This window comes from Nocardiopsis alba DSM 43377 (genome assembly GCF_000341225.1).
GTDB classification, from domain to species: domain Bacteria; phylum Actinomycetota; class Actinomycetes; order Streptosporangiales; family Streptosporangiaceae; genus Nocardiopsis; species Nocardiopsis alba.
The window spans coordinates 1-57,671 of the sequence record NZ_ANAC01000017.1 but is presented as its reverse complement, the minus strand read 5'-3'; the positions used below and the strand labels follow the sequence as shown (position 1 = coordinate 57,671).

47 protein-coding genes and 3 tRNA genes (1 of these 50 running past the window's edge) are annotated in these 57,671 nt (G+C 69.7%); 19 read left to right on the top strand and 31 right to left on the bottom strand.

Features of this window, described 5'->3' with window-relative positions; genetic code table 11:
* Positions 1 to 16: the beginning of a thiamine-phosphate kinase gene (locus D451_RS0118180; protein WP_085994778.1), read on the bottom strand. Its footprint begins 977 nt before the window's first position; only the first 16 of its 993 coding nucleotides appear in the window; its start codon is at positions 14 to 16; its stop codon lies beyond the left edge, outside the window.
* Positions 17 to 175: 159 nt separating this feature from the next.
* Between D451_RS0118180 and D451_RS0118175 the strand changes: the two genes are divergently transcribed.
* Complete coding sequence (locus tag D451_RS0118175) at positions 176 to 409, top strand: Lrp/AsnC family transcriptional regulator (RefSeq protein ID WP_014911356.1); 234 nt, start codon at positions 176 to 178, stop codon at positions 407 to 409.
* 32 nt (positions 410 to 441) lie between these two features.
* Positions 442 to 900, top strand: a complete 459-nt coding sequence (locus D451_RS0118170) for a DUF3515 domain-containing protein (RefSeq protein WP_014909726.1) — start codon at positions 442 to 444, stop codon at positions 898 to 900.
* An 81-nt stretch (positions 901 to 981) separates the two neighbouring features.
* Here the strand turns inward: D451_RS0118170 and D451_RS0118165 are convergent, their stop codons facing one another.
* A complete protein-coding gene (locus tag D451_RS0118165) occupies positions 982 to 1,764 on the bottom strand; it encodes a DUF3105 domain-containing protein (protein ID WP_017535489.1) in 783 nt (260 codons plus the stop codon).
* A 90-nt stretch (positions 1,765 to 1,854) separates the two neighbouring features.
* Here D451_RS0118165 and D451_RS0118160 point away from each other — a divergent pair, with 90 nt between their 5' ends.
* From D451_RS0118160 to D451_RS0118135, 6 genes are all read left to right on the top strand, one after another.
* A complete protein-coding gene (locus D451_RS0118160) occupies positions 1,855 to 2,565 on the top strand; it encodes a DUF305 domain-containing protein (RefSeq protein ID WP_017535488.1) in 711 nt (236 codons plus the stop codon).
* Positions 2,566 to 2,831: 266 nt separating this feature from the next.
* Positions 2,832 to 4,277, top strand: a complete 1,446-nt coding sequence (locus tag D451_RS0118155; RefSeq protein ID WP_017535487.1) for a cytochrome ubiquinol oxidase subunit I — start codon at positions 2,832 to 2,834, stop codon at positions 4,275 to 4,277.
* 9 nt (positions 4,278 to 4,286) lie between these two features.
* Complete coding sequence (gene cydB, locus D451_RS0118150; protein WP_017535486.1) at positions 4,287 to 5,330, top strand: cytochrome d ubiquinol oxidase subunit II; 1,044 nt, start codon at positions 4,287 to 4,289, stop codon at positions 5,328 to 5,330.
* A gap of 170 nt (positions 5,331 to 5,500) precedes the next feature.
* Positions 5,501 to 7,228 (top strand): thiol reductant ABC exporter subunit CydD, encoded by a 1,728-nt coding sequence (gene cydD, locus D451_RS0118145; RefSeq protein ID WP_017535485.1) that lies wholly within the window; start codon positions 5,501 to 5,503, stop codon positions 7,226 to 7,228.
* Positions 7,225 to 9,012 carry a thiol reductant ABC exporter subunit CydC gene (gene cydC, locus D451_RS0118140; RefSeq protein ID WP_017535484.1) on the top strand — a complete coding sequence of 596 codons (1,788 nt, stop codon included), beginning with the start codon at positions 7,225 to 7,227 and terminating at the stop codon, positions 9,010 to 9,012. Before cydD ends, cydC begins: the two co-directional genes overlap by 4 nt.
* A gap of 204 nt (positions 9,013 to 9,216) precedes the next feature.
* Positions 9,217 to 10,017, top strand: a complete 801-nt coding sequence (locus D451_RS0118135) for an EI24 domain-containing protein (RefSeq protein ID WP_017535483.1) — start codon at positions 9,217 to 9,219, stop codon at positions 10,015 to 10,017.
* A 61-nt stretch (positions 10,018 to 10,078) separates the two neighbouring features.
* Here D451_RS0118135 and D451_RS0118130 read toward each other — a convergent pair whose 3' ends face one another.
* From D451_RS0118130 to D451_RS0118115, 4 genes are read right to left on the bottom strand one after another with little or no spacing between them, the layout of a single operon-like run.
* On the bottom strand, positions 10,079 to 11,203 hold the full coding sequence (locus tag D451_RS0118130) for a D-alanine--D-alanine ligase family protein (RefSeq protein WP_017535482.1): 1,125 nt from the start codon (positions 11,201 to 11,203) through the stop codon (positions 10,079 to 10,081).
* A gap of 58 nt (positions 11,204 to 11,261) precedes the next feature.
* Positions 11,262 to 12,482 carry a trans-sulfuration enzyme family protein gene (locus D451_RS0118125; protein ID WP_017535481.1) on the bottom strand — a complete coding sequence of 407 codons (1,221 nt, stop codon included), beginning with the start codon at positions 12,480 to 12,482 and terminating at the stop codon, positions 11,262 to 11,264.
* A gap of 11 nt (positions 12,483 to 12,493) precedes the next feature.
* A complete protein-coding gene (locus D451_RS0118120) occupies positions 12,494 to 13,576 on the bottom strand; it encodes an NAD(P)H-dependent glycerol-3-phosphate dehydrogenase (protein WP_017535480.1) in 1,083 nt (360 codons plus the stop codon).
* A complete protein-coding gene (locus D451_RS0118115; protein ID WP_017535479.1) occupies positions 13,573 to 14,403 on the bottom strand; it encodes a lysophospholipid acyltransferase family protein in 831 nt (276 codons plus the stop codon). The genes D451_RS0118120 and D451_RS0118115 overlap by 4 nt, the downstream gene beginning before the upstream one ends.
* Positions 14,404 to 14,639: 236 nt before the next feature.
* Here D451_RS0118115 and cofC point away from each other — a divergent pair, with 236 nt between their 5' ends.
* Complete coding sequence (cofC, locus tag D451_RS0118110) at positions 14,640 to 15,287, top strand: 2-phospho-L-lactate guanylyltransferase (protein ID WP_017535478.1); 648 nt, start codon at positions 14,640 to 14,642, stop codon at positions 15,285 to 15,287.
* Positions 15,288 to 15,425: 138 nt separating this feature from the next.
* Here the strand turns inward: cofC and D451_RS0118105 are convergent, their stop codons facing one another.
* The 3 genes from D451_RS0118105 to leuC all read right to left on the bottom strand — a co-directional run bounded on the left by D451_RS0118105 (position 15,426) and on the right by leuC (position 18,100).
* Positions 15,426 to 15,707 carry an HU family DNA-binding protein gene (locus D451_RS0118105; RefSeq protein ID WP_014910144.1) on the bottom strand — a complete coding sequence of 94 codons (282 nt, stop codon included), beginning with the start codon at positions 15,705 to 15,707 and terminating at the stop codon, positions 15,426 to 15,428.
* Between the two features lie 353 nt (positions 15,708 to 16,060).
* Positions 16,061 to 16,663, bottom strand: coding sequence for a 3-isopropylmalate dehydratase small subunit (gene leuD, locus D451_RS0118100; protein ID WP_017535477.1), 603 nt, complete (start codon positions 16,661 to 16,663; stop codon positions 16,061 to 16,063).
* 30 nt (positions 16,664 to 16,693) lie between these two features.
* Positions 16,694 to 18,100, bottom strand: coding sequence for a 3-isopropylmalate dehydratase large subunit (gene leuC, locus D451_RS0118095; protein WP_014909429.1), 1,407 nt, complete (start codon positions 18,098 to 18,100; stop codon positions 16,694 to 16,696).
* Positions 18,101 to 18,278: 178 nt separating this feature from the next.
* Between leuC and D451_RS0118090 the strand changes: the two genes are divergently transcribed.
* From D451_RS0118090 to D451_RS0118060, 7 genes are all read left to right on the top strand, one after another.
* The gene (locus D451_RS0118090; protein WP_014909127.1) at positions 18,279 to 18,965 is read left to right on the top strand and encodes an IclR family transcriptional regulator; all 687 of its coding nucleotides are present in this window, start codon (positions 18,279 to 18,281) and stop codon (positions 18,963 to 18,965) included.
* 129 nt (positions 18,966 to 19,094) lie between these two features.
* A complete protein-coding gene (locus tag D451_RS0118085) occupies positions 19,095 to 19,865 on the top strand; it encodes a M24 family metallopeptidase (protein WP_017535476.1) in 771 nt (256 codons plus the stop codon).
* Between the two features lie 68 nt (positions 19,866 to 19,933).
* Positions 19,934 to 21,667: an SDR family oxidoreductase gene (locus D451_RS0118080; RefSeq protein ID WP_017535475.1), complete on the top strand. Its 1,734-nt coding sequence runs from the start codon at positions 19,934 to 19,936 to the stop codon at positions 21,665 to 21,667.
* Between the two features lie 38 nt (positions 21,668 to 21,705).
* Positions 21,706 to 22,629, top strand: coding sequence for a metal-dependent hydrolase (locus tag D451_RS0118075; protein ID WP_017535474.1), 924 nt, complete (start codon positions 21,706 to 21,708; stop codon positions 22,627 to 22,629).
* Positions 22,626 to 23,714 carry a PDR/VanB family oxidoreductase gene (locus D451_RS0118070; RefSeq protein WP_017535473.1) on the top strand — a complete coding sequence of 363 codons (1,089 nt, stop codon included), beginning with the start codon at positions 22,626 to 22,628 and terminating at the stop codon, positions 23,712 to 23,714. The genes D451_RS0118075 and D451_RS0118070 overlap by 4 nt, the downstream gene beginning before the upstream one ends.
* 154 nt (positions 23,715 to 23,868) lie before the next feature.
* On the top strand, positions 23,869 to 24,483 hold the full coding sequence (locus D451_RS0118065; protein ID WP_017535472.1) for a TetR/AcrR family transcriptional regulator: 615 nt from the start codon (positions 23,869 to 23,871) through the stop codon (positions 24,481 to 24,483).
* Positions 24,484 to 24,553: 70 nt separating this feature from the next.
* Positions 24,554 to 25,531, top strand: coding sequence for a DUF4073 domain-containing protein (locus D451_RS0118060; protein ID WP_017535471.1), 978 nt, complete (start codon positions 24,554 to 24,556; stop codon positions 25,529 to 25,531).
* A 106-nt stretch (positions 25,532 to 25,637) separates the two neighbouring features.
* Here D451_RS0118060 and D451_RS0118055 read toward each other — a convergent pair.
* The 6 genes from D451_RS0118055 to D451_RS0118030 form a co-directional block, all read right to left on the bottom strand.
* A tRNA-Glu gene (locus tag D451_RS0118055) sits at positions 25,638 to 25,713 on the bottom strand.
* Positions 25,714 to 25,816: 103 nt separating this feature from the next.
* Positions 25,817 to 25,889, bottom strand: a tRNA-Glu gene (locus D451_RS0118050).
* 51 nt (positions 25,890 to 25,940) lie between these two features.
* Positions 25,941 to 26,012 (bottom strand) — tRNA-Gln (locus tag D451_RS0118045).
* Between the two features lie 133 nt (positions 26,013 to 26,145).
* Positions 26,146 to 27,594: a glutamate--tRNA ligase gene (gene gltX / locus D451_RS0118040; protein WP_081536516.1), complete on the bottom strand. Its 1,449-nt coding sequence runs from the start codon at positions 27,592 to 27,594 to the stop codon at positions 26,146 to 26,148.
* A 52-nt stretch (positions 27,595 to 27,646) separates the two neighbouring features.
* Entirely contained in the window at positions 27,647 to 28,579 is a 933-nt protein-coding gene (locus D451_RS0118035) for a GDSL-type esterase/lipase family protein (protein ID WP_014910205.1), read from the bottom strand.
* A 90-nt stretch (positions 28,580 to 28,669) separates the two neighbouring features.
* Positions 28,670 to 29,470: a fumarylacetoacetate hydrolase family protein gene (locus D451_RS0118030; protein ID WP_014908431.1), complete on the bottom strand. Its 801-nt coding sequence runs from the start codon at positions 29,468 to 29,470 to the stop codon at positions 28,670 to 28,672.
* 242 nt (positions 29,471 to 29,712) lie between these two features.
* Between D451_RS0118030 and D451_RS0118025 the strand changes: the two genes are divergently transcribed.
* Entirely contained in the window at positions 29,713 to 30,483 is a 771-nt protein-coding gene (locus D451_RS0118025; protein ID WP_017535470.1) for a DUF3152 domain-containing protein, read from the top strand.
* A gap of 82 nt (positions 30,484 to 30,565) precedes the next feature.
* Here D451_RS0118025 and D451_RS0118020 read toward each other — a convergent pair whose 3' ends face one another.
* The 16 genes from D451_RS0118020 to gatB all read right to left on the bottom strand — a co-directional run bounded on the left by D451_RS0118020 (position 30,566) and on the right by gatB (position 54,683).
* On the bottom strand, positions 30,566 to 31,966 hold the full coding sequence (locus tag D451_RS0118020) for an ABC transporter substrate-binding protein (protein WP_017535469.1): 1,401 nt from the start codon (positions 31,964 to 31,966) through the stop codon (positions 30,566 to 30,568).
* 30 nt (positions 31,967 to 31,996) lie between these two features.
* The gene (locus D451_RS0118015; protein ID WP_014912483.1) at positions 31,997 to 32,875 is read right to left on the bottom strand and encodes a carbohydrate ABC transporter permease; all 879 of its coding nucleotides are present in this window, start codon (positions 32,873 to 32,875) and stop codon (positions 31,997 to 31,999) included.
* On the bottom strand, positions 32,872 to 33,819 hold the full coding sequence (locus tag D451_RS0118010) for a carbohydrate ABC transporter permease (RefSeq protein ID WP_017535468.1): 948 nt from the start codon (positions 33,817 to 33,819) through the stop codon (positions 32,872 to 32,874). The genes D451_RS0118015 and D451_RS0118010 overlap by 4 nt, the downstream gene beginning before the upstream one ends.
* 346 nt (positions 33,820 to 34,165) lie before the next feature.
* Entirely contained in the window at positions 34,166 to 35,776 is a 1,611-nt protein-coding gene (gene cimA, locus D451_RS0118005; protein WP_017535467.1) for a citramalate synthase, read from the bottom strand.
* A 377-nt stretch (positions 35,777 to 36,153) separates the two neighbouring features.
* Positions 36,154 to 37,269: a branched-chain amino acid aminotransferase gene (locus tag D451_RS0118000; RefSeq protein ID WP_017535466.1), complete on the bottom strand. Its 1,116-nt coding sequence runs from the start codon at positions 37,267 to 37,269 to the stop codon at positions 36,154 to 36,156.
* A gap of 215 nt (positions 37,270 to 37,484) precedes the next feature.
* Positions 37,485 to 38,549 carry a 3-isopropylmalate dehydrogenase gene (locus D451_RS0117995; RefSeq protein ID WP_017535465.1) on the bottom strand — a complete coding sequence of 355 codons (1,065 nt, stop codon included), beginning with the start codon at positions 38,547 to 38,549 and terminating at the stop codon, positions 37,485 to 37,487.
* A 564-nt stretch (positions 38,550 to 39,113) separates the two neighbouring features.
* Entirely contained in the window at positions 39,114 to 40,199 is a 1,086-nt protein-coding gene (locus tag D451_RS0117985) for a hypothetical protein (RefSeq protein ID WP_017535463.1), read from the bottom strand.
* A gap of 16 nt (positions 40,200 to 40,215) precedes the next feature.
* Complete coding sequence (locus D451_RS0117980) at positions 40,216 to 41,778, bottom strand: glycosyltransferase family A protein (RefSeq protein WP_017535462.1); 1,563 nt, start codon at positions 41,776 to 41,778, stop codon at positions 40,216 to 40,218.
* The gene (locus D451_RS0117975; protein WP_017535461.1) at positions 41,775 to 43,715 is read right to left on the bottom strand and encodes a glycosyltransferase family 2 protein; all 1,941 of its coding nucleotides are present in this window, start codon (positions 43,713 to 43,715) and stop codon (positions 41,775 to 41,777) included. Before D451_RS0117975 ends, D451_RS0117980 begins: the two co-directional genes overlap by 4 nt.
* On the bottom strand, positions 43,712 to 44,134 hold the full coding sequence (locus tag D451_RS0117970) for a hypothetical protein (RefSeq protein ID WP_026125163.1): 423 nt from the start codon (positions 44,132 to 44,134) through the stop codon (positions 43,712 to 43,714). Before D451_RS0117970 ends, D451_RS0117975 begins: the two co-directional genes overlap by 4 nt.
* A 215-nt stretch (positions 44,135 to 44,349) precedes the next feature.
* Positions 44,350 to 45,939: a phosphoglycerate dehydrogenase gene (gene serA, locus D451_RS0117965; RefSeq protein WP_014910056.1), complete on the bottom strand. Its 1,590-nt coding sequence runs from the start codon at positions 45,937 to 45,939 to the stop codon at positions 44,350 to 44,352.
* 215 nt (positions 45,940 to 46,154) lie between these two features.
* On the bottom strand, positions 46,155 to 47,150 hold the full coding sequence (gene ilvC / locus D451_RS0117960) for a ketol-acid reductoisomerase (RefSeq protein ID WP_014913623.1): 996 nt from the start codon (positions 47,148 to 47,150) through the stop codon (positions 46,155 to 46,157).
* Positions 47,151 to 47,229: 79 nt separating this feature from the next.
* Positions 47,230 to 47,754 (bottom strand): acetolactate synthase small subunit, encoded by a 525-nt coding sequence (gene ilvN / locus D451_RS0117955; RefSeq protein WP_014910534.1) that lies wholly within the window; start codon positions 47,752 to 47,754, stop codon positions 47,230 to 47,232.
* A 17-nt stretch (positions 47,755 to 47,771) separates the two neighbouring features.
* Positions 47,772 to 49,547, bottom strand: a complete 1,776-nt coding sequence (locus D451_RS0117950) for an acetolactate synthase large subunit (RefSeq protein ID WP_267880654.1) — start codon at positions 49,545 to 49,547, stop codon at positions 47,772 to 47,774.
* 472 nt (positions 49,548 to 50,019) lie between these two features.
* Positions 50,020 to 52,725: a GGDEF domain-containing phosphodiesterase gene (locus D451_RS0117945; protein WP_014912931.1), complete on the bottom strand. Its 2,706-nt coding sequence runs from the start codon at positions 52,723 to 52,725 to the stop codon at positions 50,020 to 50,022.
* Between the two features lie 464 nt (positions 52,726 to 53,189).
* On the bottom strand, positions 53,190 to 54,683 hold the full coding sequence (gene gatB / locus D451_RS0117940; protein ID WP_017535459.1) for an Asp-tRNA(Asn)/Glu-tRNA(Gln) amidotransferase subunit GatB: 1,494 nt from the start codon (positions 54,681 to 54,683) through the stop codon (positions 53,190 to 53,192).
* Between the two features lie 301 nt (positions 54,684 to 54,984).
* Between gatB and D451_RS0117935 the strand changes: the two genes are divergently transcribed.
* Positions 54,985 to 56,169, top strand: coding sequence for a thioester domain-containing protein (locus D451_RS0117935; protein ID WP_026125161.1), 1,185 nt, complete (start codon positions 54,985 to 54,987; stop codon positions 56,167 to 56,169).
* Between the two features lie 409 nt (positions 56,170 to 56,578).
* The coding region (locus D451_RS0117930; protein ID WP_017535457.1) for a thioester domain-containing protein at positions 56,579 to 57,671 on the top strand (1,093 nt) is incomplete at its 3' end.

Sequence of the window (57,671 nt, the reverse complement as noted above, 5' to 3'; positions counted from 1 at the left end):
CAATGGTGGTCATCACGCAGATCAGGGTACGGTGACGCTCCGGCACGGTGGTCCGGACCCCGCGATCGGGTACCGAGTCCGGACCCCGCGTTCGTCCTCCGTCGTCCTCTGCTGTGCCCGACCCGGACGGCGTCCGCTCTCGGCTCACACACGGCACAGCGCGAAGGAGTAGAACATGGTGCAGGCGTACATTCTGGTCCAGACCGAGGTCGAGCGGTCCGGAGAGGTCACCGAGCGTATCCGCGGGATCGAAGGGGTCGAGAAGGCGAGTGACGTCACGGGTCCCTACGATGTGATCGTTCAGGCCGAGGCCGAGGACATCGACGCCCTGGGCGCTCTCGTGGTGGCCCGAATCCAGCGGCTCGACGGTATCGCGCGTACTCTGACCTGTCCCATCATCAACATCTGAGTGTCGATCGCGTCGACGGAGCGAGGTTGCTTGTGCTGAAACGGTACTTCGGGGTGGCATGTGTCGTCGCCCTGCTGACGGCGGGCTGTGGCCAGACCGTGCAGATGCAGCCCTTCGAAGCCGAACCGAACACGGCCGAGCCCTGCGCCGCCCTGGTCGCCGACCTTCCCGACACCCTTCTCGGCGCCGACCGCGCCACCCTCCAGCCCGAGTCCGAGGTCATGGCGGCCTGGGGGGACCCGCCCATCGGTCTGCGTTGCGGCGTTCCCCGCCCCTCCGGTCTGGAGATGGACTCGGTCCTCATGGAGGTGGGCGACGTGGCCTGGCTGCCGCAGCCGGAGGACGCCCCCACGGTGTTCACCGCCGTCCAGCGGGAGGCCTACGTGGAGCTGAGCGTCCCGAGCTCCTACGGCGCGCCCGCGGCCGCGCTGTCCGAGGTGAGCGAGCTGATCGCCGAGCATCTGGACGAGCGCGCCGACAGCGGGGTCTGACCCCGGACACGCGCACGGGGGCGGGGAACGACGGATCGTTCCCCGCCCCCGTTCCGTCCGGCGGGTTCGGGGCCGGTATCGCTACTCGTCCTCCGCGGACCCGTCGTCCTCGGTCGCCTCGTCCTCCTTGGCGGCCTCGCCGTCGGTGTCCTCGTTGTCGGGGTCGGAACCCTGGTCGTCGTTCTCCGCGCCTTCGAGGGCCTCGGGGTTCTCGGCCTGTTCGGCGAGCTGGGCCTCGAAGTCGGCCTGGGTCTCCTGGACCGATCCGGAGCAGGCCGCGCCCGGTTCGGGGACGTCGGTACCGCGCTCGTAGAGCTGCACGAAGCGGAGGAGGTTCTCGTCGTCGGGGGCGTCGACGGAGATCTGTCTGCCCCAACTGGAGGCGACGATCGGGGCGTCCATGTCACCCTCGTAGGGGGTCACCAGAAGGTAGTCGCCCGGGTTGTAGAAGCCTTCCAGAGCCGTCACCTTCTCCTCGGGCAGCTCCGGGTCGTAATTGATCCATACGGCGCCGTGTTCCAGGGAGTGGACGCCGAACTCGGGCGTGATCGGGTCGGTGTAGACGCCACAGTTCTGCCAGTAGGGCCAGTGCTGTCCGCCCACCGGAGGGGACTGTTCGTAGTCCACCTTCTCGCCGACGTCCACATGGCTGAAGTCACCGACCTCGTACTCGGCGACGCCTTCGATGTTGCGGCTCTTCAACTCCATGAAGATCGCGGTACCCAGGAGGCCCAGTACAGCGGCCCCCGCTACGCTGGCACCAGCGATCTTGAGGGCTTTGTTACGGCGGTCCTTCTTCCGCTGCGCCTCACGCAGCGCGGCCGCTCGGGCGCGACGCTCCTCCGCCTTCGATTTCTTGGCCACTGAGTCTCCTGGGATACATGTGGTCGAACAGGACTTTACCTATCCTCTACTTTGTCACCAGAGTGGGGCGATTTGACCGGGGTGAATCGAATGGACCGAGTAACCGGATCGGCGTCCGGGGATACCCGCGACGACGACAACGCCGTACACGATGACGAATCGGACCTGCCCGAGGGTTTCTCCCCGAAGCGGGAGTCGCCCGCCGGGCCACGTTCCGTTCCGCTCTGGACGGCCGTGGTCCTCGTGGTTCTGGCGCTGGCCGGCGGTTTTCTGGTGGGACGTCCCTCACACCCGCTGGACACCGGCCCCGACGCCGGCTTCCTGCGGGACATGAGCGCCCACCACGCTCAGGCGGTGGACATGTCGATGATCATCCTCGACAAGACCGACGATCCCGAGCTGCACACCGTGGCGATGGACATGGCCCGGACCCAGCAGGCCCAGATCGGGATGATGCAGGGATGGCTGGCCGCGTGGGGACTCAACTCCCGGGCGTCGGAGCCTCCGATGACCTGGATGGAGGGCCACGACCACGGCGGCGGTGAGGGCGAGGTGCCCGACACCATGCCGGGCCTGGCCACCAGCGAACAACTCGTCGCCCTCCAGGAGTCGGAGGGCGAGGAGGCCGAGGTGATGTTCCTCGACCTGATGATCGCCCACCACCTGGGCGGGATCGAGATGGCCGAGGCCGAGGTGGACCTGGGCAACGAGGATCTGGTCGTGAACCTCGCCCAGGGCATGGTCGACGCCCAGACCTCCGAGATGGAGAACATGGAACGGATGCTGGAGACGCGCGGCTGACGGATGTGGTCGAGACCACCGACGGTCGATCCCGGTCTCGCCGCTTCTCTCCCCGCACCCCTCCTCACCTGCGACGACGCCTCGCCGACGCAGGACGGACACACGGCGGCGCACCCCCGGACCCCGGGGGCGCGCCGCCGTTCTCGTGCCCTCGACACCGACGCGGAGCCGGGTGAGCCCTGTTTCACAGGGGGGTCCCTCGATTACGACAACTCGTAGCACTACAGTTTGTAGTACTACCGGCAGTCGGTACTTGAGAGGCGTACATGGAAGCTCTAGACCTGGCGCGATGGCAGTTCGGGGTCACCACGATCTACCACTTCCTGTTCGTGCCCCTGACCATCGGACTGTCGTTCATCGTGGCCATCCTCCAGACCTTCTGGTACCGCACGGGACGCCACGAGTACCTTCAGGCCACCCAGTTCTTCGGCAAGTTGTTCCTGATCAACTTCGCCATGGGCGTGGTCACCGGCATCGTGCAGGAGTTCCAGTTCGGCATGAACTGGAGCGAGTACTCCCGCTTCGTCGGCGACGTCTTCGGAGCACCCCTGGCCATGGAGGCCCTGCTCGCCTTCTTCCTGGAGTCCACCTTCATCGGCCTGTGGATCTTCGGCTGGCACCGCCTCCCCCGAGGCGTTCACCTGGCCTGCATCTGGCTGGTCGCGATCGGCACCAACCTGTCGGCCTACTTCATCCTGGCCGCCAACGCCTGGATGCGGAACCCGGTCGGCTACGAGATCAACGAGGAGACCGGCCGCGCCGAGCTCAACGACATCTGGGCCGTGCTCACCAACGACCAGGCCTGGTCCACCTACATCCACACCGTCGGCGCCGCCTTCATCACCGCCGGACTCTTCGTCGTCGCGGTCTGCGCCTTCAAGCTCTGGCGCGACATCAAGCACGGTGACACCGGTGAGACCGGGGTGGCCCCCTCCACGAGCGAACGCGCCCTGTTCCGCGGCGCCATGAAGGTCGGCCTCGTCGTCGTCCTCGTCGCCGGCGCGTTCACCGTCCTCTCCGGAGACAACCAGGCCAAGCTCGCCGCCGAGTTCGAACCCATGAAGCTCGCCGCCGCCGAGGCCCTGTGGGACACCGAGGAGGGCGCGCCCTTCTCCACGTTCGCGGTCGGGGACACCGAGGCCCGCCACAACCCCATCGACGTCACGATCCCCAACGTCCTCAGCTTCCTGGCCACCGGGCACTTCGACGGCGAGGTGCACGGCATGAACGACCTCCAGGAGGCCTACGAGGAGTACTACGGCCCCGGGAACTACATCCCGAACGTGTTCGTCGTCTACTGGTCCTTCCGCCTCATGATGGGGCTGGGCATGTTCGGTGTCGCCGTCGCCGCCGTCGGCCTCCTGCTCATGCGCGGCCGCGAGCGGCTGCCCCGTCACCGGTGGTTCTACTACGCGGCGATGGCCGCCCTCCCCGCGGCGCTGCTGGCCAACATCTTCGGCTGGGTCCTCACCGAGATGGGCCGCCAGCCCTGGACCGTGCACGGTGAACTCCTCACCGCGGAGAGCGTCTCCCCCGGCGTCGACCTCGCCACCGTGGCCACGAGCCTGGCCGTCTTCACCGCCGTGTACGGAGTGCTCTTCGTGGTGGAGGTCGGACTGCTCTGGAAGTACGTCAAGAAGGGCCCCACACACCTCGTCCCCGATCTGAAGGACGACAAGGACGAATCCGCCCTCCCCCACTTCAGCTACTAGGAGCATCGGATGGATCTCGCACTGATCTGGTTCGTGGCCATCGCGGTCCTGTGGACCGGCTACTTCTTCCTGGAGGGGTTCGACTTCGGGGTCGGGGTGCTCCTGCCCTTCACCGGCCGGCGGAACTCCATCGAACGCAGGGTCGCCATCAACTCCATCGGTCCCGTCTGGAGCGCGAACGAGGTGTGGCTGCTCACCGCGGTCGGCGCGACCTTCGCGGCGTTCCCGCCCTGGTACGCGTCGATGCTCAGCGGGTTCTACCTCCCGGTCCTGGCGATCCTCATCGCGCTCATCGCCCGCGGCGTGGCCTTCAAGTACCGCAGCAGCCACGACAGCGACCGCTGGCGCGACGTCTGGGACCGGGCGATCTTCCTCGGCAGCGTGGTGCCCTCCTTCCTGTGGGGGGTGCTCTTCGCCAACCTCGTCCAAGGCGTGGCCATGGACGCCGACCACATCGTCACCGCCGGCCCGCTCGACCTGTTCTCGCCCTACGCGCTGTTGGGCGGGCTCACGACCCTGGCCCTGTTCACCCTGCACGGCGCCGTCTTCCTGGCGCTGAAGACCGACGGTCCGGTCCGGGTGCGCTCCCGTAAGGCCGCGCTGGGCAGCGCCGTGGTGGCGCTGCCCGCGAGCGCCGCGTTCCTGGGGTGGACCCAGAGCGCCCACGGCCAGGGCTGGACCGCCGTCACCGCGGTGGCCGCGGTGGCCGCGCTGGTCCTCGGGGTCCTCTTGACCTGGCAGGGACGCGAGGGATGGTCGTTCACGGCCATGGCGGTGGCCGTGCTCACCCTGACCGTGACGGTGTTCGGCGCGCTGTATCCGAACGTGCTGCCGTCGACCACGGACCCGGCGTACTCGCTCACCATCGAGAACGCCGCCTCGGCCGACTACACCCTCACCGTCATGACCTGGCTGACGCTGGTGGCCCTCCCCGTGATCCTGGGCTACCAGGCCTGGAGCTACTGGGTGTTCCGCAAGCGGGTCACCGGCGAGCAGATCACCGGCGCCACCGTGGACGGAGGGGCCGAGCCGGAACCCGAGAAGGTCGCCTGACCACCGCCGTGACCGGACCGCGTGCCCTCCGCTCCCCCGTATCGCCCCGGGGGGCGGAGGGCACGGCGTTCCGCGCCCCGAAGGGGATACTGGGTGCGGCGTACCCCGTGCCCGACCGAGCCGCCTCCCCCGAGAGACCGGCCCCGACGACCATATGAGGTCCTCCGCGCATGAAACCGCTCGATCCGCGTCTGGTCCGCACCGCGAGCGCGGTCCGCTCCCATCTGGCCGTCACCGTCGTCAGCGGTGTACTGATCACCGGGCTGATCCTCGCCCAGGCCTGGCTGCTGTCCCGTGTCATCACCGGGGTCTGGGCCGGGGACGGGATGGACGTCGTCGGCTGGATGATCGCCGCGGTCGCCGGTGTCGCCGTGGCGCGCGCCCTGCTGTCCTATCTCTCCGAGACCTCGGCCCTGCACAGCGCGGCCCGCACCAAGTCGCAGCTGCGCCGCGAGCTCGTCGCCCACGTGACCGGTCCCGGCCGGGTGTGGGCGGCCGAGGACGACGACGGTGATGGCGGCTCTCCCCAGGCCGGGGAGCTCGCCACCCTCGCCACCCGGGGCCTGGACGCCCTCGACGAGTACTTCTCCCGTTACCTGCCCCAGCTGGTCCTGTCCGCGATCGTGCCCGTGGCGGTGCTGGCCGTGGTGTTCTGGGCGGACTGGATCTCCGGGATCGTCATCCTGGTGACCCTGCCGCTCATCCCGATCTTCATGGCCCTGATCGGGATGCACACCCAGCAGCGCACCGAACGTCAGTGGAGGCTGTTGAGCCGGTTGGGCGGGCACTTCCTCGACGTCGTGGAGGGGCTGCCCACCCTGGCCGTGTTCCGGCGGGCCAAGGCGCAGGCCGCCATCATCCGGCAGGTGGGCGAGGACCACCGCAAGGCCACCATGGGAACCCTGCGGATCGCCTTCCTGTCCGCCTTCGCCCTGGAACTGCTCGCCACTCTCGCGGTGGCGCTGGTCGCGGTCGAGGTGGGCCTGCGCCTGTTGGGCGGCCACATGGACTACCAGACCGCCCTGCTCGTGCTGATCCTGGCCCCCGAGGCCTACCTTCCGCTGCGCGAGGTCGGAGCCCGGTTCCACGCGAGCATGGAGGGCGTCGCCGCCGCCGACCAGGTCTTCACCGAATTGGAGCGCCGACGTGACGGCGGCGGTGACCGCCCCCGACCGGCCCCGACCGGACGCCCCTCGCCCGCCGCCTCCGGCGACATCCGCTTCGAGGGGGTGGGGCTGCGCTACCCGGGACGGGACGTGCCCGCCCTGTCCGGTGTGGACCTGACCCTGCGCGCGGGGGAACATCTGTTGCTCACCGGCCCCAGTGGTTCGGGCAAGACCTCCCTGTTGTCCCTGATGCTCCGGCTCGCCGAACCCACGGAGGGACGGATCACCGTCCGCCCTCCGGACGGCGAACCGGTGGCGTTGGACTCCGTGGCCGCCGACGACTGGCGCCTGGGCATCGCCTGGGTGCCCCAGCACCCCTACCTCTTCGACGTGTCGGTGGCCGACAACATCCGTTTGGGCGCTCCCGACGCCGACATGGAACGGGTACGCCGGGCCGCCCGAATGGCCGAGGCCCACGACTTCGTCTCCGCGCTGCCCCAGGGCTACGACACCCTGCTCGGCGAACGCGGTGCGCGTCTGTCCGCCGGACAACGGCAGAGGATCGCTTTGGCCCGCGCCCTGTGCCGCGACGCCCCCTTGGTACTTCTGGACGAACCCACCGCGCATCTGGACCCCGAGAACGCCGCCGCCGTGCGCACGGCCGTGGCCCGCCTGCTGGAGGGGCGCACCGCGGTGATCGTCGCCCACGACACGGGGTGGGCCGAGTCCGTGTCCGGAGCACACCTGCGCACCGCCCATCTGCCGCTGCCGACCGAGGGGATCGTCCGATGACCGGCCCGTCCACCCCCACCGACCCGCTGTTCGTCGACGAACGCGAACGACGCCGGGACCCCCTACGACGGATGATCGCCCTGGCCCGCCCGCGGAGCGCCCGCTTCGCGCTGGGGGTCCTGCTCGGCGCCGCCGCCACCGGCTCCGGGGTGGCCCTGCTGGGAGTGGCCGCGTGGATGTTGGCCACCGCCGCCGACCACCCCTCGATCACCGCTCTGAGCGTGGCCGTCGTCGCCACCCGGGCCCTCGGTGTCTCCAAGGGGGTGAGCCGCTACATGGAGCGGCTGGTCACCCACGACGCCGCCTTCCGCACTCTGGCCGAGGTACGGGTCAGGGTGTACGAGCGCCTGGCCCGCACCGAACCGTTCGGCCGTTTCCGGTCGGGCGACCTGGTCTCCCGCCTGGTCAACGACACCGAGTCCACTCTGGACCTACTGGTGCGCGGGCTCACCCCGCCGCTGGTGTCGGTGGTCACCGGTGGGGCCACCGTGCTCTTCCTGACCGTCGTGTACGTGCCCGGCGGGATGCTGCTGGCCGGGGGCCTGCTGCTCGCCGGGCTCGCGGTCCCGCTGATGGCGGCGGCCCTGAGCCGGGGGCCGGGGCGGCGGGAGGCGCGGGCCCGGGGGACACTGTCCACCACCCTGGTGGACACCCTCCAGGGCGCTCCGGACCTGATCGCCTACGGCGCCATGGACCGCCAGGTCGCCAAGGTCGAGGAGGCCGACGCCGAACTCACCCGGGTGGCCCGGCGCGACGCCGCGACGCTCGGGCTGAGCGCCGGGGCCCATGCCCTGATCACCGGTCTGACAGTGTGGGGCGCCCTGTTCCTGGGGGTGCTCGCGGTCGAGGACGGGAGCATCGACGCCACCGCTCTGGCCGTGCTGGTGCTGACCACGCTCGCCGCCTTCGAGATCGTCGCCCCGCTGCCCGCCGTCGCGGCCAGGCTGGGGGCGATCCGGGAGAGCGGCGCACGGCTCTTCGGTGTCCTGGACACCCCTCCCGCCATCACCGTCGACGAGGAACGCGAACGGGACGGCGGAACGCCGGTCATCGACCCCGACACCGAGGCCTCGGTCCGGGTCGAGGGGCTGCGGGTCCGCTACGGCCCCGACGAGCCCTGGGCCCTGGACGGGATCGATCTGGAGATCCCCGCCGGGGCGACCGTGGCCGTGATCGGACCGAGCGGGGCGGGCAAGAGCACGCTCGCCTCGATCCTGCTGCGTTTCCGGGACCCGGACGGCGGCCGGGTGGAGGTCGGCGGAACCGACATCACCGATCGTCCCGCCGACGAGGTGCGCGGGGTCGTCTCCGGCGTGCCCCAGGATCCGCACGTGTTCGCCTCCACCCTCCGGGAGAACCTGCGTCTGGCCCGTCCGGGGGCCGACGACGAGGAGCTGTGGGAGGCCCTGCGCCGGGCCCGGCTGGCCCACGACGTCGAGGCGATGCCCCGGGGGCTGGACACCCGGGTGGGGTCGCACGGCCTGGGGTTGAGCGGGGGGATGCGTCAGCGTCTGGCCCTGGCCCGTGCCGTCCTGGCGGCGCCCCGGGTACTGGTGTTGGACGAGCCGACCGCGCATCTGGACCCGGACACCCGTGACGCGGTGGTGGAGGATCTGTTGTCGGCCGCCCGGGGCTTCTCGACGCTGCTCATCACCCATGACCTCACCGGCCTGGACCGGGTGGACCGGATCTACGTGATCCGCGATGGACGCGTGGTCCAGTCCGGTACCCACGAAGAGCTCCTCGCCGTAGAAGGGTGGTACCGCGCCGTAGGCGTCCGTTGAGGGTGGTGGCGGGCGACGGGCGGGAACAGATCCGTAGGAGTCCGTTGAGGGCGGTGGCGGGCGACGGGCGGGAGGTACCGCGCCGTAGGCGTCCGTTGAGGGTGGTGGCGGGCGACGGGCGGGAGGTACCGCGCCGTAGGCGCCCGTCGAGGGCACCGGGGCGGAGATCCTCATGACGGGGTTCGTGTGGGTAGGGTTCTTCCGGTGAACTCCGTACACGAGCTCCTCGCCGGTCTCGGCACACTGCTGCGCGGCTTCGGCCTCCTTCTGCGCAGACCACGCCTGTTCCTGCTCGGGGCCCTTCCCGCGCTCATCACCTCACTGCTGTTCCTCGCGGTGCTGATCACACTGATCGCCAACCTGGGCGGCCTGATCACCTGGGCCACCCCGTTCGCCGACGGTTGGGACACCCCCTGGCAGGGGCTGGTACGCGGCGCCCTGTCCCTGGCGCTCCTGGCCGGGGCGGTCCTGATCATGGTGGTGGCCTTCACCACCGTGACCCTGACCCTCGGCGCGCCGATCTACGACAAGATCGCCGAGATGGTGGAGGAGGACCTCGGCGGTGCGCCCGAGGCCCCCGAGGAATCCCTGGCCGCCTCGGTGGCGCGGGCGATCCGCCAGTCGATCGGCATGGTGCTGGTCTCCCTGACGGTGACGGTGTGCGCCTTCCTCATCGGGCTGGTCCCTCTGGTGGGGTGGCTGATCGGCCCGGTCCTGACCGCGGTGATGGGCGGCTGGCTGTTGGGGATCGAGCTCACCGCGAGCGCCTTCGACCGTCGAGGGCTGCTCCTGGTCCGTGACCGTCGCCGTTTCATGGGGCTCCGGCGGATGCGCGTCCTGGGCTTCGCCATCCCCACGTACTTCCTGCTGGCGATCCCGTTCGTGGCCGTGGTGGTCTTCCCAGCGGCGACCGCAGGCGGCACCATCCTCGCCCGCGAGCTCCTGCCCGCCGAACCGCCGAGGAACACCGGGCTCACCTCCGGTCCGCCCCCACCGGCACCCTAGACACACGTGAGGGGCGGGTCCGACATGGTCGGACCCGCCCCTTCGACGTTCACGGTCGCGTTCAGCGCAGCCCGGGAGAGCGACGCAGCGCGGTGGTGATCATCCGCTCGACCAGGGTCGCGTAGTCCACGCCGGTGGCCTCCCACATCTGCGGGAAGGCCGACGACGGCGTGAAGCCGGGCATCGTGTTGAGCTCGTTGACGAGGACCTCGCCGTCCTCGGTGTAGAAGAAGTCGACCCGGGCCAGGCCCTCGCAACCCATCGCCTCGAAGACGTCGGCGGCCATCGCGCGCAGGCGGGCGGTGGCCTCCTCCGGAATCTCGGCGGGGATGGTCAGACCGCTCGTGGACAGGTACTTGGCCTCGAAGTCGTAGAAGTCGAAGCCCTCGGCCACGTGCACCTCGGCCGGGAAGGAGACGTCAGGGGTCCCTCCGTCCTCGGACTCCAGGACTCCGCATTCGATCTCACGGCCGACGACCTGCGCCTCGACCAGGACCTTCGGGTCGTGCTCGCGGGCGGCCTCGACGGCGGCGACGACCGCGTCGGCGTCACCGGAGTCGCGCACCTTGCTGATGCCCACGCTGCTGCCCGCCCGGGCGGGCTTGACGAACACCGTCGTGCCCAGCTCCGCGATGTCGTCCAGCACCTTCTTGCGCTCGGTCTCCCAGGCGCGGGCGGTGATGGCGACGTAGGGGCTGGTGGGGATGCCGTTGCCGACCAGCATGGCCTTCATGAACACCTTGTCCATAGCGGCGGCGCTGGAGAACACCCCGGCGCCCGCGTAGCGCACGCCCATCATCTCGAACAGCCCCTGGATGGTGCCGTCCTCGCCGAAGGGCCCGTGCAGCAGCGGCAGGACCACGTCCACCTCGGCCAGGCGCTCGGTGCCCCGGCTCGGGCTCACGGTCATGAGCTGTCCGGCGGTGTCGAAGGGCAGCGCCAACTCGAGGCCGTCCTCGGAAACGCTCGGCAGCGCCTTGGTGGCCGGGTCGATGCGCAGGCTCTCGGGGTCGCCCGACGCGAGCACCCAGTTGCCGGTACGGGTGATCCCGACCGGGACGACCTCATAGCGGTCGGGGTCGATGACGGACAGGACGCTGCCCGCGGTGACGCAGGAGATCTCGTGTTCGGAACTACGTCCGCCGAAGACGACGGCGATCCGAATCTTGCGCTGCTCGGACGACATGCTGCCTGACCTTATCTCGCCTAATAGTGAACCGGTACGGGATGAGATGTCCCGGATGTCAATGTCCCTCGTCGAGCGCCGCCAAGGCGTCGTCGATGAGGTCTCGTGGGTCCTCCAGACCGATGGAGAACCGGACGGCGCCCGGAGTGATGCCGGCGTCCGCCAACTCGGCGTCGCTCATGTTCCGATGCGAGGTCGAGGCCACATGGCCGACCAGGGTATGGGTGCCTCCCAGGGAGGCCGCGATGGTCGCCACCTTCAACCGGTCGGCGAAGGCCATACCGTCCTCCCAGCGCCCGCCGCGCGGGTGCACGGTGACCACCGCGCCGTGACGTCCGGTGTCGAACAGCGCGTCCGCCAGCCCGTGCTGGGGGTGCGAGGCCAGCGAGGGGTGATCGACCCTCTCCACCGCGGGATGCCCCTCCAGGGCGGAGGCGAAGGCCGCGGCGGTCTCGCACTGTCGCGCGACCCGCAACGGCAGGGTCTCCAGCCCCCGGTGCAGCAGGTAGGCCTCGTCCGGGGCCAGGCAGGGACCCAGGTCGATCCGGGCCGCCCGGATCCGGTCGATCAGGGCGGGTGAGGCCACGGCCACCCCACCGGTGGTGTCGCTGTGGCCGCCCAGGTACTTGGTGGCCGAGTGCACGACCACGTCGGCGCCGTACTCCAACGGACGACAGACCGCCGGAGAGGCGAACGTGGAGTCCACCACCAGGACGGCGCCCGCCTCACGCGAGATCTCCGCCAGACCGGGAAGGTCGGAGACGGTCATCGTCGGGTTGGACAGCGTCTCGGTGAACACCACGCTCGTCTCGGAGGTCACCGCGGCGCACACGGCGTCGAGATCGGTGATGTCCACGAAGTCGGTCCGCACTCCGAATCGGCGCATCAGCCGGTCCAGCAGCGAATGGGTGTTGCCGTAGATGGAGCGGGCGGCCACCACGTGCGAACCGGACTCGGTGAGGGAGAGCAGCACGGTGCTGAGCGCCGCCATGCCCGAGGCGAAGGCCTGGCCACGCACCCGGTCCGGGAGTCCCGCGCCCTCCAGCGCGGCGACCGCGTCCGCGAAGGCGTCCACGGTGGGGCTGTCGATGCGCGCGTAGGAGTAGCCGTTCCGCGACCCCGCCAGCACGTCGGCGAACCCCTGTGAGGTGTCGAACGCGTAGGTGGTCGCCCGGTGGACGGGCATCCGCATCGGACGTTCCCGGGGGACGGGGGGCGTGGGCGGGGAGACCGCCCTGGTGTTCTCGCCCTCGACCCCGGAGCCGGGTGTGTGTGACATCGTGCTCGCTCTCAGACCCCGTAGCGCTCCGGCTTGGTGCTGCGCGACATGAACGCCGCGAGCGCCTCGGCGGGGCTCAGGTCGTGGTGCATCATCTTGACGACGGACTCGGTGATCGGCATGTCGACACCGTGGGTCCAACCGAGTTCGAGGATCGACTCGGAGGACTTGACCCCCTCTGCCGTCTGTCTGGTCTCCGCGACGACCTGTTCGAGGGTCTTACCGGCGCCCAGTTTCTCACCGAAGGTCCGGTTCCGCGACAGCGGAGAGGAGCATGTCGCGACCAGATCACCCATCCCCGCCAGTCCGGACAGGGTGTGCTCGTCGGCTCCCAGGGTCACCGCCAGGCGAGTGGTCTCGGCCAGGCCCCGGGTGATGAGCGAGGCCTTGGTGTTGTCTCCGAAGCCCATGCCCTCGGCCACGCCCACGGCCAGACCGATGACGTTCTTCATCGCGCCGCCGATCTCCACCCCGACCAGGTCGGTGCTGGTGTAGGGGCGGAAGTAGGAGGACTTGAAGAGCGACTGGAGGAGCCGTGCCGTGGGTTCGTGGGGGCAGGCCACCACGGCGGTGGCCGGCTGGCGTTCGGCGATCTCCCGGGCCAGGTTGGGGCCGGAGACCACGGCGATGCGCTCTTCGGGGAAGTCGAGGACCTCGCCGACCACCTGACTCATCCGCATGAGGGTGCCGAGTTCGACGCCCTTCATGAGACTGACGACCACCGCGTCCTCGGGGATGTGCCGCTTCCAGTCGGCGAGGTTGGCCCGCAGTGACTGGGAGGGCACCGCCAGCACCACGACCCGGCTGCCGGCGAGGGCCTCGGCCGCGTCGGTGGTGGCCCGCAGTCGCGGGTTGAGCCCGATCCCCGGAAGGTAGTCCGGGTTCTCCGAGGTCGTGTCGATCGCCTCGACGACCGAGGAGCGGCGCCCCCACAGGACCACCTCGGCCACGGGTCCCTCACCGGACCCCCGGGCCAGGTCCGCCGCGTCCGCGACGATGTTGGCGAAGGTCGTTCCCCAGGAGCCGCTGCCCAGGACCGTGACCCGAAGGTCGGCGCCGTCGTCACCCTTGTGGTCGCTCATCTGTTCGGTCATGCCCCCGCGTTGTTCTTCCCGTTATCGCCCTCGACCGGTTCGGTCGCCCCGACCTCGGGTCGCTCGTCCGTCTCCGTCTCGGCCGAGGCGCGTCGGGCCTCCGCCTCCTTCTGACGGGCCTTCTTGAAGTCGAAGGGTTCGGCGGGCGGCTCCTCGCCGCGGATCTCGGCCTGGAGGGCGGTGATGTCGGCCATGATCGCCCGGGTCGCGTCGTCCAACAGGGTGGCCGTGATGGGCCGGTCCAGGTAGGGCGACAGGTCCACGGGCGGCCCCGCCTTGAACTGCACGCGCTTGCGCGGGAACAGCCGGGGCCTCTTCTCACCGTAGGGGAGGATCTCCTGCTCGCCCCAGTGCGCGACCGGGACGACCGGGACCCCGGTGGTCAGGGCCAGGCGGGCCACACCGTTCTTGGCGGTCATGGGCCACAGGTCGGGGTCGCGGGTGCAGGTGCCCTCGGGGTAGAAGATCACCGACGAGCCGTCCTCGGTGAGCGCCTTCTCGGCCGCTCCCAGCGCCTTGACCGCGTCCGCGCTGCCGCGCTTGATCGGGATCTGGCCGGTGCTCCTGGCCACCGAGCGGACCACGGGGATCTTCATGACCCCGTCCTTCATGGTGAAGGTCGGCCAGCGCCGGGCCCCGATGTAGAGGAAGTGGGCGACCGTCAGGGGGTCGGTCACCGACAGGTGGTTGGCGGCGATGATCACCCCGCCCCGCTCCGGAACGTTCTCCGTGCCCTTCCATTCGGGCTTGGTCACGAACCACAGGACGAATCGCACGATGCGGGACACGACCCACTTGACCCATCGCGATTCTCGTTGCTTGGCCACGGGACTCCTCACTTCTCGCTTCCTGGGGGTTCGCCGCCCCGGAAGCACAACCGATTCAGTCTAGGACGTGTCGCACCATGCCGAGGTGTACCGCTCGGACGCTCGATTCGACACACCCAGGGCGCCCGCGCCGCGCCGGGTCCCGAGCACCTACCCTCATCACTGTCGTCGCCCATCAACGTCCCGGGGGAACCGTGACCGGCTTTGGAGAGCGGAGCGGGGCTTCGTGTCTCGGGGTGCGCTGGTCCCTGATCGTCCCAGTCAAGCACCTCGGCCTGGCCAAGAGCCGGCTGGCCCGGGCGGCGGGGACGATGCGCGAGGGGCTGGCTCTCGCGATCGCCTGTGACACGGTCTCCGCCGCGCTGTCGTGTCCGACCGTGGACACGTTGTTCGTGGTGACCGACGATCCCCTGGCCGACGCGGAGCTGTCGTCGCTGGGGGCCGTGGTGGTGTCCGGAGAGCCCGGTGGCGGCATGAACCCGGCCCTGGAGCACGGGGAGGCCGCGGCGCGCGCACGGGACCCGCGAACGGGGGTGTGCGCGATGTCCGCCGACCTGCCGGCGCTGCGTCCCGACGAGTTGGGGCTGGTCCTGGCGGCCGCCTCCGAGCACGGGCGATCCTTCCTGGCGGACTCCCCCGGTGTGGGGACCACCCTGTTGGCGGCGACCCCCGGTCATCGGCTCGCTCCGTCCTTCGAGGGCGGGTCCCGGAGCCGGCACCGTGAGGGCGGCGCCCGCGAACTGTCACCGGTCGGGGTGGAGTCCGTGCGCCGGGACGTGGACACCCCCGAGGATCTGACCGAAGCCGCCGCGCTCGGCCTGGGGCCCCGTACACGCCCGCTCTGGGCACGCATGGCGCCCCATGAGGCGGAAGAGGCTCATTGAGCCTTCCGAGCCCTCACGTCCCGCTGCGTCGCTCTGAGCGCCTCTTGGACGCCCTCCCCCGATGCCCCCCGGACAGCACTCCGCCCGGACCCCAGAGGGGCCCGGGCGGAGTGCTGTCCGCTCACATGGGTGAGAGGACTACTTCTTGTCGCCGTTGACCAGGGCCTTGAAGTCAGCGCCGGCGCGGAACTTCGGAACGAAGCTCGCGGGGACGTTGATGGTGGCGCCGGTGGCGGGGTTGCGAGCGGTGCGAGCCGCGCGCTCGGACTTCTCGAAAACGCCGAAGCCCGTGATGGCGACCTTGTCGCCCGACGCCACGGTGGCCTGAATGGTCTCAAGCACAGCGTTGACCGCTTCGGTCGCGGTCTTCTTGTCTCCGAGACGGTCGGAGATCGCGTCGATCAGGTCACGCTTGTTCATAAGGTTCCTCCGGTTCCCCCTTGCTCGCACGAAATTAGGGGAAGCAGCGGCCCTTACACAAATACAAACGCCCGTAGGGAAGGCGTGTCGAGTCCCTCCCGACCTGCGATGTCACGCTCCGCAACGGATGGGACAGAGGGGACGAGCCCGCGGGGCGAGTCCTTTTTGCCCCCTTGTGCGAGCCTCAAAAGCCTACGTATAACCGGATTCCGGGCGCCCGAGCTGTCCGCCTTAAGGACACAAAGACGGTAAGCGAATGCTCACGTCAAGTAAAGGTAAAATTATTCGGGACCGGAGGTGTGCTGCGTCACATCCACCCCCGATCCCGTTCCCGAAGGGCCTTACGGCCACCCTCACGAGAGGATCGTGACCGGCTTCCAGCTCTCTCGGGTGGTCTCGAAAGCGGAGATGTCGTCCGTGTGACGGAGCGTCAGCGCGATGTCGTCCAGACCTTCCAGAAGCCGCCATCGGGTGTAGTCGTCCAAATCGAACGACTCCTTCACGTCCGCCGCCGGAACGCGCACCTCGCGCTCCACCAGGTCCACGGTCACCTCGATCGTCGGGTCGGCCTCCACGGCCGCCCAGATCCGGTCGATGACCTCCTGCTCCAACAGGACGGTCAGCAGTCCGCCCTTGAGGGAGTTACCGCGGAAGATGTCGGCGAAGCGGGACGACAGCACGGCCTTGAAACCGTAGTCCTGTAGCGCCCACACGGCGTGCTCGCGCGAGGAACCGGTGCCGAAGTCGGGCCCGGCCACCAGTACGGACGCGCCCTCGTACTCGGGGCGGTTGAGCACGAAGTCCGGGTCGGACTTGCGCCACTCGGCGAACAGGCCGTCCTCGAAGCCGGTGCGGCTCACGCGCTTGAGGTAGACGGCGGGGATGATCTGGTCGGTGTCGACGTTGCTCGCGCGCAGCGGCACGGCCCGACCGGTGTGGACGTCGAACTTCTCCATGAGAGGACTCTCCTGACGAGGTCGGGGACGCTACAGGGCGGCCAGGTCGGACGGGGAGGACAGCGTGCCGCGTACCGCGGTGGCGGCGGCGACCTGCGGCGAGACCAGGTGGGTACGCCCGCCCCGGCCCTGACGGCCCTCGAAGTTGCGGTTGGAGGTGGAGGCGCTGCGCTCGCCCGGCTTGAGCTGGTCGGGGTTCATGCCCAGGCACATGGAGCAGCCCGCCTCGCGCCACTCGGCGCCGGCCTCCTCGAACACCCGGCCCAGTCCCTCCTCGTTGGCCTGTTCCTTGACCCGCATGGAGCCGGGGACCACCAGCATGCGCACACCGTCGGCGACCTTGCGGCCGCGGATGATCTCGGCGGCGGCCCGCAGGTCCTCGATCCGGCCGTTGGTGCAGGAGCCCAGGAAGACCGTGTCCACCTCGACCTCGCGCATCGGCGTTCCGGCCTTCAGGTCCATGTAGGCCAAGGCCTTCTCGGCGGCGGCGCGAGCCGAGGGGTCCTCGTAGGAGGCGGGGTCGGGGACCGAGGCGTCCAGCGGAACACCCTGGCCCGGGTTGGTGCCCCAGGTGACGAACGGGCTGAGCTCGTCGGCGTCCAGCACGACCTCGGCGTCGAACTCGGCGCCCTCGTCGGTCCGCAGGCTCTTCCAGTGCTCCACGGCGGCGTCGAAGTCGGCGCCCTGGGGCGCGTGCGGGCGGCCCTGGACGTAGTCGAAGGTGGTCTGGTCCGGGGCGATCATCCCGGCGCGGGCGCCCGCCTCGATGGACATGTTGCACACCGTCATGCGGGCCTCCATGGACAGGGCCTCGATGGCCTCGCCCCGGTACTCGATGACGTAGCCCTGGCCGCCGCCGGTGCCGATCTTCGCGATCACGGCGAGGATGATGTCCTTGGCGGAGACACCGGGCTTCAGGCGACCGTTGACCGTGACGGCCATGGTCTTGAAGGGCTGCATCGGCAGGGTCTGGGTGGCCAGGACATGCTCGACCTGGCTGGTGCCGATACCGAAGGCCAGCGCGCCGAACGCGCCGTGGGTGCTGGTGTGGCTGTCACCGCAGACGACGGTCATGCCGGGCTGGGTCAGACCCAGCTGGGGGCCGACCACGTGAACGACGCCCTGCTCGATGTCGCCCATGGGGTACAGGTGCACGCCGAAGTCGGAGCAGTTCTTGCGCAGCGTCTCGACCTGCTTGCGGGAGACCGGGTCCGCGATCGGGGCGAGGAGGTCCATCGTGGGGACGTTGTGGTCCTCGGTGGCGATGGTCAGGTCCGGGCGACGCACGGAACGACCGGCCAGTCGCAGCCCCTCGAAGGCCTGGGGGCTGGTCACCTCGTGGACGAGGTGGAGGTCGATGTAGAGCAGGTCCGGCTCGCCTTCGGCACGTCGGACGACGTGCTCCTCCCACACCTTCTCGGCCATCGTGCGTGCCATGGGCGATCGCCTCTCTCGTGTCTGTAGGGTCTCGGGCCCGTCTCGGTTCTGGCCTCGTGCGGGCCCGGGACCATCGCGCGGATGTACGGGCCGACTTGCATTCCATATTTCGAGACGGCAATATCAAGCCATGGACAACTCTAGCTCATCCAGCGGTGTCGGTGTCCTGGACAAGACGATGTCCGTCCTCGACGCCCTGGAGTCGGGACCGGCCTCGCTGGCCCAGTTGGTCCAGATCACCGGTCTGGCCCGCCCCACCGCCCACCGTCTCGCCGTCGCCCTGGAACGCCACCGCATGGTGACCAGGGACAGCCAGGGACGCTTCGTTCTCGGCCCTCGTCTGGGTGAGCTGTCGATCGCCACCGGCGAGGACCGCCTCCTGGCCGTGGCCGCCCCGGTCCTGGTCCAGTTGCGCGACCTGACCGGCGAGAGCGCCCAGCTCTACCGTCGCCAGGGCGACCTGCGCGTGTGCGTGGCCGCCTCCGAACGCAGCAGCGGCCTGCGCGACACGGTGCCCGTCGGCAGCGAACTCCCCATGAACGCGGGCTCGGCGGCCCAGGTCCTCCTCGCCTGGGAGGACTCCGACCGCATCCGCCGTTCGCTGGTGGGCGCCCGCTTCACCGCCGCGGGCCTGGCCCAGGTCCGCCGCCGCCGCTGGGCCCAGAGCGTGGCCGAGCGCGAACAGGGCGTGGCCTCGGTCTCCGCCCCCGTGGCCGGCCCCGGCGGACGGGTGATCGCCGCCGTCTCGGTCTCCGGCCCGATAGAGCGACTGACCCGCTCCCCCGGACGCGTCCACTCCCAGGCGGTGATCTCGGCCGCCGAGAAGATCAGCGAGTCCCTGCACACCTACGAGGGAGGGCACTGACCCCCGCCCCACCCCACCCCTGACGTCGAGGGCGGCACCCGATCGGGTGCCGCCCTCGACGTGTGTCGCGCCCGCGGAAGAGCCTCCCCTCCCATGGACAGTTATTGACAGTCTGTCTAACATGACGGAATGTCTCACAAGAACGTGACCGGAGACACAACGACTCCGGCCGAACTCGACGCCTTCCGTGAGCTTCAACGACTCGCCTACCGCGCGGCCGAAGACGTGGCCGCGAGCCTCGAACCCGGGGTCACCGAGCGGGAGGCCGCCCGACGGATCCGTGAGCACCTGGAGTCCCACGGTGTCCGGGACTGGTTCCACACCCCCTTCGCCTGGTTCGGCGATCGGACCGCCTTCCGGAACCTCCGCGTACCGCTCCAGTTCTTCCCGACCCGGCGGAGGCTGGAGAAGGGCATGCCCTTCATCCTCGACTGCGCCCCCGTCCGGGACGGATACGTCGCCGACATCGGCTACTCCGGCGTACTCGGCCGAAGCCCCCTGCACGACCGCCTCGTGGACGACCTCATCCGCGCGCAGGGCTACGACAACCGGCACCGGGTCTACCCGGGACGGGTCATCGCCCACCAGGTCGGCCGGGTGCGCTCACGCCTGCCCCGGGTGATCGTCGCCGGGTTCGGCGTCCGCTCCCTCCAGACCCTGTTCGGCGACCTGCTCGTCGAACGTCTCCACCACCGCTCACCACTGTGGGCCGACGGCGACATCTCGGCCCACCCGGCCACCCCCGGTCTGTGGGCGGTCGAACCGCACATCGGCTTCCGCGACATGGGCGCCAAGTTCGAGGAGATCCTCGTCGTCACCGAGGACGACGCCTTCTGGCTCGACGACGACCTGCCGCACGTACGTCACCGGACCCCCGCGGCCGTCCCCCTGTCCGCCTGACCCCTCACCGTCCTGCCCGACCACGCGCACCCGACCATCGCGGACGCGAGCGAGGAGAACACGACCGCATGAGCACCCGCCCCCACCGCTACGTCTCCACGAGCGACGGCCAACATCTGGCCGTCCACACCCACGGTTCCCCCGATCGCCCCACTCTGGTGCTGGTCCACGGCTATCCGGACAACTCCACCGTCTGGGACGCGCTGATCGACGCGCTGCTCCCCGACTTCCACGTCGTCGCCTACGACGTCCGCGGCGCGGGCCGTTCCACCGCCCCCGACGACCGGTCCGGCTATCTGGTGGACCGGCTCGCCGACGACCTGCGCGCCGTGGTCGACGCCGTCAGCCCCGACCGCCCCGTCCACCTGGTCGCCCACGACTGGGGCTCCATCCAGACCTGGCACGCCGTCACCGAACCGGAGCACGCCCACCGGTTCGCCTCCTTCACCTCGATCTCGGGGCCCGACCTCGACCACGCCGGGCACTGGCTCCGCAAGGCCCCCGACGGCGTCCGCAACGTCCTGCGCCAGATGGTCCGCTCCGGCTACATCGGTTTCTTCTCCCTCCCGGGGCTGCCCGAGGCCGCCTGGCTCAGCGGGATCGGCGGGCTGGCCCTGGCCGGTCTGGAACGCGTCGGCGGCGGACCTCGCGTGCCCGCCCGACGCTCCACCCGCGACCACCTCAACGGACTGGCCCTGTACCGGGTCAACATGCCACGCCGCTTCGCCCGCCCCATGGAACGCCGCACCACCGTGCCCGTGCAGGCGCTGGCCCCCACCCACGACGCGTTCATGGTCGAGCAGGTGCAGTCCAACGCCGGTCGCTGGGTGGAGGACTTCCGTTTCCACCGTTTCCAGGGCGGACACTGGTCGCTGCGTTCGAACCCCGCGCCCGTGGCCCGAAGAGTGCGCGCCTTCGTGGAGGAGATCGAGTCCGGGACCTCCCGCCCGAAAACCGACCCCGCCCTTCGACGGACCCGACGGCATGGTGGGGCGTTCGCCGGACAGGTGGCCGTGATCACCGGCGCCGGCAGCGGTATCGGCCGCTGCCTCTCCTTCGAACTGGCCGAACGCGGAGCGCGGATCGTGGCGGTCGACATCGACGGCCCCTCGGCCGAACGCACCGCCGAACTGTGCGCGATGATCACACCGGGCGCCGCGGCCCGTCGTGTGGACGTCACCGACGCCGACGCCGTGCGCGGGCTCGCGGCCTGGGTCGACGACGAGTACGGGGCCCCCGACCTGGTGGTCAACAACGCCGGCATCGGTGTGGCCGGGCCGTTCCTGGAGGCCGCCACCGAGGACATCGAACGCGTGGTCGACGTCAACCTGTGGGGCGTGATCAACGGCTGTCGGGCCTTCGCTCCGATGATGATCGAGGCCGGAGGCGGCGGCCGCATCGTCAACACCGCCTCCGCCGCCTCCTACCTGCCCTCGCGCCTGTACGGCGCCTATTCGGCCACCAAGGCGGCCGTCCTGGCGCTCAGCCGTTCCCTGCGCGGAGAGCTGGCGGGTCGCGGGATCACCGTCACCGCGGTCTGCCCCGGTCTGATCGACACCGGGATCATCTCCAACGCGCGTCTCTCCGGCATGGGCGAGATCGGCCGTGCCAAGGAACGGCTCAACCGGCTGTACCGCCTACGCGGTTACACGCCGGAGAAGGCCGCCTCTCGTATCGCCGGAGCCCTCGACTCCGACCCGGAGCTCGTCCCGGTCACCGCCGAGGCCCACGTCGGACTGGCCCTGTCGCGCCTGTCCCCCGCCGCCCTGCGCGCCTACGCCCGCCTGGCTCCCCCGGTCTAGGTCTCCTCCCCCTCTCCGGCACCACTCGAAGGACCTCCATGAACACCGATCCCGCCCCCGTCACGACCGACGAACCCGACCGGCTCGTCCTGCGCGCCCGCGACGTCCACTTCGACTGGAGCGCGCTGGACCTGCACTGGATCCCCGACGAACCCTTCGCCACCCACGTCATCAACGTGCTGCACCTGCTGCTTCCCGAGGGAGAGCGGTGGTTCGTGGAGGTCTTCAAACAGGCGGTCCCCCACATCACCGATCACGAACTGCGCGAACAGGTGCTCGGCTTCATCGGCCAGGAGGCCGTGCACGCCGAGGCCCACGCCGGTGTCCTCGACCACATGGACGCCCACGGTCTGGACCCCCGCCCCTACGTGGAACAGATCGCCTGGCTGTTCCGGGTGGTGCTCGGCGACCGCGACCTGTCCGGAGCACGGGAGTTCGCCTGGCTGCGCACCCGGCTGGCGGTCATCGCGGGGATCGAGCACTACACCGCCGTGCTGGGCCAGTGGGTACTGGACGCGAAGAGACTCGACGAGGTCGGCACCGACCCCACCATGCTGGATCTGCTGCGCTGGCACGGGGCCGAGGAGGTCGAGCACCGCTCGGTCGCCTACGACCTGTACATGCACGTGGACGGCGGATACGCCCGTCGTGCCCTGGCCATGGGGGTGGCCGCCTTCGCCCTGGCCTCCCTGTGGGTGCGCGGTGTGCGCTTCCTCGTCGTCAACGACCCCTATCTCCGGGGGCGGATCGACGGGGTGCGGCCCAAGGCGTCGTGGGCGCTGCGCGACGGCCGCCGGGGCCTCATCCCGCATCTGGGCCGTCTGGCCCGGGCGATACCCGAGTACCTGCGTCGCCGATACCACCCCTCGCACCACGGCTCCACCGCGCAGGCCGTCGCCTACCTGGCGGTCTCTCCGGCCGCCAGGGCCGCCGAGGCCGCGGAACGGGAAGCGGCCCGATGAGCGACGACCGTGAACGACGCGTCGGGCACCACGCGGACCCGCGGCCGCCGACCGACCTGTTCCGGTCCGGGCGCCCCGACCGCTTCATGCTGGGTCTGGCGCGGCTGGCCGCCCGGCTCGAACCCCTCACCGCCCGACTCCGTCCCGGGCATCCTCCGCCGAAGCCGACCGGGGATCTGCCGGTGCGTGTGGTGAGGACGGAACGTCCTTCCCCGGACGTCGCCGTCCTCACCCTGGCCCCCGTCGCCCCCGAGACCACACTGCCCGCCTGGCAGCCCGGACATCACGTGGACGTGGTGCTGGACGGCGGCGTGGTGCGTCAGTACTCGCTCAACGGCGACCCCTCCGACCGGTCCCGTTACCGGATCGCGGTACGTCGTATCGAAGGCGGACTCGGTTCGGGGCTGGCGCACGGGCTGCGCGAGGGAGACGTCCTCGGGCTGCGCGGACCGCGCAACGCCTTCCCCTTCGCCAGGGCCGAGCGGTACCTGTTCGTGGCCGGCGGCATCGGCATCACCCCGATCCTGCCGATGGTCGTGGCGGCCCACGCCGCGGGCCTCCCCTACCGCCTGGTCTACACGGGCCGGTCACGAAGCGGCATGCCCTTCCTGGACGAACTGCCCGAGGGCCCCGACGTGTTCGTGCGCCCCGACGACGAGTACGGGCCTCCGAAGGCCGCCGACCTGACACGAGGACTCGAACCGGGGACCCCGGTGTACGTCTGCGGCCCGGCCCCGCTCATCGCCGCCGTGGGTGCCCTGGTGCCCACGGGGACACCGTTCTACTCCGAGCGTTTCTCGCCGCCCCCGGTCGTGGACGGCCGCCCCTTCGAGATCCGGCTGGGACGCTCCGGCCCGGTGCTGCCGGTCGAGGCGCACGAGACCGCCCTGGACGTGCTGCTCCGGGTCCGCCCGGGCACCCCCTACTCCTGTCGACAGGGGTTCTGCGGCACCTGCCGGGTGGGGCTCGTCGAAGGAGAACCCGAGCACCGGGATCGGCCGACCGGAGGCGCTCCACGGGACGGGGGGTTCACCCCGTGCGTCTCCCGGGCCGGGGAGGGCGAGCGGATCGTCCTGGATCTGTGAGGCCGCGAGGAGGGTAGTTTCGGACCATCGAATCGGCTTTCTCGGGAGGTGGCGACCGACGGTGGTGTCCCCAGGAACCGACCGTCACCAGGCGCGGGTGACGGGTTCGGCGGCCCCGGTCGGCAGACCGGGGCCCGGACGGCGGCCACGCCGCATGGCGCCACATCAACGTCGCGACGATCTGATCCGGACGGCGCTGCTCGTGTTCGCGCGGCGCCCTCCGGCCGAGGTCACCCCGGAGGAGATCGCCGAGGAGGCCGACGTCTCCCGAGCACTGGTCTACCGCTACTTCCCCAACATGGCGGAGCTGCGGCGGGCGGCACTGGAGCGGGCGATGACGGAGCTGCTGGAGGAGTTGCGGCCTCCGGAGGGGGCGCCTCCGCTGGAGCAGGTCCGAACGGCGCTGCATTCCTTCATCGATTTCGCCGCCGCCTACGCCCCCTCCTACACCGCCCTGCTGAACGGCGGCTCCACGGTGGCGACCGAGGAGACGGAGGCCGAGATCGACCGGGTCCGTCGAGGGGTGCGCGAGCTCATCCTGGATCGGGCGGGGATCGACGCGCCCTCACCCCGGCTGCTCCTCGGGCTGCGCTGTTGGGTGTCGATGGTGGAGACCGCCGTCATGCTCTGGCTGCGCACGCACGACATGACACGGGACGAGCTGGCCGACTGGCTACTGGACCAGTTGGTGGCGGTGGTGGCCGCCTCCGGAGGCCCCCGAGAGGAGCTGGACCGGCTCGTCGCCCACGTGAGCCGAGTGGTCACGTGAGGTACACCCCGAGGCCACCGGGCCCTTCTACGGTGGCGGTTCGTCCGCCCCCTCACAGAAGGGCCCGCCCATGTCCGGACCTCCCGCCTCCTTCGACCGACGCGGCTTCCTCACGACCCTCACCGGGAGCGCGGCGGCCGCCGCCGGGCTCGCCTTCCTGCCGGCCGGCACCGCCTCGGCCGGGGAAGGGGTCACCACACTGGACGTGCTCTCCGACGTCCAAGGGGACCTGGCCGACTTCTCCCACGTCCTGAACCATCTGGACTCCCTGGGCACCGCCGACGCCCTGGTGGTCAACGGCGATCTGGTCGCCAACGGCCACGTGTCGGAGTACGAGGCCTACCGGGAGGTGCTCGACTCCCACCCCCACCCCGAGCGGGTGATCAGCACGATCGGCAACCACGAGCAGTACAACGACGCCCCCTTCGACGCTCAGGTCGACCGTTTCCTGGGGTACACGGGCATGGCCGACGTGTACACCGAGACCCTGGTCGGCGACGTCCCCCTGCTCACCATCGGCACCACCGAACCGATCGCCGGAACGAGCGGCCCGTTCGTCACCCTCGGCGCGGAGCAGCTCTCCTGGTTGGACGGCCGCCTGTCCGAGCACGCGCGGAACGGACGACCGGTGTTCGTGTTCGGCCACCACGTGCTCCCGGACAGCGTCTCGGGCACGACCGGGGACGACTCGGCCCGCTTCTACGACCGGGACTTCGTCGACGAGACGGAACTGTTGGAGGTCCTCGGCTCGCGCTCGGGAGTGGTGTTCCTGTCCGGTCACACGCACTGGTCGTTGGAGCGCGACGACTGGGCCACGCGCAAGGTGGTCTCCGGCGGGGATCCGCGCGGTTTCACCGTCGTCAACACGGGCTTCGTCCAGACCCTGTTCGGGCCGGACGGCAGGGGAGGCGAGCGGGCGATCGACGGTTCCGCCGCCCAGGGGCTGCGGATCGAGGTGGCCGCCGACGGAGCGGTGACCGTGCACGCCCGTGATCTGAAGGCGGGGACGGTGATCCGTTCCCTGGAGATCGAGGCTCCGAACGCCTGATCGGCGCTCGGCCGGACGGCCCGGTCGTCCGGCCGGGCCGGGGTCTTCCGGGGTTCCGCGCACCCTTGGAAACACCGAAGGCCCCACCCTGGTGGATGGAGCCTGTTGGTACCCCCGAGCGGATTCGAACCGCCGTTACCGCCTTGAGAGGGCGGCGTCCTAGGCCACTAGACGACGGGGGCCGGACGTGGTTCTCGTGGATGGTCATACCCACTCGAACCGGACACCGATGGCGAGCATCGGCCAGAAAGAAGGCTCTCACCATGTGAGAGCCGCTCTCTCCAGTACCCCCGAGCGGATTCGAACCGCCGTTACCGCCTTGAGAGGGCGGCGTCCTAGGCCACTAGACGACGGGGGCGCACATCGGGTCGCGAGACCCGTGCCGACCACGGAGAACCGTGATCACGCGCTGGCCTACCAGGACTCGAACCTAGACTAACTGAACCAGAATCAGTCGTGCTGCCGATTACACCATAGGCCAGTGTTCTCGAGGGACCCGGTCGCTTTCGCTTCCCTGTCCCCCTCGGCGACGTGTTCAACTCTAGCGGACATTCGGAGTGCTCGCGAACCGGAATCGGGGCGGTCGGACTGTGGGCCCGACCACCCCGCGCCGGTCAACCCTCCTGGGCGTCCTTCTCCTCGGCCCGCAGCCTCTCCAGAGCGGCCTCCAGCCGCGCCTGGACGCGCTCGCGGCCCAGAAGCTCCAGGGATTCGAACAACGGAAGGCCCACGGTCCGCCCGGTCACGGCCACCCGCACCGGAGCCTGGGCCTTGCCCAGCTTCAGGCCGAGGGAGGCGCCGGTCTCCTCGGTGGCGGTCTTGAGGGCCTCGGCGGTCCAGGACAGGTCGGGGTCGGCGAAGCGTGCCAGGGAGGCCTCGACCATCTCCTTGCCCACACCCGGCTTCATCGCCTTCTTCCAGCTCTTCTCGTCCTCGACCGGCTCCGACAGGAACAGGAAGTCCACGTTGGGGACGATCTCGCTGAGAACGGCCACCCGGCTCTGCGCGAGGGGGGCGACGGCGGCGAAGACCTCCGGGTCGTAGTCCTCGGGGGCCCAGGGGGTGTTCTCACCGGTGAGCCACGGGGCGCAGCGCTCGATGAAGTCCTCGACGGAGAGCTCACGGATGTACTCGCCGTTGAAGGAACGGAGCTTCTTCTCGTCGAAGAAGGCGCTGGAGCTGTTGACGTCCTGGATGCGGAACAGCGGCATCATCTCCGACCACGGCATGATCTCGCGGTCGTCCCCGGGGGCCCAGCCCAGCAGCATCAGGTAGTTGACCATCGCCTCGGCCAGGTAGCCCTCCTCCTGGTAGGACTCCAGGGCGACCTTGTCCCGACGCTTGGACAGCTTCTTGCGCTGCTCGTTGACGATGACGGGCAGGTGCGCCCACACCGGCGGGGTCAGGTCCAGCGCCTCCCACAGCAGCTGCTGCTTGGGGGTGTTGGACAGGTGCTCCTCGCCGCGGATGACGTGCGTGATACGCATCTCGACGTCGTCGACCACGTTGGCCAGGACGAAGAGCGGGGAGCCGTCGGCCCGCGCGATCACGAAGTCCTCGATCGCGGAGTGGTCGAACTCCACGCGTCCGCGGATCTGGTCGTCGACCACCGTCGGGCCGCCCTCGGGCACCCGGAAGCGCAGCGCCCGGCCCGGGCCCGGCTCCAGGCCGCGGTCACGGCAGAAACCGTCGTAGCCCAGGTTGGGGTTGTCCCGCCGCTCCTGCACCTGCTCACGGGTGCAGTCGCAGTAGTAGGCGCGACCGGAGCGGTACAACTCCTGCGCGGTCTCACGGTGTTTCTCGGCGTAGGCCGACTGGAAGTAGGGGCCCTCGAAGTGCGGGTCGTTCTCGTCGATGCCGATCCAGGACATCGCGCGGATGATGCCCTCGGTCCACTCAGGGCGGTTGCGTGCGGCGTCGGTGTCCTCGATGCGCAGCACCATGCGGCCGTCGGGCCGCTGCTGGGCCAGAGCCCAGTTGAAGAGCGCGGAGCGGGCGCCACCGACGTGGAACATGCCCGTGGGGGACGGGGCGAAGCGGGTACGAATCGGAGTCTCAGTCACGGTCCCCAGGGTATCGGTGGCCCGAGATGACCTGTGGGAAGTCGTCGCCTCCTCAGGGTGCGGCCGTGCCCTCGCCACCGGCCTCCGCCGGAGCGATCGGCAGGGGGCGCGGGTACCCCGGGCCCAGGCCGAACTCACGGGACAGGGCGTCGGCGAACCCCGCCGCGATCTTGATCTCCCCGGAGTCGTCGGGGTGGGTCCCGTCGTAGGTGTCGGTCTCCACGTCCCACTTCTCGGCGCCGGCCAGGTCGAAGGAGACCACCGGGGACTCGGGGGTGGACAGTTCGGCCGAGAGTTCGCGCACCAGTTCGTTGTAGACGTACAGACGCAGGGCGAACCCCTGGTCCTGGTCGGCGATGACGGTGGGCGGGGCCTCGGCGAAGAGGATCCTGATCTTCGGGGAGGCCGACCGGGCACCGGCCACGTAGGCGCGCAGGCGCCCCTCCATCTCCTCGGCGGTGATGGGGTGCAACAGGTCGTTGATGCCGATCATGACGCACAACACGTCCGGTCGGTACACGGCGACGTCCCGGGTGATCGTGGTGGACGCGTCGGCCAGGGTGCGTCCCCAACGGGCGTTGTGGTCCTGGTCGAAGTCGGGGTCCAGGTACTCCACGCCCTCGGGGTCGCCCTCCGGGGCCCCCGGGGTCGGCTCGTTCCCGAACAGCTCCGGCGGAACGATCTGTTCGGGGGTGGCGGGGGCGCTGAAGGGACCCACGAAGTCCAGCCCCTCCACATGCGGTTCCAGGTGGTTCCACAGGTGGTAGCGCCAGGTCCGGTCGCCGTCGGCCCCGTGGGTCATCGAGTCCCCGGCGAGCATCAACCGCACCTGGCCCCTCCCCTCCCAGGGCGCGGCCTCGGTGTCCTCCTCCGAGAGGGACGAGGGGCGATTGATCAGCCAGAGACCGGCCCCCACCACGGCCAGGACCAGGGTGAGGGCCCCGGTCAGGACCAGGGGGCGGATACGGCGACGTCCGGTGGCCAAGTCTCGACCTTCCGTTCGGTCGGGACCGGAGTGCGGCCCCGAGGGGTGGGCCGTACGCGGGCACGAGGCCCGCGCACGGCGTGTTCGGGGTCAGTCCCGGGCGACCACCCGGTTGCTGATGGTGCCCAGCCCCTGGACGGTGACGGACACCTCCTGGCCGATGGAGACGGGTCCGACCCCGGCGGGGGTGCCGGTCAGGACCACATCACCCGGGAGGAGCGTCATGAACGAGCTGACGTAGGAGATGATGCCCGGAATGTCGTGGATGAACTGTGACGTACGCCCGTTCTGGCGCGTCTCGCCGTCCACCGTGGTGGTGACCTCCAGGTCCTGCGCCTCCTCGATGCTCAACCCCGTGGTGATCCACGGGCCGATCGGGCAGAAGGAGTCGAAGCCCTTGGCCCGGGTCCACTGCTTGTCCTTCTTCTGAAGGTCGCGCGCGGTGACGTCGTTGGCCACCGTGTATCCGAAGATCACGTCCTTGACCCGCTCGCGCGGCACCTCCCGGCAGGGCCGGGAGATGACGATGGCCATCTCGCCCTCGAAGTCGACCCTCTCGGAGACCGACGGGTGAAAGATGGGGTCGTTCGGTCCGGAGACCGCCGTGGAGGGCTTGAGGAAGACCACCGGCTCCTCGGTGCTCTCCCCTGTGATCTCCTTCATCTCCGCGACGTGTTCCGCGTAGTTCTTGCCGATGCACACGACCTTGGTCGGCAGCACCGGCGACAACAGCCGCACGTCGGCGAGCGCGGCACGCTCACCGGTGAGTTTGATGTCCCCGAGGAGAGGGTGACCGCTCAGTCGTGCGATGAAGTCCTCTCCGCTGTCCGTGTCCGTCTCGACCAGACCGAAACCGACCTCGTCGCCGGCCGCGAAACGTGCGATACGCACCTGATTCCTCCCAGCAGCCCTCTGCTCTCACTGTCCGTTCGAAGCGTAACGGGGTCGGGACCACCACCGTGTCCGCAGGTCTGCTCCGCGCGGGCGGGGAACTCTGGCATGCTGGGTTTCGTTGTCCGAAACTCCCGGGAGCAAGCACCCGGAGGCCGCGGTCACGACCATCATCGAGAGGTTCAAGCCCCGTGCCCACTCGCAGTCCCCGCGCCAAGCACCGTAGGCGTCGCAGGTACCCCATGGGTCTGGCTCTCGGCCTGTGCCTGGTCTCGGGGGCCTCCGCCGTGTTGATGGTGAGCGTGCCCCCTCCGGACACCGGCACGGACCACACCGAGGAGACCTCGGCCGAGGGGCCGTTCGGCGACGGGAGCCTGGACGAGAGCGCCCGCCCCGCCCCCTCCACCTCCGCCGAGAACGACCCGAGCGCCTCCCCCTCGGACGAGGACCTTCCGGTGCTGTTGCGCTCCGTCGAGAAGGAGGTCGACAGCGCCGACGGCGAGTTCTCGGTGATGAAGGGCGAGAGCGAGGTCATGGGCGAGGGCCCGCTGACCACCTTCGCCGTGGAGTTCGAGAAGGGGCTGCCCGGTAAGAAGGCCGACTTCTCCGACGCGGTCGAGGAGATCCTGGGGGACCCGCGCAGCTGGGGTGAGAGCGGCGCGCGCTCGTTGCAGCGCGTGGACGGCGACGACGCCGACATCCGCGTCCTGCTGGCCGCCCCGGAGACGGTGGACCGTCTGTGCGCCCCCTTGAACACCAACGGGTTCGTCTCGTGCGCCAACGGCAACCGCGCCATCATCAACCAGAACCGCTGGGTCTCGGGCGTGGAGCACTTCGACGATGACCTGGAGACCTACCGGATCTATCTGATCAACCACGAGGTCGGCCACACCCTGGGCCACGGTCACGTGAACTGTCCCGGCGAGGGTGAGATCGCCCCGGTCATGCAGCAGCAGACCCTGGGGCTCCAGGGTTGCGAGGCGAACGGCTGGGTCGACCCCGACGCCGAGTGATCCCTTCGGAACATCGAGGGCGCACCCCCGGCGGGGGTGCGCCCTCTTCGTTCGGGCGGTGGTCGGACCCGCCCCTCACGTGTTACTCGACCGAGGCGTTGTACTCCTCGATGGTGCGCGCCACGCCGTCGGCGGCGGCGGCCATCGCGTCCTCGGCGGAGGTGTCACTGGTCAGGGCGGTCTCCCAGCCCTCCTCCGCGGCGACCCGGGCCTCGGACATGACGCCCATCATGCAGCCGGCCGTGTTCTCGTTGATCTCGGAGTCGGCGAGCTGGCTCGCGGCCACGGAGAACTGCGGGAACTCCTCGGCGCGCTCCTGCGCCTCGGCGCCCTCGTAGCCCTCGGTGTTGACCGCGAGGTAGCCGGTGCCCGCGTGCCAGGTGGACTGGGCCTCGGAGGTGAGCAGGTACTGCACGAACTCCCAGGAGCCGCGGATCTCCTCGGGGCTGTGGCCCACGCCGTTGATCCACAGGGAGGCGCCGCCGATGATGGAGCCGCCCGGGTCACCGGACTCGATCAGCGGGAAGTAGCCGGCGCCGACCTCGAAGTCGGACTGCTCGATGAAGCCGCCCAGGGAGCCGGTGGACTCCAGGGTCATGGCGGCGCGACCGGAGGTGAAGGCGGCCTGGCCGTCGTCGGTGTTACGGCCGATCTGGACGGCGAGGTCGTCCTCGATCATCTGGTCCCACCACTCGACGAGCTCGACGATCTTGGGATCGTCGAAGAGCACCTCGGTGGCGCGGCCGTCACGGCCGTTGGAGTTGTCGCAGTAGGGGGCGGCGGCGCGGGCCATGAACTGCTCGACGAACCAGCCGTACACGGCGGCGCCGAAGCCGTACTGCACGACCGTGCCGTCGTCGTCGGTGACGGTCAGCTTCTCCGCGGCCTCGCGGATCTCGGCGAGGTCCGTGGGCGGGGAGTCCGGGTCGAGGCCGGCCTCCTCGAAGGCGTCCCGGTTGATGTACATCAACGGGGTGGAGTTGTTGAAGGGGAAGGAACGCAGCTCACCGCCGACGGTGAAGTAGTTGAGCAGCGCCTCCTCGATGGGGGCGGTGTCGTAGTCGTCGGCGTCGATGAAGGACTGGGCGGGGACCGTCTGGCCCGAGTCGATCATGAACTGGGTGCCCAGGTCGTAGATCATGATGAGCTCGGCGGTGTCGCCCTGCTGGATGGCGGCGCGGTGTCCGGCCAGGGCCTCGTCGTAGTCCCCCTGGAAGGAACCGGTGACGTGCACGCGGCCCTCGTTCTGGGAGTTGAAGTCCTCGATCAGGCCGTCCAGCACCTGGCCGTTGGTGGCGTCCATGCTGTGCCAGAACTCGATCTCCACCGCTTCGTCGAGGTCGTCCAGGACCTCGGGACCGGGCGCGCTGAGATCGGCGTCGCCGGCCCCGCCGTCCTCACTCGAACAGGCGCTGAGGAACAGGCCCAGGCTCGCGATCAGGGCCGCGGCCTTGATGCCTCTACGGCGGAAGGTGGTTGTCATCTCTTTCGTCTCCACTAAGTACTCCAAGACCTACTTGACCGCGCCCGCGGTGAGTCCTCGGACGATGAAGCGCTGCCCGAAGATCACGAGGACGAGTGTGGGGATGACCGACAGCGCGGCCCCTGCCAGAAGGAGTCCGGGGTTGGCGGCCTCGCCCGTCTTGAGGCTGTTGAGGCCGATCTGGAGGGTCTGCATCTCGGTGCTGCGGGTGATGATCAGCGGCCAGAAGTACATGTTCCAGCTGGTGATGAACACGTACATGCCGACCGCGGTCAGAGCGGGTCTGCTCAGAGGGAGCAGGATGGTCCAGAGGAACCGGAGATGGCCCATGCCGTCCATCCGGGCGGCGTCGTACAGCTCGCGGGGGAACTGCTTGAAGCTCTGCCGCAGGAGGAAGGTGCCGAAGGCGTAGGCCAGGAACGGCATGACCAGTCCGGCGTAGCTGTTGCCCAGGCCCCATCCGGTGATGGTGAGGTAGTTGGGGATGAAGGTCGCCTCGGCCGGGACCATGAGGGTGGACAGGAAGAGCGCGAAGATCACCGCGCTGCCTCGGAAGCGCAGGAACACGAACGCGTACGCGGCCAGGGCCGAGGTGCACAGCTGGCTGACGGTGATGATGCCCGCCATGACCAGCGAGTTCCAGTACATGCGCGCCAGGGGGACCGCCTTGAGCGCGCCCTCGATGTTGCCGGTGTCGAAGCCGGTGGGCAACAGTCTGGACGGGAAGGTCGCCAGTTCCCGGGGCTCCATGAACGTTCCCACGAACACGTAGTAGACGGGGAACAGTACGGGGACCAGGAGCAGGGCCAGCATCAGGTACAGCAGGACGCGACCGGCGACGTGCCCGAGGGTGGGTCGGGGCCGCGACACCTTCTCGACGGTGCCCTTGCCCTCTGCGGTGAGCGTCATGAGTAGTGCACCTTCCGTTCGATGACACCGAACTGGACCATGGTGCACACCAGGACCACCAGCAGCAGGACGAGCGCCTGGGCGCTGGCCCGACCGAAGTCGCTGGTTCCGTACGCGAAGGCGTCCTGGAAGATCGAGTAGACGAGGGTGGTCGTGGATCCGACCGGTCCCCCCGCGGTGAGGATGTGGATCTGGCCGAAGCTCTGTAGGGCGTTGATCGTGGAGATGACGATCAGGAAGAAGAGCTGGGGGCCGAGCATCGGGATGGTGACGTCCCAGGCCAGGCGCGGCCCGGTGGCTCCGTCGATGCGGGCCGCCTCGTTGACCTCCTTGGGGATGGAGCCGATGCCGGCGGCGAGCACCAGCACCCCGTAGCCGAGGTTCATCCACACCGTGGTGATGCAGACGGACCACAGGGCCATCTCCTGGGAGGTCAGCCAGGGGACCTGGTCCATTCCCAGCCGGTACAGGATGCCGTTGAGCACGCTGTTGCCGGGGCTGTAGAACACGGAGAAGATCACCGAGGCGCTGGCCACGGAGAAGGCGAACGGCAGCGCGAAGGCGCCGCGCAGGAACCGTTGCCCCTTGATGACGCCCTCCAGGAGGAGAACGATCACGAGAGCTCCGGCGACCCCGGGAACGACCACACCGACGGTGAAGAGCACCGTGGTCATCAGGGTCTGGCCGAACTGGGGCGTGGCCATCTCGGCGAAGTGGCTCAGGCCGACGAAGCGGCTGGGCCGACCGATGATGTCGTTGCCGTGCATCGACAGGTAGACGGTGCGCCCCAACGGATAGACCAGGAAGAGCGCGAAGACCACCGCGGAGGGAAGCAGGAAGCCCCAGGCGAGCAGGGCGTCCTTCCCTCGGCGGGCTCGTTTGTGCCGGGTACTGGAGGAGTGCGGTGACGCGACGCGACGCTCGATCACCGGACCGGTGGTCACGCCTTTACCTCCACCCCGGGTTCGGATCTCGGGTGAGGACACGACCCGCAGTCTTCAGGGGAAGGGTGACCTGCGGATCGCGGGAGGGCGAACAGCGCGCCAACTGCGAGGCGCGCGACGGTTATATCCGGCATCTATCACCATTCGTACATATGGAACTTCCTCAAAGTTCGCAGTATCGAGTGGCTCAAGACACACTGGCTATGACCTGCCGGACAGGTCTTTCTTACCCGTAAGTAAGTTTCAAAGCTCTGACCTGCACGGGAAACAGGAGATGTACGGACGGGTGACAGAGAACGTGACACTCCTGTCACCCGCCCGATGCACTTTCCGAACCCCCTCGGACTCAGTCGCGCGGGTAGCCCTGTCGCAACAGTCCGTAGGTGATGGCCTGCTCCAACGCCACCCAGGAGGCGTCCACGACGTTGGGCCCCACGCCCACCGTCGTCCACTCCTCGCCCCCGTCGCTGAACGTGACGAGGATGCGGGTGACCGCGTCGGTGCCCGAGGCGCCCTCCAGGATGCGGACCTTGTAGTCGGTCAGTTCCAGGCCGCCCAGAGCGGTGAAGGCGTGCTCCAGCGAGCTGCGCAGGGCCCGGTCCAACGCGTTGACCGGACCATTGCCCTCGGCCGTGGCGATGACCCGCTCGCCCTTGACCCGGAGCTTGACGGTCGCCTCGGACAGGCTCTCGTCCTCACCGGCCAACGGGCTGGAACCGGCGGTCGGACGGCGCTCGGTCAGCACCCGCCACGACTCGGTCTCGAAATAGCGGACCGACTCCCCGAGCTCCTCCCTCAGCAGCAGCTCCAACGAGGCATCGGCCGCCTCGAAACTGTACCCGGACAGCTCCAACCCCTTGATCCGCTCCACCACGCGTCCGGACAGCGCCCGGTCGTCGCCCAGGTCCAGACCCAGCTCGCGGGCCTTGAGCTCCACCGACGCGCGCCCGGCCATGTCGGAGACGAGCATGCGCATACGGTTGCCGACCAGCTCGGGGTCGGTGTGCTGGTACAGGTCCGGGTCGACCTTGATGGCGGAGGCGTGCAGCCCGGCCTTGTGGGCGAAGGCGGAGACCCCCACGTAGGGCCGGTGGGTGTCGGGGGCCAGGTTGACGATCTCCGCGATCGCGGTCGACACCCGGGTCATCTCCCCCAGGCAGCCCTCGGGAAGGATCTCCCGGCCGCGTTTGAGGGCGAGGGCGCCCACCACCGAGAACAGGTCGGCGTTGCCGACCCGCTCGCCGTAGCCGTTGGCGGTGCACTGCACGTGCGTGGCGCCGGCGTCCACGGCGGCCAGGGTGTTGGCGACGGCGCAGCCGGTGTCGTCCTGGGCGTGGATACCCAGACGGACCCCGGTGGCCTCGCGCACCTCGGTCACCACGCGGGTGATGTCGGCGGGAAGCATGCCGCCGTTGGTGTCGCACAGGACGACCACGTCCGCCCCGGCCTCGGCCGCCGTCCGGACCACGGACAGGGCGTACTCGGGGTGGTGACGGTAGCCGTCGAAGAAGTGCTCACAGTCCACGAACACGCGTTGGCCGTGTTCGCGAAGGTGGGAGACGGTGTCGGCGATCATCGCGAGGTTCTCGTCGAGGGTCGTGCGCAGGGCACGTTCGACGTGTCGGTCGTCACTCTTGGCGACCAGAGTGACGACCGACGCGCCGCTGTCGCGCAGGGCGGCCACCTGTGGGTCGTCGGCGGCCCTCACACCGGCACGGCGGGTCGCGCCGAACGCGGTGAGCAGCGCGTGTTCCAGATCGAGCTCTTGTGAAGCCCTCCGGAAGAACTCGGTGTCCTTGGGGTTGGCCCCCGGCCATCCGCCCTCGATGAAGGCCACTCCGAAGTCGTCCAGCAGCTTCGCGATGGCCAGTTTGTCGGAGACCCGGAGGTTGATCCCCTCGCGCTGGGCCCCGTCGCGGAGCGTGGTGTCGAAGACGTGGAAACTGTCGTCCCTCATGGGTGGAACTCCCGAAGTGGTCTGGTTTAAGGCGGTCCCGGCCAACAAAAAAGACCCCTCGTGGACACGAGAGGTCAGCGCGCCGGCAGGGTCCGGATCCTTCCCTGCGCGTTCGCGGGAAGTCGTCAGCCGGCGCGCCCCTGAATAATCACGACCTGGGACGGCATGAGGCCAGTGTGCCACATGGCCACCGAGGAGGTCCTGTTCGGGGGCAGATGTCTCACTCTACGAGATGAGAATTTCTCACTTCGGACGTATCGGGTGGCTTCCGACCGGCCTTCGCGAGGCCGCCCATCGGCCGGAACCCTCCGCCGACGGCCCGGGGGAAACGGCGTGGGCCGCCCGGAGATCCCCCGAGCGGCCCACGCCCCGCCTTCCTAGAAGCGGGTGATCCAGCCGTGCTCGTCCTTGCGCAGACCGGTCTGCAACCCGACCAGCTCCTCGCGCAGACGCATCGTGATCGGCCCGGGAGTGCCGTCGCCGATGGTGAACTCGCCGTCGTCGCTCTTGACGTGGCCGACCGGGGTGACCACCGCGGCGGTGCCGCACGCGAAGACCTCGGTCATCTCGCCGGACTCGGCCGCCTCGCGCCACTCCTCGATGGAGAGGGGCTTCTCCTCCGCCGGAATACCCAGGTCGGGGGCGAGGGTGAGCAGTGATTCGCGGGTGATCCCCGGCAGCAGGGTGCCGGTGAGCGGAGGCGTGCGCAGGCGCGCGTTCTCGCCCTCGCCGAACACGAACCACAGGTTCATGCCGCCCATCTCCTCGACCCATCGGTGCTCGCGGGCGTCCAGCCACACGACCTGGTCGCAGCCCTTCTCGACCGCCTGGGACTGGGCCAGGAAGCTCGCGGCGTAGTTGCCCGCGAACTTGGCCGCGCCCGTGCCGCCGGGGGCGGCACGCGTGTAGTCCTTGGACAGCCAGACCGTCACCGGCTTGACGCCGCCGGAGAAGTAGGAGCCCACGGGCGAGGCGATGAGCAGGTAGACGTAGGTACGGGAGGGGTTGTTGACCCCCAGGCCCACGTCCGTGGAGATCATGAACGGACGGAGGTAGAGGCTGAAGTACTCCTTGGACGGGACCCAGTCCCCGTCGTGCTCCAGCAGCAGCTCGATGGACTTGAGGAAGAGCTCTTCGGGGAGGGCCGGCATCGCCATCCGCTCGGCGCTCCGGTTGAAGCGCGCCGCGTTGGCCTCCGGCCTGAAGGAGGCCAGCGAACCGTCCGGGTGGCGGTAGGCCTTGAGCCCCTCGAAGATCTCCTGCGCGTAGTGAAGGGCGGAGGTGGCCGGGTCCAGGCTGAGCGGCCCGTACGGCTCCAGGGCCGCGTCGTGCCAGCCCTTGCCCTCTGTGTAACGGATGCTCACCATGTGATCGGTGAACACCTGACCGAACCCGGGGTTCTCCAGCAGTTCCTCACGTTCCCGCGGGGTCTTCCGCCGGTCGGAGAGCCGGATGTCGAACGTCAACCCAGTGGTGGTGGTGTTGTTGTTCATGTTGTCGGTGGTCCTCTCGGATGCAACGGGTCGGCAGCGCCGCCGACCTGGAATCTAGTGTGTCGGAAGAGCGCACCCGGTGCCAGACCAGGCCAAGGCCGCGAAAAGGGCGACGGGCGCGCCGGAGGTTCCAGACGCGCCCGTCGCAAGGGTCGTGAAGTGGTGTTCCCGCCACGGCCGCGCCTGTCGTGAAGGCAGGGCCGAAAGCGGTCGCCTCAGCCCTGCTCGGCTACTCGCGCGGCGAGGTCGTCGCCGATACGGGAGGTGGACCGGACCTCGTCGCTCTGGGCGCGGGTCTTCAGGTCGGCCGAGACCGCCGCCTCGATCCGGCGGGCCGCCTCGGGCACCCCCAGGTGGTCCAGCATGAGCGCGGCCGACAGCACGGTGGCGGTCGGGTCGGCCTTGCCCTGGCCCGCGATGTCGGGCGCCGAGCCGTGGACCGGCTCGAACATGCTGGGGAAGGTGTTGTCCGGGTTGATGTTACCGCTGGCCGCCAGACCGATACCACCGGTGATGGCCGCGCCGATGTCGGTGATGATGTCGCCGAAGAGGTTGTCGGTGACGACCACGTCGAAGCGCCCGGGCCGGTCGACGAAGAACATCGAGGCGGCGTCGACGTGGCAGTAGTCCACGGCGACCTGCGGGTATTCGGCGCCGACCTCCTCGACCGTGCGCTTCCACAGCTCACCTGCGTAGGTCAGGACGTTGTCCTTGTGCACCAGGGTCAACTGCCGACGCGGACGCTCGGCGGCCTTGGCGAAGGCGTAGCGGACCACGCGCTCGACCCCGAAACGGGTGTTGACGCTGTCCTGGGTGGCGATCTCGTGCGGGGTGCCCTTGCGCAGGACGCCACCGGCGCCGGCGTAGGGACCCTCGGTCCCCTCGCGCACCACCAGCATGTCGATGTCCTCGGGCGAGACACCGGCCAAGGGGCTGTCGACCCCCGGGAAGAGCCGGACCGGACGCAGGTTGACGTAGTGGTCGAAGTCGAAGCGCAGGCGCAGCAGCAGCCCCCGCTCCAGGACACCGCTGGGGACCGAGGGGTCTCCGACGGCGCCCAGGTAGACGGCCTCGTGTTCGCGCAGCTCGGCGGCGACCGGGTCGGGCAGCGTCTCACCGGTGCGATGCCAGAGCCTGGCCCCCAGCTCGTACTCGGTGGTCTCGATGGCCAGGTCGTGCTGGGCGGCGACGACCCCCAGCACCTTGAGGCCCTCGGCGACGACCTCGGGACCGATTCCGTCCCCGGGGATGACGGCCAGTTTCACGGTGCGCGCTGCCATACGGACTGCCTTCGACTCGGAGGCGACCCCACCGGCGATTTCTCACATGGCGAGATCGAATGAACAGTAGGTGAGACAACTGTACCGGCCCCGCGGACCGGCACAGCCCCTTTCCCCCTACTCGCGTCTCAGCAACGGCGATTGAGCGCGTCCTGGAGAGCGCGAGCGATCTCGTCGTCGGTGTCGGGCGTGGACGGGTACTCGATCATGTCGTACATGTGATCCTCCAAGTACGGTGAGCGACGGCCCGAAAGGCACGGAACGGCCGTTCGCGTTCGACGTTGAGGAGCGCCCACCGTTCCCGGGCGGTCGAGGCCGGGCGGCACGGACGGGCGCGGGTCGTGGGCGACGACGTCCACGACGACGAAGGAGTCAGGGCCCCACCCGGCGGGATCGTCTGCCGGGACCGCCCGCGCGGGCCCCGGTGGGGGCGGGCGCGACGGCGGACCATGATGCGCGGCACGGAGGCCGACACCACCGATCTCCTAGGACGTCAGAATATCGGATGTCCAACTATATGACCAGAGGTTCTCAACATGTGAGACACCTCTTCGTCTTCGCCGCTCAGAGAGGGCGCCGGCCCAACAGCAACCGGGACCACCGGCCCCCCGTCAGAGCCCACAGCCTCCGCTCCCAGAGCTCGGCCGCGGCCCGCGCCCCGGCCGCCCTCCTCGACGCCTCCTCCATCAGCCTCCGGCGCTCCTCCGCCCTCGGAAGATCGACGTCCTCGGAGAGCTCACCGTCCCGCACCGTGTACGTCCGCACCAGGGCGTCGATACCGCTCTCGGCCACACCCGCCCGACGGGCCCGCGCGAACACCACCGTGCGTTCCCAGCGCCACCCGCCGTCGCCGACCACCAGTCCGTGTCCGCGCTCCGAGCAGATCAGGAACAACCGCTCCAACGCGTCCTCGCGAGGTCGGACACCCACCGGCGGGAACAGACGGAAGGGAACGTCCGGGTCCCTCTCGGGGATCTCCTCCAGGAACCGCACCCTCCCCTCACAGCGGTAGTGCTCCCGGACCAGCCGCGGATCCAGGTCCGGGTCGTCGATCGTGGTGTGCCGCCCCTCCCCCAACCGTCGCCAGTCGCCCACCAGGGTGATCCGAAGGTCGCCGGTCCGGCCCATGAGCAGGGCGTCGACCGTCTCCATCACCCGCTCCGCCGACGCTCCGGCCGTGTCGACGACGACGTCCGCGAACGGGACCCGCCACGTCCGGGTCGGCCGTGCCCTCCGCGAGGGGGCCAAGGGGATCCGGTCCACCGAGGCGAACCCGGTCTCCACGTCCGTCACCGAGCGCCGACCGGGACCCGCGACGAAACGCGCTCCGCGCTGGTACAGGCGGTAGGCGAGCTCCTCGACCGTCTCGTCTCCCCCGTACGGCTCCCCGAGCTCCTCGACCCACGTCCCGGCGAAGGACAGGGAGGCCCCCGGGCACGCCTCCCACGGCCGTTCCACCCCGTCGACCTCGGCGGGGTCGGCCCCGCCCACCACCACGGTGTTCTCGGGAGGTGGCGCGAGCGCGCTCGTCACCGCCGGTCCCGTCCCGTCCTCTCGGGCCGGAACGAACACCGTCCCCGCCCGCGCCTTCTCCAGCCCCGCGTACGGAACGCGCCCTCCGACCGGAGGGACCACCGTCACCCCGTCCATGGTCACCGTCCCCTCGTCAACCGAGCGCCCTGAGCACACGCCGTCCCGTCCCCGTCCCGGTCAACCACCGGTGGCGGCGTTTCCACCGGTCGGCGCACGACCGCCACGACGCGGCCTCCCGTTCGGTCTCCTCCAGGCGTGTCCGCCATTCCTCCGCCCCCTCCCTCTCCTCGGGCTCCTCCACGTCCTCCTCCGGGTCGAGCAGGGAGGTGCCGTCCATCCAGCGCACACCGGCCACCTCGTCGACCAGCCGGTCGACGTCGGCGTCCCCCTCCGCCAGATGCCGTGCCCGGGCGAAACTCGAAAGGCGCTCCAGCCTGGGACCCTCGGGCCCGCCCCGGGGCATCGCGGCACGGACCAGACCCGCCTTGGTCAGCCGCGCCTGGCGCAGCATCTCGCCCACCGCGTCCGGGGCGAACGCGAACCCCGGGCGCGTCCACAGGACGAACGGCACGTCGAGATCGGGTTCGGGCGGGCTCGTCCGGAACCTCGTCCTCGGATCGCTCTCCAGGTAGGCCCGCAACGCGGGAAGACCGTCACCGCGCCCCTCCCACGGCCGATCGGCCACCAGGGTGATCCGCAGATCCGTGGTCGTCCCGCCCAGCAGGCGGTCCACGGTGTCCGCCACCAGCGCCGACGGAACGTCGCCGATCTCCATCACCACGTCCACCATCGGCACCTGCCAGCTGCGACCGGTGATCCTCTCCCGATCCGCCGTCAGGGGCAGACGGTTGCCGACGAAGGGGGCCCGATACCGGAAGCCCTCCTCACGCCGCCGCTGCATCTGGGGCAGCCCCAGATGCAGGCTTCCGCTGTCGGGGTCCGGCAGGAAGACCGCCCCCTGTCGCGCGAGCCGATACGCCAGGTGGGTGTCCTCCCCCAACACCAGCTCGGGGTCGGAACCTCCGGAACGGCGGTACAGGTCCCGTCCCATCGAGTTCGTGGCCCCGATGAAGTTCCGGTAGGCCGTGTGCCCCGCCCGACGCAGGCGCCCGGTCCGGCGATAGGACTCGACCAGCCACTCCATCTCCTCGCCGTCGCCGAACAGCCCCTGAGCGGTGCCCTCGCGGACCGCGGCCGCCACCTCCTCCGGCCCCGGACCGCCCGGTCCGTGCTCCACGAACCTCAGGCCACCGATGACCACCACGTAGTCGGCCAGGTGATGCCACCGCATCTGGGATTCCACATGGTCTCGAAAGGCCACCATGTCGGCGTCCAGACGCAGCAGGACCGTCCCGTCCGCCACCGCGATCCCGGAACGGACCGCGTGCCCGGGCCCCCACCCGCCGGGGCCGGAGGGCACGAGGAGGGTGTTCTCCGGCCGCAGATCCGGCAACCGCAGGGGCGGATCGCTGCCGTCGTCGACCACCACGACCTGGGTCAGCGACGACGGATAGGTCTGGGCGGTCAGCGACGCCAGGGTCAGGTCCAGCCGTTCCTGTCCGCCGTGCGCCGGGATCACCACGCTCACGTCCAGCCAAGGGGTCCATTCCCCCGACGGCGGGGGTTCGAGAGCCCCGTGATCGTTCAGTCTCAGAAGCGGACGGGGCACCGTCCACGCGCCGACGTCGACCGTCATCGTCCACCTCCGACGAGCTCGTGCTCACGGGGTTCCAGGAGGGCGCTGGGGCGCCATCCCGGCCACTGCGCCCGCACCGTCCCCTTCAGGAAGTACCCCGAGCCGACCTTCCAGGTGTGCCCGCCGGACCTGCGGCGGAGCACGTAGTTACAGCCGTGGGTGCGATAGAGCCGACCGCCCATGAGCTCCACCCCGGCGAGGAACTGCGTGTCCTCCGAGGTCGGGATGGGGCGGAACCCCCCGGTCTCCTCCCACACCCTGCGGTCCATCATCAGCGTCCCGCCGCCGAGACGACGCGACGCGCGTTCGCTCTCGCCCAAGGGCAGCCGCACCGTCATGTCGAGCTCCTCCAGGTAGACGAACTCGGCGGCGTTGCCCACCACGTCGGCCCCCGAGTACGAGCGCGCCAACACCAGATCGGCCAGATGGTCGGGCCCGTACCAGTCGTCGTCGTCCATCTTGGCGACCAGGTCGCCGCCCGCCCTGAGCACGGCGCGGTTCAGGATCGAGCCCAGCGGAAGCGCGGGATCGGCCTCGTAGGCGATCACCCGTCCGCCCCGTTCCCGATGGTCGGCCACCGCCTCGCCCACCCCCGGCGCGTCGAGGTCGAAACCGTGCATGCCCAGGACCAGTTCCACGTCCACACCGCGCTGCCGGGCCACCTGCCCCAACGCGAACGGCACCATGTGGGGCCTGCGGGTGCACAACACCACCGAGACCGTCGGCTCCGCCGGCAGATCCACCCCGGTGATCTCTCCCAACCGCCGCCAACGGGCCCGGGCGCCGTGGGCCCGCAACGCCGCCCGCCGCAGACGAACGCTGTGCTCCTCCCGGCGCAGCGGGTCCCGCATGTCCTTCAGGCAGACCGAGGACATCAGCGCACGAAGGGGTTCTCCCAGGCAGGACGCCCAGCTCGGTCCCGGGTCGCCCAGCAGGGGGACACCCGCCGCCGCGAACGCGGCGACGGCCCTCACCGAGGCCAAGGGGCCGCTGTGACGTCCCCACTCCACCCGGATCGTGCGCAGATCGCGCACGGCCTCGATGTCGGCGTCGGTGACGGTGCCGTCGTCGGGCAGGCGTCGACGCACCCGCCCGTTGACCACCAGGGCCCATCGGCCCTCCCGGGAGACCAGACGTCCCGAACGGCCCTCGGTGTCCTGGACGAACCCCGTGGGGTTGATCATCGTCTCGTCCAGAGGCGGTACGTCGTCGACCTCGAACCCGCCCCGAGGCCGCGGAACCGCGCCGGGACGGCCCAGGGCCCGCCACCTCGAATCCTCCAGGCTCCACCGGCGCAGCCTCGGTGTTACGGGCTCCGCCGGATCGTGTTCGGCCCCGGCCGTACCCACGTCCAGGATCGCGTCCACCTCGTCCATCCCGCCCGCGAGGGCGTCACCGGGACGCCACACGCCCGCGTCCCGCCCCCTCGCCGCCACCAGCGGTCCCGTCGCCGTCCCTCGACGACCGCCCGCCAGCCCGTGTGACAGGGCGGTGACGACCTCCGCCAACGACACGGGACGGGTGAGGAGGAGTTCGACCGACCATCCGGCGTCGGGGACCCTCTTGATCCGGGCGTCCAAGAGCCCGGTCCACCGCCCGGTCCCGGGGACCATGGGAAAGGGCGGCGGTAGGTGTTCCGCCGCCCTGCGCACGATGACGGTGAAGCGGGCGGCGCGCACGGGACCGGCGACCACGGGGACCGCCCGGCGCAGATCCGTGGGCGTCCCCACCACCAGCACGACCTGCTCGAACGGGTGGGGAGGGTCGTCCGGTCCGAAGACCTCGTCGACGCTCCGTCGCCCCAGGTCCACCACCGTGTCCCGACGCCCGAAGCGCACCCGGTCGATCCCCCCTGCCGTCCCCGAGCCCAGATGACAGGCCAGAAGGGGACCGGGATGTCGACGGTGCAGGGCGTCTCGCCACACCTCCGCGATCACAACATCACCCGGGAGCCGTCCCCCGAACGCTCCGTCTCGATCTCGACCACCATCCGACCGGCGGAGGCTCCGCAGGAGCACGGGGTCGCCTCCCGCTTCAGACGCTCCTCCACCCGCCCCATGAGAACGACCAGCTCGTCCGCCCGGCCGATGAGTTCGGCCCGATTCTCCCCGGCGATCTCGGAGATGTCCCGAACCTGTCGATCGAGCCCGGAGCGCAACCGTCGGACCTGATGATCGGTCCGGCGGAGCAGGAACACGACCAGGAGCGTCGCGGCGAGTACCGCCACGCACGCCGACAACTGCACCGCCGGGACCAGGCCCAGCAGCCCTCGGTGGACAAGGAACCCGACACCGCAACCTCCGAGCGAAAAAGCCCCCGCCGCTGCGACCAGAAGACGCGAACGTGAACGACGCACGACTCCCCCCAACACACGCTGAGACGTCACGACGGCCGCGCCGTCGCATCGATCCCCTTCAGGATCACGCAGGTCAGCGCGTTATCAAGGAAGAGAGGAAGCGGGAGAGCACTGGACATTCACGGAGATTCGTCCCCGGATGTACGAAGGGCCGTGCCCCCGAAGGAGACACGGCCCGAACCGATCCGCACGACGGATCCGGAGCATGGGAGGACTCAGTCCTCCAGGTCGATCTGACGGGCGATCTCGGCGTCGATCTCACCGGAGATCGACGTGAGGATCTCGTCCGGAACGGCGGAGTCGACGGTCAGCGCGATCAGCGCCTTGCCGCCCTCCTTGTCCCGGATGACCTGCATACCGGCGATGTTGACCTCGGCGTCGCCGAGCAGGGCGCCGACCTTGCCGACGATGCCGGGGCGGTCCTCGTAGGAGAGGAACACCATGTGCTCGTCGAGGCCGATCTCCATCGTGTAGTTGTTGATCTCCACCAGCTTCTCGACCTGGCGGGGGCCGGTGAGCGTGCCCGACACCGACACCCGGGTGCCGTCGGCCAGCACGCCGCGCACCGAGATCAGGTTGCGCCAGTCGCTGCTGTCGTCGCTGGTGACGAGGTTCACCTCGACGCCGCGTTCCTTGGCCAGAAGCGGAGCGTTCACGAAGGTCACCGGGTCCTCGACGACGTCGGTGAACACGCCCTTGAGGGCCGCGAGCTCCAGGACCTTGACGTCGTGAGCGGCGATCTCACCGCGCACCTCGACGTCGATACGGGCGGCGAGCGCGCCGGCCAGGGAGGTGAAGACCCGACCGAGCTTCTCGGTGAGCGGCAGACCCGGCTTGATCTCCTCGGCCACACCGGTGCCCTGGACGTTCACCGCGTCCGGCACGAACTCGCCGGACAGGGCGAGCTTGACCGAACGGGCGACCTGCGTGCCCGCCTTCTCCTGGGCCTCAGTGGTGCTGGCGCCCAGGTGGGGGGCGACGACCACGTTCTCGAACTCGAACAGCGGGCTGTCGGTGTTGGGCTCCTTGGCGAACACGTCGATGCCCGCGCCGGCCACGCGCTCCTCCTTGAGGGCCCGGTAGAGGGCGTCCTCGTCGAGGATGCCGCCGCGCGCGGCGTTGATGATCCGCACGGAGGGCTTGACCTTGGACAGCGCCTCGTCGCCGATCAGGCCGAGGGTGTCCTTGTTCTTGGGCAGGTGGATGGTGATGAAGTCGCTGCGCTCGAGCAGGTCGTCCAGCGTGGTCATCTCCACACCGATCTGCGCGGCGCGGGCGGGCTGCACGAACGGGTCGTAGGCGATGACCTTGGTACCGAACGCCAGCAGCCGTTGGGCGACCAGGGCGCCGATCCGGCCGAGGCCGACCACGCCGACGACCTTCTCGTACAGCTCCACACCCGTGTACTTCGAACGCTTCCACTCACCGTGGACGAGGGCGTTGTGGGCGGGGGCGGTGTTGCGCGCGCTGGCGAGCAGCAGGTTGATGGCCTGCTCGGCGGCGCTGATGATGTTGGAGGTGGGTGCGTTGACCACGAGCACGCCCGCCTTGGTGGCGGCGTCGACGTCGACGTTGTCCAGGCCCACACCGGCGCGGGCCACGACCTGGAGGTGGCCGGCGGCCTCGAGGGCCTCGGCGTCCACCTGGGTGGCGCTGCGCACGATCAGGGCGTCGACGTCGGCGATGGCCGGAAGCAGTTGGGACCGGTCCGCTCCGTCAACGTGGCGCACTTCGAAGTCGTCTTCGAGGAGCGCGATTCCTGCGGGCGAGAGCTTTTCCGCGACGAGTACGACGGGTTTGGTCACAACGGTTCCTTTTCGGGTGGATACGACCCGATCGCGCAGGTGGAGGCGCTGCCCGGATCGGGTGTGACGGCCTTTCCAAAGTCTATCGCCGGGGTAGGGAAGCCCGTCGGGCGGATGGGGCGCCCCGTAGGGAAAGATGTCTCACCCTCCCCGGCCATACGCCGTCGGGGAGGGGCGTGTGCCCCTCCCCGACGGCCGTCGTCCCGACAGGCGGGCTAGGCCTTGAGCCAGCTCATCAGCGGACGCAGTTCGGCGCCCACCTTCTCGATCTGCTCGTTCTGCTCGGCCTCGCGGCGCTTGCCGAAGGTGGGCTGACCGGCGTCGAACTCGGCCATGAGCTCCTTGGCGTAGCTGCCGTCCTGGATCTCACCGAGGATCTTGCGCATCTCCTCGCGGGTCTGCTCGGTGATCAGGCGCGGGCCGCGGGTGTAGCCGCCGTACTCGGCGTTGTCCGAGATGGACCAGTTCATCTTGGAGATGCCGCCCTCGTACATGAGGTCGACGATCAGCTTGAGCTCGTGCAGGCACTCGAAGTAGGCGATCTCCGGCTGGTAGCCCGCCTCGACGAGGGTCGCGAAACCGGCCTTGACCAGCTCCTCGGTGCCGCCGCACAGAACGGCCTGCTCACCGAAGAGGTCGGTCTCGGTCTCCTCGGTGAAGGTGGTCTTGATGACGCCGGCCTTGGTGCCGCCGATGCCCTTGGCCCAGGACAGGGCCAGGTCCCAGGCCTGTCCGCTGGCGTCCTTCTCGACGGCGACCAGGCAGGGGACGCCGCGACCGGCCTCGTACTGACGACGGACCAGGTGGCCGGGGCCCTTGGGGGCGACCATGGCGACGTCGACGCCCTCGGGGGCCTGGATGAGGCCGAAGCGGATGCTGAAGCCGTGCGCGAAGAACAGGGCGTTCCCGGGCTCCAGGTTGGGGGCGATCTCGTTGGTGTAGAGGTCGCGCTGGATGTGGTCCGGGACCAGGATCATGATGACGTCGGCCTCGCGGGTGGCCTCCGCGGGGGTGAGGACCCGCAGGCCCTCCTCCTCGGCCTTGCCGCGGCTCTTGGAGCCCTCGGCCAGACCGATCCGGACGTCCACACCCGAGTCCCGCAGCGACAGCGCGTGCGCGTGGCCCTGGCTGCCGTAACCGATCACGGCGACCTTCTTGCCCTGGATGAGCGCGAGGTCCGCGGCGTCGTCGTAGTACATCTGTGCTGCCACTTGGGGTTACTCCTTGTTTCTACGTTCTTGGGGGCTCGGGGGTGGGGCTGCCCGATGGTGTCGCGAACAGCCTCTCACCTCAGGCGCTGCGTTCGACCGATCGCAGTGAACGGTCGGTGATCGAACGCGGTCCCCGGCCCAGGGCGACCAGCCCTGACTTGACCAGTTCTCGGATCCCGAAGGGTTCCAGGTTCTTGACCAGGGCATCGAGCTTCTCGGGGTCGCCGGTGGCCTCGATGACGACGACGTCCGGGCTGACGTCCACGACGTGCGCGCGGAAGAGCTCGGCCGTCTGAAGCACATGTGTGCGGCTGGACGCGTCGGCCTTGACCTTGATCAGGAGCAGCTCGCGCTGCACCGACGCGGTGGTGTCCATCTCCACGATCTTGACGACGTTGACCAGCTTGTTGAGCTGTTTGGTCACCTGCTCCAAAGGGTGGAGGTCGCAGTTGACCACGATCGTCATCCGGGACAGTCCGGTGTACTCGGTGCTGCTGACACTGAGCGAGTCGATGTTGAAGCCACGACGGGAGAAGAGAGCGGAGGCCCGGGCGAGGATACCGGGGGTGTCCTCCACCAGAACGGAAAGCGTGTGACTGCTCATGGTGGTTCGGCCTTCTCCTAGTCCTGGTGTTCCCAGTCGGGCGCCATGTCGCGCGCGTACTGGATGTTGTCGTTGCTGACGCCGGGGCCGACCATCGGCCAGACCATGGCGTCGTGGTTGACGCTGAAGTCGACGACCACGGGGACGTCGTTGATCGACATCGCCTTCTCGATGGTGGCGTCGATGTCCTCGGGGCGTTCACAGCGCAGACCGACACACCCGTAGGCCTCGGCGAGACGGACGAAGTCCGGGATGCGGATCCGCTCGTCCAGGGGGGCGGTCTGGAGGTCGGTGTTGGAGTAGCGGCCCTCGTAGTACAGGGTCTGCCACTGGCGGACCATGCCCAGGTTGCCGTTGTTGACGACCGCGACCTTGATGGGGATGCCCTCGACGGCGCAGGTGGCCAACTCCTGGTTGGTCATCTGGAAGCAGCCGTCGCCGTCGACCGACCACACGACCCGGTCGGGGTCGCCGACCTTGGCGCCGAGGGCGGCGGGGACGGAGAAGCCCATGGTGCCGAGTCCGCCGGAGTTGACGAAGGAACCGGGGCGTTCGTAGTCGATGAACTGGGCGGCCCACATCTGGTGCTGGCCGACGCCCGCGACGTAGGTGGCCTCGGGGCCGACGATCTCGCCCAGCCGCCGGATGACGCCCTGCGGGGACAGGGTGCCGTCGTCGGGGACGTCGTAACCCTTGGGGTAGGTGGTGCGGAGCCTGTTCAGCCGGTCCCACCAGGCCTCGTAGTCGCCCTGACGGCCCTTCTCCTGGTCGGCGCGCACGGCCACGACCAGGTCGGCGAGGACCTCGCGGCAGTCGCCGACGATCGGCACGTCGGCGTGACGGTTCTTGGAGATCTCGGCCGGGTCGATGTCGGCGTGGACGATCTTGGCGTCGCGGGCGAAGCTGTCGAGGCGGCCGGTGACGCGGTCGTCGAAGCGGGCGCCGAGGGCGACGATCAGGTCGGCCCGCTGGAGCGCGCCGACCGCGGAGACATCGCCGTGCATGCCGGGCATGCCCACGAACTGCGGGTGCGAGTCGGGGAAGACTCCGCGGGCCATCAGGGTGGTGACGACGGGGACGCCGGTGATCTCGGCGAGGACGCGCAGTTCGGCCGAGGCGCGGGCGCGCAGGACGCCGCCGCCGACGTAGAGGACCGGGCGCTTGGCCTCGGCGATCATGCGGGCCGCCTCACGGACCTGCTTGCCGTGGGGCTTGGTGACCGGACGGTATCCGGGCAGTTCGAGTCGCTCGGGCCAGACGAAGTCGGTGGAGTTCTGGAGAGCGTCCTTGGAGATGTCGACCAGGACCGGCCCGGGGCGCCCGCTGGAGGCGATGTGGAAGGCCTCGGCGATGGTCCGGGGGATCTCACGAACGTCCTTGACCAGGAAGTTGTGCTTGGTGATCGGCATCGTGATGCCGCAGATGTCGGCTTCCTGGAAGGCGTCGGTGCCGATCTTGGGAGCGGCGACCTGGCCGGTGATGGCGACCATGGGGACCGAGTCCATGTGGGCGTCGGCCAGCGGGGTGACGAGGTTGGTGGCGCCGGGCCCGCTGGTGGCCATGCACACCCCGGGGCGCCCGGTGGCGTAGGCGTAGCCTTCGGCCGCGTGGCCCGCCCCCTGCTCGTGGCGCATGAGGATGTGGCGCACCGTCGCCGAGTCGTAGAGGGGGTCGTACGCGGGGAGGATGCTGCCGCCGGGAATCCCGAAGACGGTGTCAACGCCGACGTGCTCCAGCGACCTGATCAGCGATTGGGCGCCGGTCATCTGCTCGGTCATCTCAAGATCCTTCAGCGAGGCCCAGAGCGGCACAGGGGCTCTGGTGGTGGTGGTTCCGGTTTCTCGACCTGGTGCGGCAATAAAAAAACCCCCACCGCCGGGTGGCGGTCGAGGGTGGCGCGCAGCAGAAGTAGCTCAGTGGGCTGCGCGCCGACCAAGTACGAGAATCAGGGAGTTGCTCTGCACGTTCACAACATTGGCCGAAGTGCCGGTCGCACGTCAACCAGAACTACAGATTATCTCAAATAGTGAGACACAAATATCAACATTCAATCCGAGTCGCACTCGACAGACCCCATCTGAACTGCACAAACAAGGATCAGGTGGGCGTCTCATGTAATGGAGAACACGCGACAGGGGTTCGCGGGCGCCTTCGTTAGGCGCACTTAACATGATGTTCCCGAACTGCCCAGATAAAGGAACTTCGGGGGCCAACGCCCCCTTCATCCCGAAACGGGAGCGGACCGCCCGAAGAGACGCCGCTCCCTCACAGGTCCGGGCCGGCCTCTCCCCCGGCGAGGGAGTCCACGCCCTCGGCCGGCATCGGGCGGGCCACCAGGAAGCCCTGACCGTGGTCGCAACCCATCGCCCGAAGCTGCTCCAACTGTTCCGGGCGTTCGATGCCCTCGGCCACCACCTGGACCCCCAGATCCCGACCGAGCTGGATGATCGTGTGCGTGAGCAGCGTGACCGTGTCGTCGCGCCCCAGGTCGGCGATGAAGGACGGGTCGATCTTGATCGAGTCCACGCTCAACTCGCGCAGATGGGCCAGGGAGGCGTACCCCATGCCGTAGTCGTCGATGGCCAGGCGCACGCCCAGTTCCCGCAGCTCGCCCAGGCGGGCGACCGCGTCCCCTTCGTCCTCCAGGAGGACCTCCTCGTCCACCTCCAGGGTCAGGACCTCCGCGGACAGCCCCGTCTCCGCGAGCACCCCTTCGACGGTCCGGACGAAGCGGGGTGAGAGCACCTGCTTGACGGACAGGTTCACCGAGAGGCCGATGTCCCAGTCCGAGACCCGCCACACGGCGACCTTCTCGCAGGCCTCCCGCAGGATCCACTCCCCCAGCGGCACGATCAGACCCGATTCCTCGGCCGCCCCGATGAAGGCGTCCGGTCCCACGACCTCTCCGTCGCGGTTCCAGCGGACCAGGGCCTCCACCGCCGTCACCTGGGAGGTGCCCAGATCCACGATCGGCTGATACTCCAGGAAGAACTCGCCGTCCGCGAGCGCCCGGCGCAACCGGATCTGCAACTCCAACCGCGCCACGACCATCTCGTGCATGTGCGCGGCGTAGACCTCCACGTGCCCGGTCCCGCGCTCCTTGGCCCTGGTCATCGCCACGTCGGCGTTGCGCAGCAGCTCTCCGCTGTCCGTGGTCGGCTCGGCGAAGGCCACCCCGATGCTCGCGGTCAGCACCATGTCGCGGTCGGCCACCTGGAAGGGCTCGGAGGCGATCACACGCCCCAGGCGCTCGGCCAGATCGACCACCCGCTGGGCCTCCGGCACGTCCTCGACCAGGACCGCGAACTCGTCGCCGCCCCAGCGGGCCAGGGTGGCGTTGGACTCCAGCTCTCCGCGCAGGCGGCGCGCGGCCTGCCCGAGCATGTGGTCGCCGCGCACGTGTCCGGCCGAGTCGTTGACGGCGGTGAACCCGTCCAGGTCCAGGAAGATCAGCGCGATGTCGCCGGTGTTCTCGTCGTTGATCGCCCGGTGCGCCAGCACGTCGCTGGCCCGCTCCTCCAGGTAGGCACGGTTGGGCAGACCGGTGACCCCGTCGTGGAAGGTCAGGTGCTCGACCTGGTCCTGGAGCGCCACCTGGGCGCTGATGTCCCGGGTGGTCACCAGGAGACGGTCGGGCTCGCCCGGCTGTTCGTAGAGGGAGACCGTGGACTCGGTGTGCCGCCAGGTGCCGTCGGCGGCCCGCACGCGCAGGCGCAGGTGCACCCCCTGGTTCGACCGCTCCTCGAACAGGTCGGTGACGGCCTTGATCCGGGAGAGGTCCTCGGGGTGGATGAGTGTGGTGACCGGGGCCGCCAGCACGTCGTCCAGCCGATAGCCGAAGGCCTCGGCCGTCCCCGGACTGACGTAGAACACGCCGCCGTCGCGGTCCAGGACCAGGATGACGTCGCCGCTGTTGCGGGCCAGTTCGTTGAAGTGCCCCTCGCGGTTGCGGACCATGCGGGTGAGCGTGGAGTTCTCCTCCAACATCCCCAGCACGCGCACCACCAGCACCAGCACGGCGGTGCCCGCCGCCAGCGGCAGCGCCGGTGCCACGCCCGGCAGGCTCAAGCCTCCCACCGTGAGCACGATCGTGGCCAGCAGGACCGCTCCCAGGGCGGCGATCTCGGGGGCGAAACGGTAGAGCCCCCGCCCGGTGATCCGGCGCGGTTCGGCGCCCGGTCGGTGCTCCACCAGCCACGGCAGGGCGCCCAGCAGGGCGAAGCCCAGGAAGCGCACCGGCTGTTCGACGCCGCCCGCCACGGGCGGTCCGGTCAGTCGGGTGACCGCGCCGATGAGGTCGGAGGAGGCGATGACCACGAGCGCCCCGATCGCCACCAGCACCGCGCGCCGCGTGCTGTGCGGCGACATGAACACGAGCGGGATGAGCAGGCACAGCACCACGATGTCGGCCACCGGGTACACCAGGGCGAAGCCGAGCAGTCCGGCGCCCTCGCCCAGTTCCTTGTACAGGGGCGAGAACAGCAGGACCCATACGACGGAGAAGACCGCCGCCGCGCACACGTAGCTGTCGGTGATGTGGCGCATGGCCGTACGCAGACCACCCGGCCATGGGGCGAATCGGGTGAAACCGATCACGAAGAGTGGCAGGGCCGCCAAGGCGAAGAGATCACCCAGAGTGATCGAGAAGACCGACCCGGCGCTGAAGGTCCGGGTGATGGCGTGAGTAAGAGCACCCGCGCACCAGGCCAGCGCGGCCAGTCCGAGAAAGCGCAGCGCGGCCGGACCGTCCGCCCCGTCCACATGGGCCTCCCGGTCCGCGCCGGTCCTGGCCCATCGTTTGGAGGCGTACAGCAGAGAGCCGCCGGCGACTCCGGCCACCAACGCGTTCGGCCACTGCCCCAGCTCGGCGGCCAGGGTGGACTCCCCCGCCGGGATCAGCGTTCCCAGGAGATAGAGGAGGAAGAGCGCGCCCAGCCCGAACAACGACAGGCGACGTGCCTGGAGGCCCATCACCGACCTCCCCGTGAGCGCGGCGCGGCGCGGCCGGCCCGTGGCCGACGCTCCGCTCTCTCCTCGGACATGGAGCACCCACCTCGTGATCACTCGATTCGGGGCGCGGCGTTCGCTCACGCCGTGGGCTGGCGCCCGGCATGCGGCGGGACGGGGGCGAGCGATGGAGGGGAGAGCCCCGGGGACCGCACGCACCTCCCGTGCGTGGACACCCTACGCAACCAAGGTCACACGGCGATTGAGGCCCGGCTGAGAGATGACGACGGAGCGACTACGCTCGGTCATCTCCTTTTCGGGTTTCGCCGCGCCGTGTCCGGATATGGGAACGGCGCCGTGGAGCCCCCTCCGGGTGTGTCCCCGAACGACCTCTCGGGCGTGTCCGAGGACGACGTACCGCTCTCCACGGCGCCGAACCACTCTCTGGGACGATCCGTGTGAACGGCGGATCGACCCCGTCCGGGGTCTCACCCCGTCAGTTTGGCCAGGATCAGCTCACGTGCGCGGCCCGCGTCGGCCTGCCCCCGCGTGGCCTTCATGACCGCGCCCACCAGGGCTCCGGCCGCGGCCACCTTGCCGCCGCGCACCTTCTCCGCGACGTCGGGGTTGGCGGCGATGGCCTCGTCGACGGCGGCGCCGAGGGCACCGTCGTCGCTGACGACCTTGAGGCCGCGGGACTCCACGACGGCGTCGGGCTCCCCCTCGCCTGCCAGAACACCCTCGACGACCTGGCGTGCCAGCTTATTGGTGAGCGTCCCCTCGGCCACCAGGGCGATGATCCGGGCCACCTGGGCGGGGGTGATGGGCAGGGCGCCCAGCTCCGTCTCCTGCTCGGTGGCGCGCCGGGACAGCTCGTTCAGCCACAGCTTGCGGGCCTCGGCGGAGGGCGCTCCGGCGACCACGGTCGCCTCGACCAGATCGATCGCGTCGGCGTTGATCAGGTCGCGCAGCTCGGTGTCGCTCAGGTTCCACTCGGACTTGACCCGGGCGCGCTTGGCGGCGGGCAGCTCGGGCAGGGTGGCGCGCAGCTCCTCCACCCACTCGGCGGAGGGCGCGACCGGGACCAGGTCGGGGTCCGGGAAGTAACGGTAGTCCTGCGCCTCCTCCTTGGAGCGGCCCGAGGTGCTGCGACCGAGGTGCTCCTGGAAGTGACGGGTCTCCTGGACGACGCGACCGCCCGCGTCGAGGACACCGGCCTGGCGCTCGATCTCCGAGAGCACGGCCCGCTCGACCGAACGCAGCGAGTTGACGTTCTTGGTCTCGCTCCGGGTGCCCCATTCGGCGGCGCCGATCTCGTTGATGGACACGTTCACGTCGCAGCGCATGGAGCCCTCCTCCATGCGCACGTCGGAGATGCCCAGGGAGCGCGCGAGGTCGCGCAGCTCGGCGGCGTAGGCGCGGGCGACCAGCGGGGCGAGCCCACCGGTCCCGGTGATCGGCTTGGTCACGATCTCCAGCAGGGGGATCCCGGCGCGGTTGTAGTCCACGTTGGAGTGGCTGGCGCCGTGGATCCGGCCGGTCGAACCGCCCACGTGGGAGGACTTGCCGGTGTCCTCCTCCATGTGCACGCGCTCGATCTCGATCCGGAACTCGCGCGGGCCGTCCGGGGTGTCGACGGTGACGTCGAGGTGACCGTCCACACAGATCGGCTCGTCGTACTGCGAGATCTGGTAGTTCTTCGGCATGTCCGGGTAGAAGTAGTTCTTCCGGGCGAAACGGCCCCAGGGGGCGATGGAGCAGTTGAGCGCCAGCCCCAGACGGATCGCGCTCTCCACGGCCTTCTCGTTCACCACCGGCAGAGAGCCGGGGAAGGCGAGACAGACCGGACACACCTGCGTATTGGGCTCGGCGCCGAACGCGGTGGGGCAGGAGCAGAACATCTTGGAGGCGGTACCCAGTTCGATGTGGGTCTCCAGACCGAGTACGGGCTCGTACCTGGTCAGCGCCTGCTCAAAGGCCACCGGGGTGGTGCCGCCATCGTCTGTGGCAGGGCTAGGAGTTACCGCGTGGGCCATCGCCGCAAACCCGTTTCCGTAGAGGACATACCTTCCAGGTCAGCCTACCGACGCTCGGAGGTCGACTGTCCCCGCACCCGAGCACGGAAGGCCCTACGGATGTCACGGCCAGTGCACGATTGAGCCGCTGTAGAGGAGATCTACCGTCACCCAGGGTGCCGGACCATTAGTCTGGATGGTCCAGGAACACGATTTCGCCGGTCGAGGCCTCGACACCTCGACCGCCTTCGTACAGGAGCGCCTGAGCATGTCCGACATCCTGCGTCGGTGCGCCGCGCTGCTTTCCGCATCCGCTCTGATCGGTGCCCTCACCACCGCTCCGGCCCTCGCCGAGGACTTCTCCCGCGTGGACCGTGATCCGGTCATGGGTTCGCCGGTCGTGCTCGAGGACGGCCGGGAGGCGGAGACGGCGCTGTTCAGCCTGCGCGTCGCCGACGAGGACTCCGTGCGCGCCTATCCGATGCTCTTGGACGAGGAGGTGCGTCCCCGCACCGCCTACGTCGAGTCCGAGTGGACCGACACCCCCCACTGGACCGGGACGTCCGCCGCCCCGAACCCGGCCGACCGCGCGAACTGGATCGTGAGCAACTCCTACCCGAACGAGCCCCTCCCCTCCCTGGCCCTGGCCTCCGGTCTGCCCTTCGTGGAGGGGCCGGACGCGATAGCGGCGACGCAGGCGGCCCTCTGGAACGTCCTGGACGGCACGGAGCTCGACGAGGAGAGCAACTCCCAGACCGTCCTGCGCCTCTACGACCACCTGGTCGAGGGCAGTCGGTCGGCGGAGACCGGGGCGACCGCCCGCTCCCTGGAGGTCACCCCGAACCAACTGGAGGCGGTCGCCCCCGAAGAGCCGCTGGGCCCGTTGACGGTCTCCGTGGCCGGAGGCGGTTCGGTCCAGGCGTCGCTGCGCGGCGCCCCGGCCTCCTGGTTGGTGGACGCCGACGGGCGCGAGATCTCCACCGTCGAGGACGGCGAGGATCTCTATCTGGCGGTGGACCCGTCGGTTCCCGCCGGAGTGGCCACCCTGCACCTGCGCGGCAGCGACGTCCCCTTGGAGGAGGGGCGACTGTTCACCGGACGCGAGGGTGTCCGCACCCAGCCCCTCATCACCGCCGAGCCGGGCGTGGCGACCAGCGCCACCAGCGCCACCCTCACCTGGAACGGCGAGGAGCCCCCTGAGAGCGAGGTGGAGGACGAAGAGGAGGCCGCGCCGCCCGTGGTGGACGAGTCGGAGATCCCTCCGCCCGAAGAGGACACGGCCACCGAGCCGCCCGAGGCGTCACCGACCGCCACGGACGGTGATGACCGAAACCAGGAGAAGAGCGGCCTCGCGATCACCGGAACCTGGCTGTCCGGCCTCCTGGTGATCGCCGGCGCTCTGGTGGTGTCCGGGCTGCTCATTCTGGTCCTCGGCCGGAAACGGCGCGACTGAGCCATCGGAACGACGGCGAAACGGGGAACGGCGTTCCATAACACTCACCCATAATGCGGATTTCCCGTGTTCTGTTTTATTCGGAACCGGAACACATCACATTTTCGCGAATCCGGTTGGAAGCGTTGGGGCGGCTCGCTAGTATCGGGCGGGCGGTCGACCATCCATGGCGCACGCGGCCCGCTCCCGCGTCTCGAGACCCTCGGTGAAGGGCACGTCCCTCCCGTGGAACCCACAACCCCCTGTCCCCGATCGTGGTGTCCTCCCATGTCGCCTTTTCGACGACACCCTTTTCCACGCCTTCATCACCAGGGCTCGCGTCGACGTCGTCCGCTTCCGCTCCCCACAGCTTTCAGATGGGAAGGGCGGATATCCATCCGGTCACCCCTAGAAGACACCGGGACACAACTTGAGCAACTTCTCCCTCCCCCGCAGCGCCGGACGCGTGGGTCTGGCGGCCTCCGCCGCGGCCCTGCTCGCCTTCGGCCTGGCCGGCCCGGCCGCAGCCGACGAGGTCGAGACCTACGAGGGCTCCGTCGAGGGCCGGTACGTCGGTGACGCCGAGAACGGCCCCACCGTCCGCATGGCCGGCGGATCGGCCCCGGCCAGCCTCTTCAACCTGGAGCTGACCGACGGCACCCTGCTCACCACCTACTGCATCGACTTCCGCACCAACATCGTCTCCGGCGCCGAGTACGTCGAGGACGACTGGGCGAACTACCCCGGTCTCGGCTCCTTCGCCGAGGCCGGCAAGGTGCACTGGATCCTCCAGAACTCCTACCCCACCGTCGGGGCCGAGGAGCTCGGTGAGAAGGCCGGCGTCGAAGGTCTGAGCACCGCCGACGCCCTGGCCGGCACCCAGGCCGCCATCTGGCGCTTCAGCAACGACATGGACCTCGGCTCGGGTAACGACGCGGCCGTCGAGGCGGTCTACGAGTACCTGGTCGAAGCGGCCGAGGACCAGCCCCAGGAGCCGGGCCCCGCTCTGAGCATCGAGCCGGGCTCCGCCGAGGGCACGGCGGGCGAGATCGTCGGCGAGTTCCTCGTGAAGACGACCGCCACCGAGGTCGAGCTGAACCTGACCGCACCCGAGGGCGTCGAACTGGTCGACGTCGAGACGGGCGAGGTCGTCACCTCGGTCGACGACGGCGACACGGTCGGCTTCTCCGTCCCCGAGGACGCCGAGGCCGGCGAGGCCTCCTTCTCCCTGGAGGGCACCTCCTACGTCGAGCAGGGTCGCCTGTTCAAGGGCAAGGACGAGAACACGCCCACCCAGACGCTGATCACCGCCGAGGGCGGGGACGTTCCGGTCTCCGCGTCGGCCTCGGCGTCCTGGGAGGTCAAGCCGGACGATGAGGACGGCGAGGAGACCCCCTCCCCCAGTCCGTCCCCCTCTCCGAGCCCCAGTCCCAGCCCGAGCCCCTCGCCGTCCGAGGAGCCGACGACGCCGGGTGACGACAAGCCCACCCCGCCCGCCGAGGACGACAAGCCCACCCTCCCCG

Excerpts from the sequence above, each read along its gene's own strand:
- D451_RS0118175 (WP_014911356.1), top strand. The coding sequence starts at position 176 with ATGGTGCAGGCGTACATTCTGGTCCAGACCGAGGTCGAGCGGTCCGGA.
- D451_RS0118160 (WP_017535488.1), top strand. The coding sequence starts at position 1,855 with ATGGACCGAGTAACCGGATCGGCGTCCGGGGATACCCGCGACGACGAC.
- D451_RS0118155 (WP_017535487.1), top strand. The coding sequence starts at position 2,832 with ATGGAAGCTCTAGACCTGGCGCGATGGCAGTTCGGGGTCACCACGATC.
- cydB (WP_017535486.1), top strand. The coding sequence starts at position 4,287 with ATGGATCTCGCACTGATCTGGTTCGTGGCCATCGCGGTCCTGTGGACC.
- cydD (WP_017535485.1), top strand. The coding sequence starts at position 5,501 with ATGAAACCGCTCGATCCGCGTCTGGTCCGCACCGCGAGCGCGGTCCGC.
- cydC (WP_017535484.1), top strand. The coding sequence starts at position 7,225 with ATGACCGGCCCGTCCACCCCCACCGACCCGCTGTTCGTCGACGAACGC.
- D451_RS0118130 (WP_017535482.1), bottom strand. The coding sequence starts at position 11,203 with ATGTCGTCCGAGCAGCGCAAGATTCGGATCGCCGTCGTCTTCGGCGGA.
- D451_RS0118125 (WP_017535481.1), bottom strand. The coding sequence starts at position 12,482 with ATGTCACACACACCCGGCTCCGGGGTCGAGGGCGAGAACACCAGGGCG.
- D451_RS0118120 (WP_017535480.1), bottom strand. The coding sequence starts at position 13,576 with ATGACCGAACAGATGAGCGACCACAAGGGTGACGACGGCGCCGACCTT.
- D451_RS0118105 (WP_014910144.1), bottom strand. The coding sequence starts at position 15,707 with ATGAACAAGCGTGACCTGATCGACGCGATCTCCGACCGTCTCGGAGAC.
- leuD (WP_017535477.1), bottom strand. The coding sequence starts at position 16,663 with ATGGAGAAGTTCGACGTCCACACCGGTCGGGCCGTGCCGCTGCGCGCG.
- leuC (WP_014909429.1), bottom strand. The coding sequence starts at position 18,100 with ATGGCACGCACGATGGCCGAGAAGGTGTGGGAGGAGCACGTCGTCCGA.
- D451_RS0118090 (WP_014909127.1), top strand. The coding sequence starts at position 18,279 with ATGTCCGTCCTCGACGCCCTGGAGTCGGGACCGGCCTCGCTGGCCCAG.
- D451_RS0118085 (WP_017535476.1), top strand. The coding sequence starts at position 19,095 with ATGTCTCACAAGAACGTGACCGGAGACACAACGACTCCGGCCGAACTC.
- D451_RS0118080 (WP_017535475.1), top strand. The coding sequence starts at position 19,934 with ATGAGCACCCGCCCCCACCGCTACGTCTCCACGAGCGACGGCCAACAT.
- D451_RS0118075 (WP_017535474.1), top strand. The coding sequence starts at position 21,706 with ATGAACACCGATCCCGCCCCCGTCACGACCGACGAACCCGACCGGCTC.
- D451_RS0118070 (WP_017535473.1), top strand. The coding sequence starts at position 22,626 with ATGAGCGACGACCGTGAACGACGCGTCGGGCACCACGCGGACCCGCGG.
- D451_RS0118065 (WP_017535472.1), top strand. The coding sequence starts at position 23,869 with ATGGCGCCACATCAACGTCGCGACGATCTGATCCGGACGGCGCTGCTC.
- D451_RS0118060 (WP_017535471.1), top strand. The coding sequence starts at position 24,554 with ATGTCCGGACCTCCCGCCTCCTTCGACCGACGCGGCTTCCTCACGACC.
- D451_RS0118025 (WP_017535470.1), top strand. The coding sequence starts at position 29,713 with ATGGGTCTGGCTCTCGGCCTGTGCCTGGTCTCGGGGGCCTCCGCCGTG.
- D451_RS0118020 (WP_017535469.1), bottom strand. The coding sequence starts at position 31,966 with ATGACAACCACCTTCCGCCGTAGAGGCATCAAGGCCGCGGCCCTGATC.
- D451_RS0118015 (WP_014912483.1), bottom strand. The coding sequence starts at position 32,875 with ATGACGCTCACCGCAGAGGGCAAGGGCACCGTCGAGAAGGTGTCGCGG.
- cimA (WP_017535467.1), bottom strand. The coding sequence starts at position 35,776 with ATGAGGGACGACAGTTTCCACGTCTTCGACACCACGCTCCGCGACGGG.
- D451_RS0118000 (WP_017535466.1), bottom strand. The coding sequence starts at position 37,269 with ATGAACAACAACACCACCACCACTGGGTTGACGTTCGACATCCGGCTC.
- D451_RS0117995 (WP_017535465.1), bottom strand. The coding sequence starts at position 38,549 with ATGGCAGCGCGCACCGTGAAACTGGCCGTCATCCCCGGGGACGGAATC.
- D451_RS0117985 (WP_017535463.1), bottom strand. The coding sequence starts at position 40,199 with ATGGACGGGGTGACGGTGGTCCCTCCGGTCGGAGGGCGCGTTCCGTAC.
- D451_RS0117980 (WP_017535462.1), bottom strand. The coding sequence starts at position 41,778 with ATGACGGTCGACGTCGGCGCGTGGACGGTGCCCCGTCCGCTTCTGAGA.
- ilvN (WP_014910534.1), bottom strand. The coding sequence starts at position 47,754 with ATGAGCAGTCACACGCTTTCCGTTCTGGTGGAGGACACCCCCGGTATC.
- D451_RS0117945 (WP_014912931.1), bottom strand. The coding sequence starts at position 52,725 with ATGGGCCTCCAGGCACGTCGCCTGTCGTTGTTCGGGCTGGGCGCGCTC.
- D451_RS0117935 (WP_026125161.1), top strand. The coding sequence starts at position 54,985 with ATGTCCGACATCCTGCGTCGGTGCGCCGCGCTGCTTTCCGCATCCGCT.